General features: G+C 66.4%; 41 protein-coding genes (2 of these 41 only partly in view). 18 read left to right on the top strand and 23 right to left on the bottom strand.

Annotated features, from left to right (window positions below):
• Nucleotides 1-1667: the 5' portion of a glycosyl hydrolase family 28-related protein gene (locus tag LRP66_RS01540; protein WP_230480733.1), read on the bottom strand. The gene continues 1375 nt to the left of window position 1, outside the view; 1667 of the gene's 3042 nt are visible here — the first part of the coding sequence; it begins with the start codon at nucleotides 1665-1667; its stop codon lies beyond the left edge, outside the window.
• 233 nt (nucleotides 1668-1900) lie between these two features.
• Between LRP66_RS01540 and LRP66_RS01535 the strand changes: the two genes are divergently transcribed.
• Nucleotides 1901-2395 carry a gluconokinase gene (locus LRP66_RS01535; RefSeq protein WP_230480940.1) on the top strand — a complete coding sequence of 165 codons (495 nt, stop codon included), beginning with the start codon at nucleotides 1901-1903 and terminating at the stop codon, nucleotides 2393-2395.
• 5 nt (nucleotides 2396-2400) lie between these two features.
• Here the strand turns inward: LRP66_RS01535 and LRP66_RS01530 are convergent, their stop codons facing one another.
• Both LRP66_RS01530 and LRP66_RS01525 read right to left on the bottom strand, forming a co-directional pair.
• A complete protein-coding gene (locus LRP66_RS01530) occupies nucleotides 2401-3078 on the bottom strand; it encodes a FadR/GntR family transcriptional regulator (protein WP_230480939.1) in 678 nt (225 codons plus the stop codon).
• Nucleotides 3079-3093: 15 nt separating this feature from the next.
• Nucleotides 3094-4440 carry a GntT/GntP/DsdX family permease gene (locus LRP66_RS01525; RefSeq protein ID WP_230480732.1) on the bottom strand — a complete coding sequence of 449 codons (1347 nt, stop codon included), beginning with the start codon at nucleotides 4438-4440 and terminating at the stop codon, nucleotides 3094-3096.
• A 286-nt stretch (nucleotides 4441-4726) separates the two neighbouring features.
• Here LRP66_RS01525 and LRP66_RS01520 point away from each other — a divergent pair, with 286 nt between their 5' ends.
• Nucleotides 4727-4996, top strand: a complete 270-nt coding sequence (locus tag LRP66_RS01520) for a helix-turn-helix domain-containing protein (RefSeq protein ID WP_230480731.1) — start codon at nucleotides 4727-4729, stop codon at nucleotides 4994-4996.
• Between the two features lie 72 nt (nucleotides 4997-5068).
• A complete protein-coding gene (locus LRP66_RS01515) occupies nucleotides 5069-8086 on the top strand; it encodes a glycosyl hydrolase family 28-related protein (protein WP_230480730.1) in 3018 nt (1005 codons plus the stop codon).
• Between the two features lie 21 nt (nucleotides 8087-8107).
• Here LRP66_RS01515 and LRP66_RS01510 read toward each other — a convergent pair whose 3' ends face one another.
• Nucleotides 8108-9625, bottom strand: coding sequence for a DHA2 family efflux MFS transporter permease subunit (locus LRP66_RS01510; RefSeq protein ID WP_230480729.1), 1518 nt, complete (start codon nucleotides 9623-9625; stop codon nucleotides 8108-8110).
• A gap of 305 nt (nucleotides 9626-9930) precedes the next feature.
• Between LRP66_RS01510 and LRP66_RS01505 the strand changes: the two genes are divergently transcribed.
• Nucleotides 9931-10851 (top strand): type III polyketide synthase, encoded by a 921-nt coding sequence (locus LRP66_RS01505; RefSeq protein WP_230480728.1) that lies wholly within the window; start codon nucleotides 9931-9933, stop codon nucleotides 10849-10851.
• Nucleotides 10848-11363, top strand: coding sequence for an isoprenylcysteine carboxyl methyltransferase family protein (locus LRP66_RS01500; protein WP_230480727.1), 516 nt, complete (start codon nucleotides 10848-10850; stop codon nucleotides 11361-11363). The genes LRP66_RS01505 and LRP66_RS01500 overlap by 4 nt, the downstream gene beginning before the upstream one ends.
• On the opposite strand, the gene LRP66_RS01495 is transcribed toward LRP66_RS01500, so the two are convergent.
• The gene (locus LRP66_RS01495; protein WP_230480726.1) at nucleotides 11329-11580 is read right to left on the bottom strand and encodes a hypothetical protein; all 252 of its coding nucleotides are present in this window, start codon (nucleotides 11578-11580) and stop codon (nucleotides 11329-11331) included. The two genes, LRP66_RS01500 and LRP66_RS01495, sit on opposite strands and share 35 nt — an antisense overlap.
• A 164-nt stretch (nucleotides 11581-11744) precedes the next feature.
• Between LRP66_RS01495 and LRP66_RS01490 the strand changes: the two genes are divergently transcribed.
• Nucleotides 11745-13013 carry an MFS transporter gene (locus LRP66_RS01490; RefSeq protein ID WP_230480725.1) on the top strand — a complete coding sequence of 423 codons (1269 nt, stop codon included), beginning with the start codon at nucleotides 11745-11747 and terminating at the stop codon, nucleotides 13011-13013.
• Nucleotides 13014-13089: 76 nt separating this feature from the next.
• Complete coding sequence (locus LRP66_RS01485; protein WP_230480938.1) at nucleotides 13090-14166, top strand: ABC transporter ATP-binding protein; 1077 nt, start codon at nucleotides 13090-13092, stop codon at nucleotides 14164-14166.
• Here the strand turns inward: LRP66_RS01485 and LRP66_RS01480 are convergent.
• The 3 genes from LRP66_RS01480 to LRP66_RS01470 are packed head-to-tail and all read right to left on the bottom strand — an operon-like array spanning nucleotide 14156 to nucleotide 17102.
• Nucleotides 14156-15010, bottom strand: coding sequence for a carbohydrate ABC transporter permease (locus LRP66_RS01480; RefSeq protein WP_230480724.1), 855 nt, complete (start codon nucleotides 15008-15010; stop codon nucleotides 14156-14158). The two genes, LRP66_RS01485 and LRP66_RS01480, sit on opposite strands and share 11 nt — an antisense overlap.
• Nucleotides 15001-15882: a carbohydrate ABC transporter permease gene (locus LRP66_RS01475; RefSeq protein WP_230480723.1), complete on the bottom strand. Its 882-nt coding sequence runs from the start codon at nucleotides 15880-15882 to the stop codon at nucleotides 15001-15003. Before LRP66_RS01475 ends, LRP66_RS01480 begins: the two co-directional genes overlap by 10 nt.
• Nucleotides 15879-17102 carry an extracellular solute-binding protein gene (locus tag LRP66_RS01470; protein WP_230480722.1) on the bottom strand — a complete coding sequence of 408 codons (1224 nt, stop codon included), beginning with the start codon at nucleotides 17100-17102 and terminating at the stop codon, nucleotides 15879-15881. Before LRP66_RS01470 ends, LRP66_RS01475 begins: the two co-directional genes overlap by 4 nt.
• A 193-nt stretch (nucleotides 17103-17295) precedes the next feature.
• On the opposite strand from LRP66_RS01470, the gene LRP66_RS01465 reads away from it, so the two are divergent.
• Complete coding sequence (locus tag LRP66_RS01465; protein ID WP_230480721.1) at nucleotides 17296-20274, top strand: TonB-dependent receptor plug domain-containing protein; 2979 nt, start codon at nucleotides 17296-17298, stop codon at nucleotides 20272-20274.
• A 10-nt stretch (nucleotides 20275-20284) separates the two neighbouring features.
• On the opposite strand, the gene LRP66_RS01460 is transcribed toward LRP66_RS01465, so the two are convergent.
• The 5 genes from LRP66_RS01460 to LRP66_RS01440 all read right to left on the bottom strand — a co-directional run bounded on the left by LRP66_RS01460 (nucleotide 20285) and on the right by LRP66_RS01440 (nucleotide 27792).
• Nucleotides 20285-21337: a LacI family DNA-binding transcriptional regulator gene (locus LRP66_RS01460; RefSeq protein ID WP_230480720.1), complete on the bottom strand. Its 1053-nt coding sequence runs from the start codon at nucleotides 21335-21337 to the stop codon at nucleotides 20285-20287.
• Between the two features lie 6 nt (nucleotides 21338-21343).
• The gene (locus LRP66_RS01455; protein ID WP_230480719.1) at nucleotides 21344-22825 is read right to left on the bottom strand and encodes a tryptophan halogenase family protein; all 1482 of its coding nucleotides are present in this window, start codon (nucleotides 22823-22825) and stop codon (nucleotides 21344-21346) included.
• The gene (locus LRP66_RS01450) at nucleotides 22822-23853 is read right to left on the bottom strand and encodes a cupin-like domain-containing protein (protein WP_230480718.1); all 1032 of its coding nucleotides are present in this window, start codon (nucleotides 23851-23853) and stop codon (nucleotides 22822-22824) included. Before LRP66_RS01450 ends, LRP66_RS01455 begins: the two co-directional genes overlap by 4 nt.
• Nucleotides 23846-24565: a SapC family protein gene (locus LRP66_RS01445; RefSeq protein WP_230480717.1), complete on the bottom strand. Its 720-nt coding sequence runs from the start codon at nucleotides 24563-24565 to the stop codon at nucleotides 23846-23848. The genes LRP66_RS01450 and LRP66_RS01445 overlap by 8 nt, the downstream gene beginning before the upstream one ends.
• A gap of 182 nt (nucleotides 24566-24747) precedes the next feature.
• Nucleotides 24748-27792, bottom strand: a complete 3045-nt coding sequence (locus LRP66_RS01440; RefSeq protein ID WP_230480716.1) for a TonB-dependent receptor — start codon at nucleotides 27790-27792, stop codon at nucleotides 24748-24750.
• 183 nt (nucleotides 27793-27975) lie between these two features.
• On the opposite strand from LRP66_RS01440, the gene LRP66_RS01435 reads away from it, so the two are divergent.
• Genes LRP66_RS01435 through LRP66_RS01425 form a run of 3 tightly spaced genes read left to right on the top strand, consistent with a single transcriptional unit; the run spans nucleotide 27976 to nucleotide 32410 of the window.
• Nucleotides 27976-30240 carry a beta-glucosidase gene (locus tag LRP66_RS01435; RefSeq protein WP_230480715.1) on the top strand — a complete coding sequence of 755 codons (2265 nt, stop codon included), beginning with the start codon at nucleotides 27976-27978 and terminating at the stop codon, nucleotides 30238-30240.
• 39 nt (nucleotides 30241-30279) lie between these two features.
• Entirely contained in the window at nucleotides 30280-31485 is a 1206-nt protein-coding gene (locus LRP66_RS01430) for an MFS transporter (protein WP_230480714.1), read from the top strand.
• Nucleotides 31486-31537: 52 nt separating this feature from the next.
• Nucleotides 31538-32410, top strand: coding sequence for an alpha/beta hydrolase family esterase (locus tag LRP66_RS01425; protein WP_230480713.1), 873 nt, complete (start codon nucleotides 31538-31540; stop codon nucleotides 32408-32410).
• A gap of 24 nt (nucleotides 32411-32434) precedes the next feature.
• On the opposite strand, the gene LRP66_RS01420 is transcribed toward LRP66_RS01425, so the two are convergent.
• The 3 genes from LRP66_RS01420 to LRP66_RS01410 all read right to left on the bottom strand — a co-directional run bounded on the left by LRP66_RS01420 (nucleotide 32435) and on the right by LRP66_RS01410 (nucleotide 37735).
• Complete coding sequence (locus tag LRP66_RS01420) at nucleotides 32435-34618, bottom strand: penicillin acylase family protein (protein ID WP_230480712.1); 2184 nt, start codon at nucleotides 34616-34618, stop codon at nucleotides 32435-32437.
• Between the two features lie 78 nt (nucleotides 34619-34696).
• Nucleotides 34697-36742, bottom strand: a complete 2046-nt coding sequence (locus LRP66_RS01415; protein ID WP_230480711.1) for a M13 family metallopeptidase — start codon at nucleotides 36740-36742, stop codon at nucleotides 34697-34699.
• Nucleotides 36743-36847: 105 nt separating this feature from the next.
• Complete coding sequence (locus LRP66_RS01410; RefSeq protein ID WP_230480710.1) at nucleotides 36848-37735, bottom strand: hypothetical protein; 888 nt, start codon at nucleotides 37733-37735, stop codon at nucleotides 36848-36850.
• Between the two features lie 239 nt (nucleotides 37736-37974).
• Between LRP66_RS01410 and LRP66_RS01405 the strand changes: the two genes are divergently transcribed.
• The 5 genes from LRP66_RS01405 to LRP66_RS01385 all read left to right on the top strand — a co-directional run bounded on the left by LRP66_RS01405 (nucleotide 37975) and on the right by LRP66_RS01385 (nucleotide 46071).
• Complete coding sequence (locus LRP66_RS01405) at nucleotides 37975-38568, top strand: RNA polymerase sigma factor (RefSeq protein ID WP_230480709.1); 594 nt, start codon at nucleotides 37975-37977, stop codon at nucleotides 38566-38568.
• Nucleotides 38565-39518, top strand: a complete 954-nt coding sequence (locus tag LRP66_RS01400) for a FecR family protein (RefSeq protein WP_230480708.1) — start codon at nucleotides 38565-38567, stop codon at nucleotides 39516-39518. The genes LRP66_RS01405 and LRP66_RS01400 overlap by 4 nt, the downstream gene beginning before the upstream one ends.
• A 110-nt stretch (nucleotides 39519-39628) precedes the next feature.
• Nucleotides 39629-42505: a TonB-dependent receptor domain-containing protein gene (locus tag LRP66_RS01395; protein ID WP_230480707.1), complete on the top strand. Its 2877-nt coding sequence runs from the start codon at nucleotides 39629-39631 to the stop codon at nucleotides 42503-42505.
• Nucleotides 42502-44550: a hypothetical protein gene (locus tag LRP66_RS01390; protein ID WP_443026648.1), complete on the top strand. Its 2049-nt coding sequence runs from the start codon at nucleotides 42502-42504 to the stop codon at nucleotides 44548-44550. Before LRP66_RS01395 ends, LRP66_RS01390 begins: the two co-directional genes overlap by 4 nt.
• Nucleotides 44551-44589: 39 nt before the next feature.
• The gene (locus LRP66_RS01385; protein ID WP_230480705.1) at nucleotides 44590-46071 is read left to right on the top strand and encodes a tryptophan halogenase family protein; all 1482 of its coding nucleotides are present in this window, start codon (nucleotides 44590-44592) and stop codon (nucleotides 46069-46071) included.
• Nucleotides 46072-46092: 21 nt separating this feature from the next.
• Here the strand turns inward: LRP66_RS01385 and LRP66_RS01380 are convergent, their stop codons facing one another.
• Complete coding sequence (locus tag LRP66_RS01380) at nucleotides 46093-47226, bottom strand: DUF2252 family protein (RefSeq protein ID WP_230480704.1); 1134 nt, start codon at nucleotides 47224-47226, stop codon at nucleotides 46093-46095.
• Nucleotides 47227-47377: 151 nt separating this feature from the next.
• Nucleotides 47378-48484 carry a serine hydrolase gene (locus LRP66_RS01375; RefSeq protein WP_230480703.1) on the bottom strand — a complete coding sequence of 369 codons (1107 nt, stop codon included), beginning with the start codon at nucleotides 48482-48484 and terminating at the stop codon, nucleotides 47378-47380.
• A 154-nt stretch (nucleotides 48485-48638) separates the two neighbouring features.
• Here LRP66_RS01375 and LRP66_RS01370 point away from each other — a divergent pair, with 154 nt between their 5' ends.
• A complete protein-coding gene (locus tag LRP66_RS01370) occupies nucleotides 48639-49481 on the top strand; it encodes an oxidoreductase (RefSeq protein ID WP_230480702.1) in 843 nt (280 codons plus the stop codon).
• On the opposite strand, the gene LRP66_RS01365 is transcribed toward LRP66_RS01370, so the two are convergent.
• The 3 genes from LRP66_RS01365 to LRP66_RS01355 are packed head-to-tail and all read right to left on the bottom strand — an operon-like array spanning nucleotide 49455 to nucleotide 52157.
• The gene (locus tag LRP66_RS01365; RefSeq protein WP_230480701.1) at nucleotides 49455-50198 is read right to left on the bottom strand and encodes a phosphocholine cytidylyltransferase family protein; all 744 of its coding nucleotides are present in this window, start codon (nucleotides 50196-50198) and stop codon (nucleotides 49455-49457) included. The two genes, LRP66_RS01370 and LRP66_RS01365, sit on opposite strands and share 27 nt — an antisense overlap.
• 1 nt (nucleotide 50199) lies before the next feature.
• Nucleotides 50200-51291, bottom strand: coding sequence for an inositol-3-phosphate synthase (locus tag LRP66_RS01360; protein WP_230480700.1), 1092 nt, complete (start codon nucleotides 51289-51291; stop codon nucleotides 50200-50202).
• A complete protein-coding gene (locus LRP66_RS01355) occupies nucleotides 51288-52157 on the bottom strand; it encodes a CDP-alcohol phosphatidyltransferase family protein (protein WP_230480699.1) in 870 nt (289 codons plus the stop codon). Before LRP66_RS01355 ends, LRP66_RS01360 begins: the two co-directional genes overlap by 4 nt.
• Nucleotides 52158-52385: 228 nt before the next feature.
• Between LRP66_RS01355 and LRP66_RS01350 the strand changes: the two genes are divergently transcribed.
• A complete protein-coding gene (locus LRP66_RS01350) occupies nucleotides 52386-53963 on the top strand; it encodes an amidase (protein WP_230480698.1) in 1578 nt (525 codons plus the stop codon).
• Nucleotides 53964-54043: 80 nt separating this feature from the next.
• Here LRP66_RS01350 and LRP66_RS01345 read toward each other — a convergent pair whose 3' ends face one another.
• Together LRP66_RS01345 and LRP66_RS01340 are read right to left on the bottom strand one after the other, a co-directional pair.
• Complete coding sequence (locus tag LRP66_RS01345) at nucleotides 54044-57190, bottom strand: TonB-dependent receptor (protein ID WP_230480697.1); 3147 nt, start codon at nucleotides 57188-57190, stop codon at nucleotides 54044-54046.
• A gap of 466 nt (nucleotides 57191-57656) precedes the next feature.
• Nucleotides 57657-57671, bottom strand: the final stretch of a protein-coding gene (locus LRP66_RS01340; protein ID WP_230480696.1) for an alpha-glucuronidase family glycosyl hydrolase. Its footprint extends 2079 nt past the window's final position; only the last 15 of its 2094 coding nucleotides appear in the window; its start codon lies off the right edge, out of view; it ends in the stop codon at nucleotides 57657-57659.

Here is a 57671-nt window from a genome sequence, read left to right as displayed (position 1 = left end):
CCGCCGCCATCGGTCACCCACAGGCTGGGATATTGACCGTCCCAGCGCTGCGCCGGATCGGGGTCGCCGGTGTGATCCGCGTTATAGGGATCGAAGCGACTGCCATCGGCACGGAAGGTGCCGTGGCCGCCCTGAAACTTGACGTCGTCGACCAACGAGTCGGCGCCCGCCCGCCAGAGCAGGGCGCTCGCGCGCGGATTGCGCCCGCCCGTTGCCAGCCCCAATCCCGTCACGATGGCGTCGCCACCGCGCGCGCTTTCGATCAGTCCCCTGGCGCTGCCGATACCACGGAAGCCGGGACTGTCGTCCGTCAGCACGATCTGGGTCAGGCTGGGATGAAGCCCGATCAGGACGCTGTCGGGACGGAGTCTCAGCGTATCGCTCACCCGGTAGAAGCCTGCCGGGAAATACAGGACGCGATGGCTGTCGATCGCCTGTTGCAACGCGGCGGTGTCGTCTGTGCTGTCGTCGCCCTTGACGCCCAGGTCGCGGACGCTGCGCCACTCGGTGACCGGAGGTAGCGCGCGGACGGCCTGCCGCACGGTGCGCGGCGTGGTGAAGGGGCCGAACTCGGCCTTCGTCTCATAGCGGCCGGTCTGACCCAGAGACGGCACGGTCATGCCATAGCCGAAACGCTGCATCCGATACCGCCGCCCCGGCGCGGCCACGTCGCGGCCACTGTCGCGGAAATGCGCGAAGACGGGCGTGTCGACGCCCGTCGCCCCCTCGAACCCGATCTGGGTATAGGCGTTGCCCTCGTTGCCGATCACGACGCCAGCACGACGGACGCGTTCGAATCGGACGTCCTTTCCCCATAGCCAGTCGCCATAGCCGCGGTCGATCTCGATCCCGACGGGCACGTTGCGGATGACGGTATTGATCAGGGTCAGCCCCGCCTCATGCTCGCGGATCGCGGCGTCACGCTGTCCGTCGAAGCTGGAGTCGATCAGCGTGTAGGACCAGGCGGGCGAGGGCTTTTCGGTCAGGATGCCGTAGCGACCGCCGTGGAAATGCAGGTCCTGCCCCAGATTGCCGACCTGATAGATCCCGGCCAGCGCGTCGCCGAGCCGGAAGTCGATATGCGCCAGATAGCTGTGCTGCGCGGTGTGGAAACGGACGGCGGTCGCCGCCGGGTTGCCCTTGCCGATCTCGAAATCGACATTGGCCATCGCGGAGTAGAAGGTGCCCGAATTCGCATCGGCTATGGTCGGATCGAAGGGTACGCTGGTGGGGGGCGGGACCGGCACGCGGGGGGCTGGCCTGGCAGCGTCCGGCGGCAGCGTGCCCGTGAAGAAGACCATCGTGCCGACGCCCGTCTGGAACCCCGGCGTGTTGGGGGCGAGGACGAAGACGGGCCGGGTCCGGCCTACGCCGAACAGCCGCACGCCCGGCCGCATATACAGCGTTCGGGCCAGGCGATAGCGGCCGGAGGGCAGGAACACGATGCCCCCGCCACCCTGTCCCGCGACGCTGTCGATCGCTTGCTGGATCATAGCGCCGTCGTCGGTACGTCCGTCGCCCCGTGCATGAACGGTCACCGCGCGCGGATCGGCGGGGGCCACGGCGAAAACCGAGGTTCGATCGGCCGCCAGCGCCGGGTATGCGCTGATACCGGCAAGGAGGGCGAGCAGGGCCGGGCGAAGACGGCGCGGGCGGGGGCGCGACATGACGGTCATCCTCTTTGCGGGGAACGGATAGGGGGTAAGGGCATTGCGATAGCCACCGCCCGGTCGGGGTGCGATTGCGACAAAGGTCGTAATGGCCTTTCTCGCGGCAACGCCGGATAGCGGTGATCGGACAATTCCCGCGGCACGGCGCGGGCCAGGGACAAGGGCGACGGGTGACGACGGCGGGGAACAGCATCGAAGCGATGGCGGCATCGGCCTGCGCGATCGTCGTGATGGGGGTCAGCGGCACCGGCAAGACGACGCTGTCGCAGCGGCTCGGCACCACGCTCGGCTGCCCGGTCCTTGAGGGCGACGACTATCATTCGGCCGCCAACGTGGCCAAGATGCAGACGGGGCATCCGTTGACCGATGAGGATCGATGGCCCTGGCTCGACCGGCTGGGCGCGGCGATCGGTACGACGGCGCGCGAGCGTGGCATCGCCGTCGCGGCCTGCTCCGCACTGCGGCGCGCGTATCGCGAGCGGTTGAGCCGGGCGGCGGGCGTACCCCTGTTCTTCCTCTTGCTCGACACCGGTGCCGAGCAGATCGCGCGGCGGATGCGCGGTCGCTCGGGCCATTACATGCCGCCCAGCCTGCTGGACAGCCAGTTGGCGACACTCGAGCGGCCGGGGGCGGACGAATGTGCGCTGACGCTCGACGCCGGGCGATCGCCCGACCTGCTCGTTGCGGAAGCCCTGGCCTGGATCGAGGGGAAGCGGAACGGCTGATCCGTTCATGGCATGAGCCGCTTGCGCCCCTGAGACAAATGCCACCGCATCGCCAGCGCCGCTCCGTCCGCGTCGCGCGCCCGGATCGCGTCGACGATCGCGTCATGCTCGCCCATCATCGCATCGATCACCTCGGGCGGGCGCGAGCGGGAAATGTCGACGCCGGCGCGCAGAATGTGCATGACCTCGTCCTCCAGATGATCGAAGACGGGGAGGAACGCCGAATTGCCCGTCGCCTCGACGATCGCGCGGTGGAGCAGCCAGTCCTCCTCATGCGCGGGCGCGTCCGACAGCAGGGCGGCACGAAGCGCCGCGAGCGCCTGTTCGATCACGTCGAGTTGCTCGGTCGACCGTCGCATCGCCGCCAATCGTGCGGTTTCCGCCTCGAGTACGAAGCGGACTTCATAGGTGCCCAGCGTCTTGGCGAGCTCGTCCATCGGCATGTGCGTGCCCAGCCGTTCGGATGGGCGGCGCTTGACGTAGGATCCGGCACCGCGCCGCGCCTCGGTAATGCCATCCGACGCCAGCCGCGCGAGCGCCTCGCGCACGATCGTCCGCGACATGCCGAACGTCTCGGCCAGCCGCGCCTCGGATGGCAGGCGGTCGCCGATCACGAGCCCCTCGTCATTGATGATGCGGACGATCGCCGTATAGGCCCGGTCCGCCAGCCGCCCCTCGTTCATCACGCCTTCCCCCCTTCAGACGAACTGACTCAACAGGACCACGAGCGCGAGGCCGACCACGGAGATCACCGTCTCCAGCATCGACCAGGTGCGGAAGGTGTCGGCGGTGCTGGTTCCGACATAGCTCTTGACCAGCCAGAAGCCCGGATCGTTGACATGGCTGAAGAACACCGATCCCGCGCCGATCGCGAGCACGACCAGTTCGGGCGCGACGCCCGAGCCCGCCACCACGCCGGGCATGATGCCGACCGCGGTGATCGTCGCGACCGTCGCCGATCCCGCCGCGAGCCGGATGCCGACCGCGACCAGCCAGCCGAGCAGCAGCGGAGAGATCGCGTACATGGTGACGAGCCGGGCGAGCAGATCCGATAGTCCGGCGGTGACGAGCACCTGCTTGAGCGCGCCGCCTGCCCCGATCGCCAGCAGGATCGCGCCCGCCGCGCCCATCGTCTCGTGCCACACCGCGTCCTGTATCCTGGCCTCGCGCAGGCGTCGCCCGAACAGCAGCGGCAGCGCGAGGAGGTTGGTGACGAGCAGCGCGATCACCGGATTGCTCGCCGCGACCAGCCATGTCGCCCCTTTGAGCGACGGCGAAAGCTGCCCCAGCTCGCCGGTCGCGATCAGCAGGACGGGCAGCAGGACGATCAACAGCGCCGCGCCCCGCCCCGGCGTCGCGATGTCGAGCCGGTGGTCGCCGAGGACCGGGGGCGCCAGGCGGACGCCGGGGGTGACGATCCGCGCCAGGACCGGCCCGGCGATGATCGCGGTCGGAATGGCGACGATGATTCCGTAGAGCATCGTCCGGCCCAGATTCGCCCCCAGCGCCTCGACTGCGAGCAACGGGCCGGGATGCGGCGGGACGAGCGCATGGACGACGCCGAGGCCCGCCAGTGCCGGCATGATCAGCCGCAGCTTGGCGGCGTCGCGCGCAGGGCCGTCGGGCGCGTCCATCGCTTCGGCGGCGGCGACCACGATTGGCAGGAGAAGGACGAGACCGGTTTCGAAGAAGAGCGGCAGGCCGATCAGGATCGCGATGCCCAAGGTCGCCCATGGGGCGGCGCGTGCGCCGGTCAGCCGCAGCGCGCTTTGCGCCAGCGCCGCGGCGGCGCCCGAAAGGTGGAGCATCGCCCCCAGCGACAGGCCCAGCGCCACGACCAGCCCCGTCCCGCCGACGATGTCGCCGACGCCCTTCTGGACCGCCTTGGCGATATCGGCCAGCGGCAGTCCGGCCAGCAGGCCGACCGCGAACGCCCCGCAAAGCAAGCCGATGAAGGGATGCAACCGCCCGCGCACGATCATCAGGACGGCAAGGAGAATACCCGCCAGCGCGGCGGCGATCAGGCGCAGGTCCTCGCCCGTCATCGCAACGTCCGCAAGACCATGGTCATGCCGTTCGGATCGCGCATCCACACCCCTCCTCGATGTCGGGGCGGTGCCTTCACCTGCCCCGTGGCTTTCATGCAACTTGTACGACAGGTTTTTGCGGATCGGCAACCGAAAAGGCTTGATCCAAGGCAAAAGCTGGAGGATTTGTAGAAATCTGTCCAACCGAATCCGTCCGATAGGGTCGGTTGGGCCGACGATCGGACCAGTCGGCGCATATGACCGACGGCCGATGGCCCGATGGGCCATATGGAGGAGGATGACGATGGAAGGGATGCAATCGATCGCCCATCAACCCGCGAATCCGGGCCTTGCGCTGCCCCCGGTTCAGGCCGGGATCGCGCAGTTGACGCCGACGCAGATGAAGGTGCTTCGCGGAGTCCATTCGGGCCTGCTGAACAAGCAGATCGCCTACGACCTCGGTATCGCCGAGGCGACGGTGAAGGCACACATGACCGCCCTGATGCGCAAGCTCAACGTGCGCAACCGAACGCAGGTGGCGATCGCGGCGCAGGCGTTCAGCCTCTACGCCTGACCCTTCGCTTAACTTGGTTTGGCGACGCCGGCGGCCCGGCGGTTACGATATGGCCGAAACGGGGAGAGAGCGATGAAGGCGAACTGGCTGCTAGGCGCGGCGGTGGTGGTGGCGGCTGTGCCGTCGATGGTGACACCGGCCATGGCGCAATCCGTTACCTCGATCTATCGCACGGCGCCATCGGACCCGGCGGCGGTGACGATCCGCGGCATCGGCGACGGCAAGGCGGACGACAGCGCCGCGATCCAGCAAGGCATCGACGCGGCGGCGAAGGGTGGCCATGGCGGCATCGTCTTCCTGCCCTCGGGCCGATACCGCATCACCCGCACGATTATCCTGCGATCGGGGGTTCGGATCTTCGGGGTCGGTGCGACCCGGCCGGAGATCGTGCTGGCGGACGCGACGCCGGGCTTCGGCGCGGGCATCGCCGCCATGCTGACCTTCGCGGGTGAGGATCAGTATCGCTCGGGCAAGCCCCCGGTGCCGGTGTCGACCACGGTGCCGCACGACCCCACTCTGTTCGACGCCACCTCGACCACCTTCTACTCGGCGCTCGCCAATATCGACTTCCGGATCGGGGAGGGGAATGCTGGCGCCGTGGCGGTGCGGTTCCGCGTCGCGCAGCACGGCTATCTGCGTCATGTCGACTTCCACCTGGGTTCGGGTTTCGCAGGCATCTACCAGGCCGGAAACGCGGCCCAGTCCCTGCGCTTTTTCGGCGGCCGGTATGGTATCGTTACCGAGAAGACGTCGCCCGCCTGGCAGTTCACGCTGATCGACTCCGATTTCTCGGGCCAGCGCGACGCGGCGATCCGTGAGCATGAGGTCGACCTGACGCTCGTCAACGTCGCGATCCGCGACACGCCCGTCGGCATCGAGATCGATCGCGGCTATTCGGATTCGCTTTGGGGGAAGGGCGTCCGGTTCGAGAATGTCCGGGATGCGGGCGTGCTGATCTCTTCGGAGAAGAGCGTGTTCACGCAGATCGGCTTCGATGATGCGGTCGGGATCGCGACGCCGGTCTTCGCGCGCTTCCGCGATAGCGGCCGGACCGTCAAGGGGGCGGGGCCGCGTTACCGGGTTGCCGACTTTTCCTATGGATTGAAGGTGCCGACACTCGGCCAGACGGGAGATTTCGCCACCGACGTGACGATGACCCCGCTGGGGAAGGTGCCCGCGCGCGCCAGACCGGCGATCCCCGCACTGCCGCGGGTGGCCGCCTGGACCAACGTGCATACGCTGGGCGTCAAGGGTGACGACGCCACCGACGACACCGCCGCGCTCCAACGGGCGATCGATACCCACCGCGTCCTCTATCTGCCGATGGGGCGCTACCGGATCAGCGACACGTTGCGGCTTCGCCCCGACAGCGTGCTGATCGCGCTGCACCCCAGTCTCACCCATATCTATCTGGCCGACGACTCGCCCGCCTATCGCGGCGTCGGCTCTGCCCACGCGCTGCTGGAAAGCGCCAGGGGCGGGGCGGGGATCGTGTCGGGCGTGGGGCTTTGGACGGGCGGGGTCAATCCGCGCGCCACGGCCCTGCTCTGGAAGGCGGGCGAAGCCTCGCTGGTCGACGACGTCAAGATCCAGGGCGGCGGTGGCACGGTGCTGACCCGCGGCAGCCCGATCCGCTTCGGCAGCGACCAGGCTCGCTTCGACGGCCAATATCCCAGCATCATGGTGACCGATGGCGGGGGCGGTACGTTTAACGCCTTGTGGTCGCCCAACACGCTGGCGTCGGCGGGTTTCCACGTCTCCAACACGACGACGCCGGGCCATGTCTACCAATTGTCGGCGGAGCATCACTATCGCGCCGAGATCGTGCTCGATCACGTCGCCAATTGGGAATTCCTGGCGCCGCAGACCGAGCAGGAGGTGCGCGACGGGGTGAATGCGGTGTCGACCGAATTCCGTCATAGCCGGAACATCCTGTTCGCCAATTACCACGGCTATCGCGTCACCCGCACCGCCAAGCCGATGGATGCGGCGATCAAGCTCTACGACTCGGGCGATATTCGCCTGCGCAACGTCCATGTGAATGCCGAGAGCGGCTTCGCCAGTTGCGACGCGAAGGGGTGCGGCACCTTCGTCCGGGCCAGCAAATACCCGTTCGAGAATGCGATCAAGGACATGACCCGCCAGACGGAGGTGCGCGAGCGTGAATTCGCCAAGCTCGACGTTCCGACCGCTCCAGCGACCGCCGCGACGGCCTCGACCGTCCCGGTCACGCCGGGCGTGCGCAAGCTGGCCGATGGCTTCTATTCGATCGCCGGCGGTGCGCTGGACGCGAAGGGAAAGCTCTATTTCATCGATCGCTTCTTCCAGCGTATCCATAGCTGGTCGCAGGCCGACGGGCTGGGCATCGTCGCGGACGCGCCGCTCGACGCGGTCAATCTGGCGGTCGACCGGTCGGGTAAGCTGTTCGTCCAATCCTCCGCCGGGCGCGACGGCACGGTCTACAGCATCGATCCGGCAAGGCCGGATGCCGTCACCGTCATCGCGCCGACGCCCGCCCGGGCGCATGACGGTGCGACGACGCTGTTGCCGGTCAATGTCTGGGCCAATGGCGAGTTCGCGGATCGGATCGATCCCAAGACCTATCTCTATCCGACCATGGCCGATCTGTTCGCGGCCAAGATGGGCGAGCCCAAGCCGCAGGAATATGTCTCGCCCGATGGTTCGCTGGTGCTGCCCGCCTTTCGCGTGTGGAACCAGGGGCCGGACGATCATCGCGGCTGGCGGTGGTCGGACACGCTCGACGCCTATGGCTTCACGTCGGCGGGCGCCGGGCGCGAGGTCGTCCTCACCAACGCGTCGGAGAACAGGACCTATGCGGGCCGGGTCGGGACGGAGGGTCGGGTGACCGACCTGCGCGTTCTGGCCGAGCGTGGCGGGGAGAGCGTCGCGCGCGATGCGGCGGGCAACCTGTACGTCGCGAACGGCCAGGTATTCGTCTATGCGCCCGACGGTCGGCTGCTCCGGCGGATCGACACGCCGGAACGGCCGCTGCAGTTGCTGGTCGATCGGACCGGAGCGGGGCGCCTGTTCATCCTGGCGCATCACGCGCTCTACGCCATGGACCTCTGACCGGCACGGCGGACGCCGGGATCAGTCCTCCGGCGTCCGCCGTACCCAGAAGACGGCGATCAGGGTTACGACGGTCAACAGCCCGCACATCAGCCAGGCGATGTTGACCGAGGGGACCAGCGCCGCCTTCTCGACCAGGGGGCGAACCAACTCGACGGCGAAATCGTCCAGTGGCTGTCCGCGCTGCTCGAGAAAGGCGTCGCGGGGAATGCCGATCTTCAGCGCGGTGTCGAGGTCGCCCGCCTGGAGCCTGGCCGCGATCCGATGACCCTCGCTCGCGGCATGACTGAAGATCACCGTATCGATCAGCGCGAGGCCGACCGCGCCGCCCAGATTGCGCATCAGGTTGAACAGTCCGCTGCCATCGGCGACGAGATTTTTGGGCAGTCGGCCGAGCGCCATCCGGGTCGGCGGCAACAGGCAGAACATGATCGCGGCGCCGCGTATGACCTGCGGCACGATCATCGCATGGAAGTCGGTGTGGGCGGTCTGACCGCTGCTCAGCAGCAGGCCGACCGCGAAGAGGGCGAAGCCGAACGCGGTCAGCCAGCGCGGATCGACCCGCCGCTCGGCATAGACGGCGATCGGTGCGGCGAGGAGTTGCGCGATACCGGTCACCAGCATGATCTCGCCGATCCGCAACGCGCCGTGCCCCCGGACGAGCCCGAGGAAGAAGGGCATCAGATAGGTCGAGCCGAGCAGGCTGAACCCCAATGCGAAGCTGAAGACGCAGCCGATCGCGAAGTTGCGATCGGCCATGCAGCGCAGTTCGACCAACGGCTCTGCCGCGCGCCAGGTGCGAACGACGAAGCCCGCGCCGCACAGCAGGAAGATTGCCAGCAGCACGACGACATGCGCATTGCCCCAGCCATAGCCGGGCGCGTCCTTCAATCCGATCTGCAATGCGACGAGGCTGATCGCCATCAGCAGCAAGGCGAGGATGTCGATGCGACGCCGTGGCCGATCCTGCTCGACCGGATCGCGCCCCCGCAGCAGCAACGCGACGCCCAGCGCGGCGGCTATGCCTGGCAGGATGTTGATGCGGAACAGCCAGTGCCATGAAAAGGACTGGGTGACCCATCCACCGACGATCGGCCCGATGGTTGGCGCCAGCACGGCCGCGACGCCCGCGATCGTCGTGGCCAGCCCCTGAACACGCTCCGGAAACAGGAGGAACACCGCCGAAAAGACGATCGGGATCAACGTGCCGCCCGAAAAGCCCTGAAGCACCCGCCACAGGATCAGGCTTTCGAAACTGCCGCTCAGCGCGCAGCCCAGCGATGCGAGGGTGAAGAGGCTGACCGCGATCACGAACAATCGCCGCATGCCCAGCCGGTCGGTCAGGAAACCGGTCAGCGGGATCGCAACGATCTCCGCCGTGAGGTAGGCCGTCTGGATCCACACCATGCGATCGACGGGGATCTTCAGGGCCGCCTGGATGGTGGGCAGCGAGGTGGCGACGATCTGTATGTCGAGGATCGCCATGAACATGCCGAGGCACATACAGGTGAAGCCGAGCCACTCGCGGACCCCCGCCATTTGGGTGTCCGTCGAAGTCGTGGCGGGCGGGGCGGTCATCTGAACCATGTTTGCACGTTCGCCACCATCCTCGTATCCCGAACAGTATTTCGCGTCGGAATGAACCTGCCGCAACGCGGATCGTTGCGCCCGGGAATCCTTTTTCGCCGGATCGCCGGCTAGTCGGACGGTGCATGTCTCAGCCGGTTGCCATTCTCTCCCTCGCCACGCGAACGCCCCAGCATATGCTCTCGCAGGATCAGGCCCTGGCCACTGCGAGGGACCTGATCGGAGACCGATTTTCGGACTTCGATCGTTTGGCGCCCGTGTTCGATCATGCGGGTGTCGGAACCCGTCAACTCGCCATGCCGCTGGAATGGTATCGCACCCCGCGTTCGTTCGAGGAGCGGAGTGCGGCCTATCTCGACGTAGCGCTCGACCTGTATGTCGAGGCGGCACGTGCGGCGCTGGACGAAGCCGGACTGGCGGCGGAGGCCGTGGATACGATCGTCACCATATCCTCGACCGGCATCGCCACGCCCAGTCTGGAGGCGCGGGCGATGGCGCGGCTGCCCTTCCGCAATGACGTGCGGCGGGTGCCCGTATTCGGTCTGGGCTGCGCGGGGGGCGCGACGGGCATGGGACTGGCGGCGGAACTGGCGCGCGCGCGGCCGGGATCGATCGTCCTGTTCGTGACCGTCGAATTGTGCAGCCTGGCGCTGCGCACGCACGAAGCCGACAAGGCCGACCTCATCTCCACGGCGCTGTTTGGCGACGGCGCGGCGGCCTGCGTGCTGCGGGCGGGCGAAGACGGATTCGCGCGGATCGTCGGCAATGCGGAGAAGACCTGGAACGATACGCTCGACATCATGGGCTGGCGGACCGAGGCGAGCGGGCTGGCAGTCGTCCTGAACCGTGCCATCCCCGCATTTGCCGAGCGTGAGATGCGACAGGCGCTGACCGAAATGCTGGCCTCGCAAGGCCTGGCGCTGTCGGATATCGATCGCTTCATCTGCCATCCCGGCGGCGCCAAGGTGCTAGATGCGCTGGAGAAGGCGCTCGAGCTGGACAGCGGCACGCTCGCGGAGGAGCGGAACGTGCTGCGTGAGCATGGCAACATGTCGGCGCCGACCGTCCTCTTCGTCCTGGACCGCTATCGCCGGATGGGCCTCCCGCCGCTATCCCTGCTCAGCGCGCTCGGGCCGGGCTTCACCGCGTCGTCGCTGGTGTTGCAGGGGAATGGATGATGCTGCCCTATCTGATCATGGCGTTCGTGACGCTTCAACGGCTGAGCGAACTCGTCATCGCGCGGCGCAACACGGCGCGCCTGATGGCGGAAGGCGCGCGGGAATATGGCGCGTCGCATTATCCGGTCATGGTCCTGATGCACACCGCCTGGCTGCTGGCACTGTGGTTCAGTGTCGGCGGGCGACCGGTGTCATGGCCGTTGCTGCTCGTCTTCGTCTTTCTCCAGGCGATGCGGATCTGGGTTCTCGCGACGCTGGGCCCGCGGTGGACGACGCGGGTCATCGTCCTGCCGGGCGCGCCGCTCGTCGCGCGCGGACCGTTCCGCTTCCTGCGCCACCCCAATTACGTGGTCGTCACGGCGGAACTGGCGGTCCTTCCGCTCACCTTCGGATTGGTGTGGATCGCGGCGCTGTTCACGGTGCTCAACGCCGCGATGCTTTATGTCCGGATCGGTGTCGAGAACCGGGCGTTGGGCATCACTTCCGAACCGTCGCCTCGCGCTCGGCCTTGATCTTCAGCATCGCGGCATGACAGACCGGCGACGTCTGCTCGATCTTCGCGATCATACAGGCCTCAACCTTCTTCCGGCTCATCGTCTTCATCTCGGCCGGGCAAAGTCGACGCGCCTCGGCGACGCAGGCCTTTTTGCCGGGATCGGGCTCGGCCAGCGCTGCGGTTCCGGCAAACGCCCCGAGCATGATCGGAACCAGTGCGGCGCGGATCGCCAAAGCCCTATATGTCATTACGCCGAACCTCGTCCTGACGTCGCCATCCGGCGCCGCTCCATGTGTCGATATCGCGTCAAAGCGGTGGGGGACGCAAGCCCGCACAGTAGGGCGTCGATACATGTCGTGGCGGATGGCAGGCGCTTCGACGCATCGCGATCGTCCTCATGACGCAATCCGCCCACTCGACCGAGGAAACGGGGCGAGCGCCCGACGCGCTGGTCAAGGGGTCGGCGGCCTATCGCCGCCTGACGCTCGCCATGCTGTTCGCCGGGTTCGCCACCTTTTCCACGCTCTATGCGGTTCAGCCCCTGCTTCCGGAACTCGCCGCGCATTACCGGCTCAGTGCCGAGGCGGCGTCGCTGGCGGTGTCGATGGCGACGGGCCCGCTCGCCTTCGGGATCTTGGTGGCGGGGGCGGTGTCCGATCGGTTGGGGCGGCGCTCGCTGATGACCGCCGCGATGATGGCGGCGGCGACCCTGACGCTGGCGAGCGCCGTCGCGCCGGGGTGGTACGCGTTGCTCGCCTTGCGGTTGCTCGCCGGGCTCGCGCTGGCGGGCGTGCCAGCCGTCGCCATGGCCTATGTCGCCGAGGAAGTGGATGCAGGGTCGATCGGCTCCGCCATGGGGCTCTACATCGCGGGAAGCGCGCTGGGCGGCATGGGCGGGCGGCTGATCGCCAGCCTCGTCGCGGCGGTGGCCGACTGGCGATGGGCGATTGCGGCGGTCGGCCTGGCCGGGCTCGCCATGGCGGAGGCGTTCCGCCGTCTCGCTCCCCGGTCGCGGCGGTTCGTGCCCGGCGAGGCGGATTGGCTCGCCCTGCCGCGCGGGGCGCTGACGCTGTTCCGTGATCCTGCGCTTCGGTTGCTCTATGCGGAAAGCTTTCTGCTGATGGGCATGTTCGTGACCGTCTACAATTATGCCGGGTTTCACCTGCTCGGTGCGCCCTATCATCTGGGACAGGCGACGGTCGGCGCGATCTTCCTCCTCTACATTCTCGGATCGGTCAGCTCGAGCGTCTTTGGCGGACTGGCCGGGAAGGTCGGGCGGCGAAAGGTCTTCTGGCTGCCGACGGCACTGCTGATCGCGGGCGTGGGCCTGACCCTCGCCGCGCCATTGTGGATGGTCGTGATCGGGATCGCCATCGTGACGATCGGTTTCTTCGGTGCGCATTCGATCGCCAGCGCTTGGGTCGGGCGGCGGGGCGGCGCGATGCGCGGGCAGGCGGCGGCCTGGTATCTGTTCTTCTACTATATGGGGTCGAGCGTGCTGGGTTCGGCGGGAGGGTTCGCCTGGACCCGAATGGGCTGGCCCGGCGTCGTGACCTTCTGCCTGGCGCTGGGGACGCTCGCGCTGATCGGCAGCGTGCTGCTGATCCGGGTCCGGCCGCTCGCCGTCGAGCCCGCTCCGGCGCCCGTCGTGCCGCCGCAGGCCTGAGCCTCTAATGGCTTGTAATGCGGGCGGGACGCGCCGACACTCGACCATGGATGGGGAGGAATGCGGCTTGGCGGGCGTGGTGATCGAGCATCTGGGCAAGCGCTTCGGCAGTACCACCGTTCTGCATCCGACCAGCCTGTCGATCGAGGCGGGGGAATTCGTCGTGATCGTCGGTCCGTCTGGCTGCGGCAAGTCGACGCTCCTGCGGCTGATCGCGGGGCTGGAGGAGCCGTCCTCGGGGCGTATCGCGATCGGGGGGCGTGACGTCACCGACGCGCCGCCTGCCGAGCGGGAACTGGCGATGGTGTTCCAATCCTATGCGCTCTACCCGCACCTGACCGTCGCGGAGAATATCGCCTTTCCGTTGAAGGTCGCGCGGGTCCCCAAGGGCGAGATCGCATCGCGAGTCGTGGCGGTGGCCGATACGCTCGACCTGACGCCGCTTCTCGACCGGCGTCCACGCGCTCTGTCGGGTGGGCAGCGGCAGCGGGTGTCGATCGCGCGCGCGGTGGTGCGCAAGCCGAAAGTCCTCCTGCTGGACGAGCCGCTGTCCAATCTCGATGCCGGGTTGCGGGTACGGATGCGGCACGAATTCGCGCGGCTGCACCAGAGCCTGGGGTGCACGATGATCTACGTCACCCATGACCAGTTGGAGGCGATGACGCTCGCCAACCGCATCGTGGTGATGGCGGAGGGACGGATCGAACAGGTCGGTGCGCCGATGGAGCTCTACGCCGCGCCCGCCACGCTGGCGGTCGCGCGTGCGATCGGTTCGCCGGGAATGAACCTGATGCCCGCCACCGTGATCGCTGCCGATGCGGACGGCGCCACGCTGCGGCTGGAGGACGGCGCGACGGTCGTTACGCGTGCCGACATGGCTGCGGGGTCCGTTGGCGAGGCGGTGACGCTCGGTATTCGGCCCGAGCATCTGCGACCCCGAGCGGACGGCGTGTTCGGTGGCCCGATCGAGCTGTTCGAGCGACTTGGTCCGCTATCCTTCGCACATCTTGGCGGGCGGGCCGAGCCGATCGTCGCGCAATTGCCCGGCGATCATGCCGTTCGCCTGGGAGAATCGATGTCGATCGGTGCCTGCCCGAGCGACGTGCATGTCTTCGCGGCGGATGGGCGGGCCTATCCCCGGCTCAGCCCTTGACGCTGCCCCCCAGCAGCCCGGTGATGTAGTAGCGCTGCAGGGCCAGGAAGATCAGCAGGACGGGCAGGGTGGTGACCACCGCCGCCGCCATCATCAACTCGCCATCCGCGGCATGTTCGCGCCCGATCGCCGCGACCGCGACCGGAAGCGTGTATTTGTGCTGATCGGCGAGGACGATCAGCGGCCAGAGAAAGTCGTTCCACGACCCCAGGAACAGGAAGACCGCCAGCGTCACCGTGACCGGCGCGAGCAGCGGAAGGACGACCGAGACGAAGATCCGCGCCTCGCTCGCCCCGTCGAGCCTTGCCGCGTCGAGCATCTCGTCGGGGATCGACAGCGTGGCCTGCCGGACGAACAACACCGCGAATATGCCCGCCAGGCTGGGCAGGATCACACCCGCGTAGCTGTTGACCAGCCCCAGTTCCTTGAAGATCAGGAACAGCGGCAGCATCGCGATTTGTCCGGGAACGACCAGGCTGGCGATCAGCAACTGCAGCAGACGCTCGCGCCCACGAAAGCGAAGCTTGGCGAAGGCATATCCGGCGGGCACGGTCAGGAGCAGGCCCAGGAGTGTGGACGCGGTCGCGACGATCACGCTGTTCCACAGCGCGGGCATGATGCGATAGTCGAACCAGGCGCCATCGATCAGCCGCCGGGCGAGAAGCTCGTGATAATTGTCGAGCGTCCAGTGGCTCGGCCAAAGCGGCGGCGGAAACGCACTCGACGCGCCGCGCGGCATGAACGACACCAGCACCATCCAGACGAGCGGAAGCGTCGTCAGCAGCGTGATCCCTGCGATCAGCGTATTGGCGAGGATCGCGCGCGCGCGCCGCGTCACAGCCATTCGTAGCGCCGTCCGATACCCGTCTGGATGATGGTCAGGCCGAGGATCAGCAGGAACAGGACGAAGGCGACCGCCGAAGCCTGGCCCAGATTCCACCATTTGAACCCTTCGTCGAACAGGAAGTAGAGCACCGTCGTCGTGCTCTGCGCGGGGCCGCCGAGTGTCATCACATAGGGTTCGGCGAAGAGCTGGAGAAAGCCGGCGACGCTCATCACCGCCGCCAGCAGCAGCGTCGGTCCGATCGCGGGCAAGGTGACGTGGCGGAAGCGCCGCCAGCGCCCCGCCCCGTCGAGGCGCGCGGCCTCCATCAGGTCCTGCGGCACGGCTGCCAGCGCGGCGGTGAACACGATCATGTTGTAGCCGAAGATCTTCCACGTGACGAAGAGCAGGATCGCCGGGATCGAGGAATGGGGATCACCCAGCCAATCCACGCCGGACAATCCGATCGATCGCAGTGCGTAGTTGATCAGCCCGAACTGCGTATTCAACAGGAAGCGCCAGACGACGGCGGTCGCGACCACGCTCGTGACATAGGGGGCGAAGAGCAGCACCCGCCAGAGTGGCTTCCATCGGACCGTCCGGTCATGAAGGAGCAGCGCCACCGCCAGCGAGGTCCCGATCGCCATCGGCACGCCCAGCAGCGCGAACACGCCCGTATTGGCGAGCGCACGCCAGAACAGCGGCGTGGCGAAGAGATCGATGAAATTGCCCACGCCGACGAACTTCAGGTTCGACCAGTCCGCCAGCGCGTAGATGCTATAGTCCGTGACCGAGAGGCCGAAGGCGAGGACGGTCGGTAGCAGGAAGACGAGGAGGATGATCGCCAGCACGGGCAGCGTGAACGCCCAGGCAGCGCGTTCCTGTCGGGTCATGCGATCCGGCCCGCATCGACCAACGCGCGACGCTTGGCGAGCAACGCATCGACGCGGCGGTCCATCACCTTCGTGCCCTCGTCGATCGAATATTGCCCGCGCACGACGCGTTCGGCGACGATCTGAACGTCCAGGCGGATCCGCTCCATCTCGACGATGTCGGGCTGACGCGCCGGGGCGGCCATCTGCGCGGCGAAGGGGGCGATGACGGCGCCGGACAGTTGCGGGCTCGTCCAGGCGTCGATCCGCGCGGGGAGATTGCCGATCAGGCGCTGGTAGGTCAGTTCGCTGTCCGCCGAGGTCAGGTGGCGCAGCAAGGCCCAGGCCTTGTCGGGGCGCCGCGATCGGGCGGAAACCGCGAGGTTCGCGCTGATCGCCGAAACGCGGCCCGGTCCGCCGGGCCCGGGCATACGCGCGACCGCCCATCGGCTCGCCGGAATCTCCCCGGCGCGTCGCCGCAGGTCGAGCAGCAATGATGGCCCGCTGGGGTAGATCGCGAAATAGTCCCGCGCGAATGCACCCACCGGATCCTGCAATTCGGTCGACAGCGCGCGCGGGGCGAGGCCGTCGTCGAACAGCGACTTGTAGAAGGCGAGCGCGGCGCGGAATTCCGGGCTGGAAAAGTCACCGCGCGTATTCTGGTCACGCAACAGGCGCGACCGGGTCTGCCCGGCGAAGGTGAACAGCGTGTCGAACCAGTTCAGATAGGACAGCACGGCATAGCGGTCCGGCCATCGCCTCTTGATCGCCAGCGCCATATGCCGCCAGCTCTCCCAATCCTCCGGCGGGGCTTCATATCCGACCGCCCTCAACAGGTCGGATCGATAGAACTGCATCTGCGGCGCGACCGACCAGGGCACCGCATAGTCGCCCCCCGGCAGGCGTGCCGAGGCGAGAATCGAGGGGAATATGTCGGCGACCAGCGTCGCATCGGGAACCCGCGCGATCGCCCCGATCATGGCGAACTCGCCGATCCAGCCATTGGGCAGCATCAGCACGTCCGGCATCGCATCGCCCGCAAAGGCGGTCAGCAGCTTTTCGTGCGCAGCGGTCCAGGGAAGCGACTGTACGTCGACGGATATGCCCGTCGCACGGGTGAAGGCGGGCATGAGCATCGGCGAATAGTCGCCCTCATAGCTCATCGCCCACATGGACAGCGTTCCGGGATCCCGCCGGGTGGTGCAGCCCGCCACGGCGATCGCGGGAACGGCCGCCAGCATCGCGCGACGGCTGATATGGGGCCGTTTCGCTTCCTCACGATCGAGGGGGGATGAAATCCTTCGCCCCGCCTCGCTCACGCTAAGTTAAATAAATAACCCATGTCGGTGGAGCGATTCCGCGGGCAAAACGTTCCCGAAATTCCAATGCCTTATGAAAAATCATATCGGGCGTTGAAGAGGGGGGATTTCCGTCATGCGAGCCATGTGGGTCAGCAACGTCGCGATTGCGGTGGCGTGCGTGTCGTTCGCCGTCCCGGCCCAGGCACAGCAAGCCGCAACGTCCACCGATGCGCCGCCCCCCGTCGATGCCCAGGCCGATGCCGTGCCCCAGCAGCCATCCGCCAGCGAAATCGTCGTCACGGGGTCTCGTATCGCGCGTCCCGACTATGCGGCGCCCAACCCGATCGTGTCGTTCGGCGCGGAGAATATCCAGCAGTCGGGCAACACCAACATCACCAATTTCCTTCAGCGTGTCCCGGCGCTGACCAACTCGGTCGACAGCACCCAGTCGGCGGGGTCGGACCGGCCCGGTGGCCAGCTATACGGCGCGGCGGGCCTCAATCTGCTGGACCTCCGCGGGCTGGGGACGGCGCGGACGCTGGTGCTGGTCAATGGGCGTCGCCACGTCGCCAGCCAGATCGACTCCGCCGCCGTCGACATCAACGCGATCCCGACCGACCTGATCGAGCGGGTCGACGTACTGACCGGCGGAGCCTCTGCGGTCTACGGCGCGGATGGCGTGTCGGGGGTCGTCAACTTCATCCTGAAGCGGGACTTCGATGGCGTTCTCGCCCGGTCGCAGTTCGGCGTTTCGGAGCGGGGCGATGCCGCCAATCGCTTCGCATCGATCGGCGCCGGTCGCAACTTCGACAATGGGCGCGGCAACGTCACGCTCTTCTACGAATATAATGCCGACGACCCGCTCCAGAACGACGACCGCGTCTATTTGCGGCGCGAAAACCGGCAATATCTGGTCCCCAATCTCGCTTACACCGGTCCGGCGGCTGGTTCTTACCAGCAGATCCTGGCGGGCGATCTGCGATATCCCTATGGCACGCCGACCGGTTATATCGAGCTGGGCGGACGCGCCTATAATGGCGATGGCAGTCTCTACGATCCCGGAACCCAGGTCGGCGGAGGCTTCGTCAGTGGCGGCAGCGCGACGCCCGTCGCGGGCTATGTCGGCGACCTGCTGCCCAAGACGGAGCGGCATGCCGTCAACCTGCTGACCCATTACGACGTGTCTGACGCGTTGAAGCTGAGTCTGGAGGGCAAGTTCGTTCAGTCGACCGCGACGACCTTCGGCGGCTATTCCGGCAATTATCCGGGGGTCTTCACGCTCGACAACCCCTTCATCCCCACGACCCTGCTGAACGCCGCGCTGGCGGCTGGCGAGACCAGCATCACCTCCAACCGCAACAATACCGACTTTCCCCGGCTGGGCGAAAGCGACCGGCGGCAGACATGGCGCGGTGTCATCGATGTTTCCGGACGGATCAGCGACCATGCGCAATATGATCTGTCCTATACGTACGGCCGGACCGACATCCGGATCACCAAGTTGAACAGTCGCTGGAACGACCGCTTCACCGCCGCGCTGGATGTGGTCACCGACCCGGCCACGGGGCGGCCGACCTGTCGATCCAACCTGACGCCCTCCGCGCTACAGGTCGCCGCGACCAGCTTCACCCCGGGAGCCAATAGCGGATGCCTGCCGATCAATACATTCGGGGCGGGGGTCTATGATCCCGCCGCGCTCGCCTGGGCGACGAACACCGACAATGTCAGCCAGGCGCGGCTGACCCAGTCGGTCGCGACGGCACAACTGACCGGCGACTTCGGCGCACTCTTCAGCCTGCCTGGCGGCCCAGTCCAGTTCGCGGTCGGCGGCGAGTATCGGCGGGAAACCAGCCAGTTCCGGCCCAATGCCTTCCTGACCGGCAAGCAATGGTATCAATATGACGAGGGGGACAGCTTCGATCCCAACTACGTCATCTCCCCCAGTCGCGGCGCCTTCGATGTGTGGGAGGCGTTCGGCGAGGTGAATGCGCCGCTGCTCAAGGACGTGCCCTTCGCCCAGACCCTGTCGGTCGGCGCGGCCGGGCGCCTGTCGGACTACTCCACCGTCGGGCGGACCCAGGCATGGCAGTTCAACGGTGTCTGGGCGCCGATCCGCGACGTGACGTTCAGGGGGTCCTATGGCCAGTCGGTGCGCGCGCCCAATATCGGCGAACTGTTCCAGCCGACCGGCCCGACCACGAACTATTTCGTCGACCCCTGCTATATCGAGAACCGGAACAGCGGATCGTCGACGCGCGCCGCGAATTGCGTGACGCTGATCACCTCGCTGGGCGGCAATCCCGCCAGCTTCACCGCGAACAACAACCCCGATGCGGCGGTCCTGATCAACGGCTCACGAACCGGCAATCCCAACCTGCGTGAGGAGACCGCCCGAACCTGGACGGCCGGTGCCGTCCTGCGTCCCCGATTCATTCCCAATCTCAGTATTTCGGCCGACTGGTACGACATCCGGTTGCGCGATGCGATCAACACGGCGGATGCCAATACCATCGCCAATCTGTGCGTCGACCAGTCGACGCTCGACAACGTCTTCTGCGCGGCGATCCGACGGCGGCAGGGCACGGGCTATATCAACGGCTTCTCGGTCCAGCCGCAGAATGTCGCGGCGTTCCGTACCGCCGGGCTCGACGTCAATGTCAGCTACGTCGTCCGGACCGCGCAGGCCGGGACGTTCGATATCCGGTTCGTCGGCGGCTATCTCCACATGCTGCAGCAGATTGCGACGCCCGGCGCGCAACCCGAGGATCTGGTCGATCAGCCGGGACGGCCCAGGTTCAACTTCGTCTTCTCGCCGACCTGGTCGCTGGGTGGGGTGACGCTCAGCTATAATCTCCGGTGGTTCGACGCGACACGGCGCTTCTCGCGGTTCACGACGGACGCCAATCCCGACTACGCCGCGCCCCAATATCTCCGCTACAGGGAATTGTGGCAGCACGACGTGCAGCTGCAGTACCGGGTGTCCGAAGACTTCACCTTCTACGGCGGGGTCAACAACCTTGCGAACCAGAAGCCGGACGTCGATTCCTACGACTATCCGATCTCGTCACTGGGCCGGTACATGTATGTCGGGGTGAAGCTGGGGCGGCGATAGGCGATCGGGTTCAGCGCGGCGCGCCGGTCGAGGCGCGTATCGCCAGTTCCGCGGGAAGCATGATCGGGCCGGGGGGCGTCGGCTGGCCCGATTGCTCCGCGACGATAAGCTCGACGGCACGTGCGGTTACGGCCGCGATCGGCTGGATCACGGCGGTGAGCGCCGGGTGCACGAAGCGGACGATCGGGGTGTCGTCGAAGCTGATTAGCGACAGCTCGTCGGGCACCCTCAGGCCCCGTTCGCGCGCCAGCTCCAACGTCGCCAGCGCCATCTGGTCATTGCTGGCGATGATCGCGGTCGGCGCCCGCGCTGCGTCGAACAGGGCGCTCGCGGCGCTCCGGCCCGATGCGAAGCTGAAATCCCCCTGCGCCAACAGACCGTCGCACGAGATCCCGGCCGCCGCCATGGCCTTGCGCCAGCCTTCGACGCGCCAGCCGCTCAACTCATATTCGTCGGGACCGGCGATCAGCCCGATGCCGCGATGGCCCAGCCCGATCAGGTGATCCGTGGCCATCCGCGCGGCGCCCTCGTCATCGATCGCAAGCGCAAATCCGCCGCCGAGCTTGAGCGATCCGATCCGCGCGAAGCTGATCCCATGGGCTTCCAGCATTCGGGTGATCAGCGGATTTTCGGAATGCGGCGGGGTCAGGATCACGCCATCGGGCTGAAGCGCGGCAATCGCGCCCAGTAACTCGCGCTCGATATGGTCGCTATGCGTATCGACCAGCTCGACGATCAGGCGATAGCCATGTTCGGCACAGGTGAGCATCCCGCCCAGCATCATCTGGTCGACCCAGTCGGTGCCCTGGCGGTTGCGCCAGTCGGCGATGGTGCGTTCCCGATCGTTGAGCGCGACGATCAGATAGGATCGCGATCCCCCCATCCGCTGCGCCGCGATCGACGGGACATAGCCGAGCTTGGCAATTGACGCCCGTACCCGCTCCATCATCTCGGGGCGGACATTGGGCTCCTTGTTGATGACCCGGCTGACGGTTTGGAGGGAGACACCGGCATCGGCCGCGACGTGCCGGATGGTGACGGACTGACGACGGCGCGGCGCCATGGCGGGTCAGGCCACCGTGCCGCAGTGGCGGGCGATGTAATCCGCGTGCGGCGGCAGCCCCCGGACGGTCGTCGCGACATTCTGCCGCAGCGTGGCGAGCAGCTTGCCCAGTTCGTCGTCGGACAGCCGTGCCGTGATCGGATGATGGCTTTCGGGCACGATCCCCTGGCCCATCATCACCTGTACCCAGCTATTCTCGGCGAAAAGCTCGTCATTGCGGCGGAATACCCGACCCGTCTCCCGGAAAAGCGCGATCTTGTGGGCCAGGCTGTCGGGGATCTCCATATCGCCGCAGTGCCGCCAGAACGCACTGTCCCGGCGTTCATGGACCTTGTAATGCAAAATCAGGAAGTCGCGGATCTGCAGCATGTCCAGCATCTGCTGATCGTTGAACTCGGCGATGTCGTGGACGCTGATCGGACCACCCGGCAGCAGGCGGATCAGCCGCAGGATCGCCCGCTGGATGAGGTGGATGCTGGTCGACTCGAGCGGTTCCATGAACCCGCCCGAGAGACCGATCGCGATGCAGTTCCGATGCCATTGCTTCCGCCTGGCGCCCGTCGTGAAGCGCAGCATGTTGGGATCGGTCAGGACCCTGCCTTCGACGCTGCCGAGCAGCGTTTCGCGCGCCGTCTCGTGATCCATGTAGCGGCTGCAATAGACGATACCGTTGCCCGCGCGGTGCTGCAACGGGATGCGCCATTGCCAGCCCGCCTCATGCGCGATGGCGCGCGTGAAGGGGACGGGGGGGCGGACACTTTCGGTCTGTACCGCGACGGCGGCGTCGCACGGCAGATAATGGCTCCAGTCGTCGAAGCCGACATGCAGTGCCCGCTCCATCAACAGCGCGCGGAATCCGGTGCAGTCGAGGAACAGGTCGCCCTCCACCCGCCGCCCGTCGTCCAGCACGAGGGCGACGATGTTTCCGGTTTCAGGATGCAGGACGATGTCGGCGATACGGCCCTCTATCCGCGTCGCGCCGTCACCTTCGGCCATGCGCCGCAGGAAGCGGCCGTAAAGCGTCGAATCGAGCTGATAGGCATAGTTCATCCGCTCGTCGGGCAGATGGGCGAACCGCCCTTCGCGCGCGGCCATCAGCTCCAGGCAGTAATCGTCATAAGGCGCGTCATGCCCGCGCGCCCGACCGTTGAGCCAGAAATGCTGGAAGCCTGCCGCCCAGTGATCCTTGCCCGTCAGCCCGAAGGAATGGAAATAGCTGTCGTTCGGGCCTTTCCAGCCGTCGAATTGGATACCCAGCTTGAAGGTCGCCTGGGTCGCGGCCATGAACTCGGCCTCGTTGATGCCGAGCAGCCGGTTGAAGGTGATGATCGGCGGAATGGTCGACTCGCCGACCCCGATCGTGCCGATCGCATCGGATTCGACGAGCGTGACGGTTACCGCGCGGCCCAGCGTGCGGGCAAAGGCGGCGGCGGCCATCCAGCCTGCGGTGCCGCCACCGGCTATGACGATGCGGCGGGGTGCGGTCATCGGCTGAGCGTCCGGAGCAGGAAGGAACGGATCCGGCTGGCCAATTCGGGCGTCATAGGGTCCAGGATCCCGCGCCCGCCCTCCGGAATATGCGCCGTGACGCTGTCGTCGTTGGCGAAGACATAATGGTCGAACATCGCGCGCCAATGCGCCTTCTGGTCGGCGGGGAGGTCGCGGATCGTCATCATCGCGTGGTTCAGGGCCTCCTGAGGTTGGCCCATCCAGCGCGGCGCGTCGCGCCACCAGTAATTGACCAGGACGTTGAAGTCCTCGATCCCCTCGACGTGATGCCACCACAAGGCGGGGATATAGACCGCATCGCCGGGCCCGAGCTCGGCGATCTGGGCAACGGCCATCGCTTCGGCGAAGCGGGGGTGGCGATCGAGGTCCGGCTGGTGAAAGTCGACCATGCTGACCGCGCGACCGGCGGGCGTGTTGTCCACCGGGCCCAAATACAGGTTCGCGAACTGCTCTCGCGGGAAGAGCGTGAACCGCCGCCGCCCGACCGCACAGACGGCCAGATTGTTGGGCACGTCGTTATGCGCCGCGATCCGGGTCCGCGTGCCGATCCAGATGCTCGACAACAGGTCGCGGTCGCCCAGGTCGATATGGTTCGCTTCATGCAGGCCGTCGAAATACTGGTGCATGTCGATCGAGGCGAGATAGATGGACGGCGCATCCGGCTGGCCCGCGAACTCGGCGACGCGGGCGAAGATTTCGGGCAGGCGCGCTTCCATCATGCGGAAATTCATCGCCATGGCGTCGTCGTAGAACAGGCGGCCGCCACTGCCGGGGACACCGACCGATACGGTGAAGAGGCGATCGCGATGACAGTCGAGCAGATAGCGCCGCGCGGTCTCGGCCGAGGCCAGGCCCGCCTGGACCAGTGGCCAGTCGCTCGCGAGGCCCCGGACGACGAACGGCCGATCGCTCGTGCGCAGCGCCGCATCCAGCGCTTCCGTGTCGGCGACCGCGATCTCCGGCACGGGGGGCAGGGTGGTCGGCGTCGCGGCGTGTGCTTCAGTCACGGTGCATCCGCCGGTTGCGCCGCGCGATCAGCGCACCCCATTGGCTGAGCGATGCGATGGCCATGTAGATGGCTTCCAGATGTCCGGCCGCGTGGAGTTCGGCGACCGCCGCGCCGTCGAGCGCGGCGAGGCGGTCCTCGTCGATGATATGGAAGCCGACGAGCCGGTTGGTCGACCCGTCGTCGAGGGTGACCTCGAGCGAGAAGGGTTCGAGCAGGTCGTAACGGCGGATCGCCGCGAAGAATCCCGCCGCGTCGCGATAGCCCTGGTCCAGATCGCCGAGCTGCTCCGCGATGCGGTCGAGATAGGGGGTCGCACGGCCGTGATCGTCGAACACCCGGATGCCGTCATCGCCCGTCGCGATGCGCGGCGAGTCGAGATCGACATGCACCTGCTTTACGCGGTCGTCATTGGGATTGCCGCCGATCAGGAAGGGCTGGATCGTCATGGCGAGGGGCCGATAGCGCGCGTCCCATCCGCGATCGGACAGATAGAGATTCTCGCCATTTTCAAAACCGAACATCGCGAAGGCGTGAAAGCCGTCGCGTTCGGGGTTCATGCGGAACAGGATCGGGTATTCGGCCTGTACCGCTCGAAACTCGGTCGGCACGGTGACGCAGCACATCTGCGCATCGCCGAGCATGGCATCGCTCCGGTCGAGGATGCGCAGGTCGCGATGCGCCTCCGCGGTCAGGATCGCATGGCGGGTCATCAGGTCTGTCTTTCCGGTCGCGGGACGGTTGGGGCGGGCAGCGGGGACGAAACGGATAGCGACCCTGTCCGGTCCCATCCTCTCCTCTGATCGTCACACGCCTGGCCATCTCGGCCAGATTGCCGCCGTCCGCCCGAAAAGGCCAGCTTTCCCGTCCGGAAAAGCTGGCCCGATTACGGTCATCAGAAGGTGAAGCGCACGCCCGCGGAATAGCGCGCGTCCTGCTTCGTCACGAAGGTGATGTTTCGATCCGACCGGAGATGACCGCTACGGTTCTCGCCCAGGATGTTGATTCCCTCGGCAAAGATCGCGACGCTCTTGGTCAAAGCATAGCTCGCGCTGGCGTCAAGCTGGCCATAGGTGTTGATATAGGTCGGGTTGATACCCGACGCGGCCAGATAACCCTTGCGCCAGTTATACGCGGCACGCGCCTGGATGCCGTATTTGTCATAGAACAGCACCGCATTCGCGCTGTCGGACAGGCCCGTGATCGCGAACTGCGAAATGCTGGCGGGCAGGGCATTGTTATAGTCGCGGTTGCCCTTCACGATCGTGTAGTTGAGGATCGTGCCGAAGCCCGTATCCCAGAAATTGTGCTGGATCGCGAATTCGAAGCCGTTGACCGTCGCCGTCTGGTCGCTGTTGAACGGCGTCGTGACGACGAAGTTTGCCAGCGGATCGTTGGGCTGTGCGATGATCGTGCCGTTGACCACGCCGCCGGGGAAGTTCGTGGCGATGTAGTTGCGGATATCGGCGAAGGTGGCGTTCGCACCCAGCGCATTGATCGCCGCCTGATAGCGCGGACCATATTGCGCCGGCCCGCCAAAGGTCGAAACCGGGGTGGTGATCCCGGGAAGCGTCACGTTCACCTGGGTCTGGCTGATATAGTTGGACACGACCTTGTGGAAGAAGCCGACCGAAAGGTAGCTGTCCGACTTATAGTACCATTCCGCCGACAGATCGATGTTCTTCGACTTGTACGGGATGAGGTTGGGATTGCCGACCGCGCCGGTGCCACCGCCAATGCGGAACAACTGGTCGATGCGGCGACCGCCCTGGAGGCTGCCATAATCGGCGCGCGTGATGGTGTGGCTGTACGACGCGCGCAGCTTGACGTTCTCGATCGGCTGGAAGTCGAAGTCGACCGAAGGAAGCCAGTTCTGGTAGCTGCCCTTGAACGTGGTGAACCCGCTGCCAGAGAACAGGACGTTGAATTCGTTCTGCGAATTCTGTCGCGCGCCGACCGGGGTTGGCACCAGCGCCGAGGCCGACACGTCGGTATTCTCGAACCGCAACCCGGCGATCAGGTGCGCGGGACGCGAAAACAGGTCCATCTTGCCGTTGAACTGGAAGTAGGGCGACACCGTCTTTTCACGAATGCGCGAGTCGGTGTTGTAGGGGATCAGACACTGCCCGTTGCCGCCGCAGATATTGTACGCCTTGTCCAGCAGCGACACCATCGTCGGCAGGTCGAAGCCATAGAAGGACTTGACCATCGACGGATCGTTCGCGCCGTTGATGCCGGAGAACTTGTCCGGAATGCTGATGAGCTTGAACAGGTCGTCCGGGATCAGCGCCGCTGCCGCCGCGCGTTGCGCCGCACTGTCGCCGCCGGTGCCGCCCCAGGTGTCGTTCTGGAGCACGCTATAGGCCGAACGCACCTTGTTGTCGGTATAGTCGAAGCCCCAGTCCAGGCTGTCCAAGAAGCCCTGCTCATGGTCGTAATGGCCACGGAACTGGACCTGTTTGATCTCGTCGCGGAAATAGGAATTGCGGAAGGCGCTGCCCGTCGGAACGATATTCGCGGCGTTCAGCGGGTCGATTCCCGGCTGCATCGCGAACGAGATGATCGGCAGGCCCTTGTCGAAGTTGATCGTCTGGTTCTGAACCCCGAAGATCGCCGTGCCGACCGAGTTGCTGTTGCCATAGGGATTGTCGGGCTTCGACTCGGCCGTCGAGTGATGCGCATCGATCGAGAGGGTGACGCCGCCCGGCGCCTTCCAGGTCAGGTTGCCGCCCAGCGACTTGTTGATGCTGCGAACCGAGGTCTGCGTCGCCGAATAGGCGAGGTCCTTGGCCTCGGCGGCGGTGAAGCGCTCGGTATAGAAGACCGGGCCGGCGACCGGACCATCGGTCCATGCGCTCGACGTGTCGTTGTGATTGTACCAGATGCCGACATTGTTGTCGCGAATGTCGAAGGTGTTCTGCGAATAGGTGTAGTCGACGGTCGCAGTCAGGTCGTCGGTAGGACGGAATTGCAGAACCGCCTGGCCGTTGATGCGCTCGCGGCGGCCGTTGACGATATTGTAGCTGGCGTTCTGCGGCACCTGATAGACGTCGGTCGGCCCGGGTCGATTGGTGATGTTGGCGTAACGCGGATCACCCTGCTGCGCGAGCGAGCCCCAGTTGTTCTCCGAGCCCAGATAGCCGTCACGCCAGCCGACATTCGCCTGGTTCTGGCTGAAATTGCGGCGCTGATAGGCACCGGTGACGAGAATGCCGATCCGGTCGTCGGCAAAGGTGTCGGAGACGATGCCCGAAACCTCGGGCGTAATGTCCTTACCGCCATTCTGAGAGGTGTCGACGACGCCGCGCGCCGAGATCGACCCGCGCAGGCCGGGCTTGTCGAACGGGCGCGGGGTACGGATATTGATCGTCGAGCCGATACCGCCCGAAGGAACGGTCGCGCGCCCGGACTTGTAGACCTCCAGCGCCGCGACGCCTTCGGATGCCAGGTTGGCGAAGTCGAACGAACGCGAACCCGGCGCGCTGTTGCCGTCACCGATGGTCGAGGTCGGCATCTGGCGGCCGTTCAGCGTCACCAGGTTATATTCGGGACCGAAGCCGCGAACGGTGACGAACTGGCCTTCGCCGTTCGACCGGTCGATCGAGACGCCGGTGATGCGCTGGAGCGATTCGGCGAGGTTCGTGTCGGGGAACTTGCCCATTTCCTCGGCGCTGATCGCATCGACCACGCCCTGCGCATTGCGCTTGATATCGATCGACTGGCGCAAGCTGGCGCGGATACCGGTGACGACGATGTCGCCGTCGCCCTGGGCCGGATCGGCGGGGCCGGTGGCCGTGGGCTGCGGATCGGTTTGCGACGGACCGGGATTGCCCATCGTCGCATTGGCATCCTGCGCCATGGCGACAGCGGGAATGGCCAGGGCGACGGTCGAAACACCGATAGCGAAATTGGATAGCAGGCGAGCACGAACGCTACGCATGGAAACCTCCCCTCATGAACCTGACGCGGTTTGGCCGCGCTCTTGAGAACGTTCACTCGTTCAAAGGCCTTTTGGTGTCAAGAGCGTTCGGCCATTGAAAACGCACGATTGTGAACGTTCTCCGGATATGCTTGTCTGACAGCGGGATAAGGCTAGAAGCGCCGCCGAACAGGGAGGATGCATATGACCGGATTGCGTTTTGCGAGCGGATTGGCGCTGATCGCGCTGGTGACGGCCGGGGCCGGGGCACCGTCCATCGCTCAGACCAAAGCACAGGCCAAGACGCCTGTGTCGGCCAAGGCGGCGCGCGCGCGTGCCGATAGGATCGTTGGCAAAATGACACGCGCCGAAAAGATCGCGTTGGTCCATGGGCTGTTTCCGCCGCTGGCGGCGGGCAAGTCGTCCAACCAGCTCATTCCCTCGGCTGGCCATATCGACGGAATTCCGCGACTCGGGGTGCCCCTGACGCGCGAAAGCGACGCCTCGCTCGGCGTCGCCAACCAGGTCGAGCAGCGCATCGGCGACGTCGCCACCGCCTTGCCGTCAGGCCTGGCGACGGCGGCGAGTTTCGATCCCGCCATCGCTCGGGCGGGCGGCGCGATGATCGGCGCGGAGGCGCGGGACAAGCGCTTCAACGTCCTGCTGGCGGGCGGCGTCAACCTGACGCGCGATCCGTGGAACGGGCGCAACTTCGAATATCTGGGCGAGGACCCCTTGCTGGCGGGCACGCTGGGAGGTGCGCACATCGCCGGTGTCCAGTCCAACCGGATCGTCTCGACGATCAAGCACTTCGCGCTGAACGCACAGGAAACCGGTCGCCTGGTCGTCGATGCGCGGATCGACGAGGCGGCGCTTCGGATGAGCGACCTGCTCGCCTTCCAGATCGCGATCGAGAAGGGGCGGCCGGGTTCGGTCATGTGCGCCTATAACAAGGTGAATGGCGATTGGTCTTGCGAGAACCCCCACCTGTTGAACGACGTGCTCAAGCGCGATTGGTCCTATCCGGGCTGGGTGATGAGTGACTGGGGCGCGGTACATTCGACGGTGAAGGCCGCGAATGCGGGGCTGGACCAGGAGTCGGGCGAGGAACTCGACAAGGCGGTCTATTTCGGCGCAGCACTCGGAGAGGCCGTCGCGAAGGGCGAGGTTCCGGAGGCGCGGCTGAACGACATGGTCGCGCGCTACCTGACCGGGCTGATCGAGACGGGGGCCTTCGACACGCCGACGCCAGCGCAGGCGGTGACGCCGGACTATGCCGCCCATGCCGAGGTCGCGCAGCGCACGGCGGAAGCGGGCATCGTGCTGTTGAAGAACGAGGGCGATCTGTTGCCGCTTGCCGCGACTGCAAAACGGATCGTCGTCATCGGCGGCAATGCGGATGTCGGCGTGTTGTCGGGTGGCGGATCGTCGCAGGTACGCTCGGTAGGCGGCGCGCCGGTCGAGATCCCGCTGGCCTATGGCGGGTCGGCCTCGTTCGCTCGGATCACCTATCATGCCTCCTCGCCGCTCCTCGCGTTGCGCAAGGCTCTGCCCGGCGTCGAGGTGCAGTGGATGGACGGCCGCAACCTGAACGCCACGCTGGCTGCGGCAAAGGCGGCGGATATCGCCATCTTCTTCGCGACCCAGTGGACGACGGAAGCGGACGACGTGCCCGACCTGCGCCTGCCCAACCAGCAGGATGCGCTCATCGCTGCGATCGCCGGGGTCCAGCCGCACACCATCGCGGTGATGGAGACGGGTGGACCGGTCCTGATGCCGTGGATCGCCAAGGTTCCCGCCGTGGTGCAGGCCTGGTATCCCGGACAGCGCGGGGGCGAGGCGCTGGCGGCGATCCTGACCGGACAGGTCAACCCATCGGGGCGCCTGCCGATCACCTTTCCCGCCGACGCCTCGCAGCCGCCCCGCCCACGACCGGTGGGGTTGGACCAGATGAAGGGCCTCGAGGCGGAGGCTGCCTCAAATCCGGCGGCAGCCTCGACCATGACGCTGCCGAGCTTCCCGGTGGATTATGTCGAGGGCGCCGATGTCGGCTATCGCTGGTACGAGAAGAAGGGACTGAAACCCCTGTTTCCGTTCGGCTACGGGCTCAGCTACACGAAGTTCACCTATGGCAACCCCGTCGTCACCGGCGGGCGGACGATCCGCGTGACCGTCGACGTGACGAACAGCGGCCAGCGCGAGGGGGCCGACGTGCCACAACTCTACGTCGCGCGCGACGGCGACGTGGCGCCGATGCGGCTCGCCGCGTTCCAGCGCATCGCCCTCAAGCCGGGGGAGACGCGTCGGGTAACCCTGACGGCCGAGCCCCGGATCCTTGCCGATTATGACACCGGCTTGCCGGGCTGGCGGATCGCCGGGGGGACGTATCGTGTCGCGGTCGCCCATGACGCCAACGACCGCGCGATGGTCCGCACCGTGGCGGTCCAGGCGCAGACGATGAAGCCCTAAGTCCGTTGCCGGGTGGGAGATTAGCGGGCAGGGTGGGGCATGTCCCCACCCGGCTCCGTTCCTACCCCCGTAAAGTCCCCGGTTGCGCTCTGGCCCTATGCCCTCGCCAATATCGGCGGCGTGGTGGCCTATCTCCCGCTCCTGACATTGCTCCTGCCGCTCAAGGTCGAGGCGATCAGTCCCGGCGGCCGTATCGCGTTGCTCTCGCTGATCGCGGTTGCTGGCGCGATCACGGCCAGCGGCGCCAATATCCTGTTCGGCTGGCTCAGCGACCGCTCGCGCCGTTCCGGACGGGGCAGGCGGGGGTGGATGGCGATGGCGCTGGGCGGCGTGTGTGTCAGCTATGCCCTGTTCGCGGTCGCCACCTCTCCGGCAGCGATCGTCGTGGCGATCCTGTGCTTCCAGTTCGCCGTCAACGCGCTGCTCGCGCCATTGATGGCGATCATGGCGGAGGAGATTCCCGATTCGAAACGGGGCATGGCGGGCGGGTTGATCGCGCTTGGCAATCCTGCGGCCTCCGGGTTGTCGGCATGGTTGGTGGGGGAGGCGACGCTTGGCGCCGATGGTCGCCTGCTGATCGTGTTCCTGACGATCATGGCCTGTGTCCTGCCGCTGGTGGCGCGGAGCCGCGTCGCGGTTTCGGCGGACGCCGCCATCGCCCGGACCGCGCCGCCGCCACGCCGCGATTTCATCGTCGCGGGAATGTCGCGACTGATGATCCAGGTCGCCGCCGTCGTGACCCAATGCTATCTCCTCTATTATTTTGAGACGATCGTTCCGTCCGGCGAGCAGGCGGATTTGCCGCGGTGGATCGGGCAGGTCTTCACCGTCGCCTTCGTCCTGCCGCTACCCATCGCGCTGGTGCTGGGGCGACTGGCCGACCGGATCGAGCGGCGCAAATATGTTCTGTTGCTGGCCGCACTGGTCGCGGCGGGGGGACTGGCCGCGATGGCCCTTGCCCAGAGCCGGGAAGCCGGGGCGGCGGCGTTCATGCTCTATACGACGGGATCGTCGGTGTTCGTCGCGCTGCACTCGGGATTGAGCTTCCAACTGCTTCCCGACCCGGCACATCGCGGGCGCGACCTTGGCGTCTACAATCTGGCGAACACGTTGCCGACCCTGATCGGCGCAGCGCTCGCCTGGGCCTTCGCCACCCCGGAGGATTTCAGCGTGGTACTGCTCGCCCTGGCGCTCATCACGGTATCCGGGGGGCTGGCGATCCTGGGGGTAAAGACGTGGCGGTAGCGCCAAAGGACATGGGCCGGGGTCGGGGCCACCGCCGGGATGGAGTGTCGCAATGAAATCGCTGATCCGCGTGGCGCTGCTGCTGTTCGCCTGCCTGGTATCGACGCCGCTGCTGGCGGAATGTCGACTCGACGCCCTCGACCGGTTGGCCGAACGGTCGCTGCTTCATAGGCCCGCTCGTGCTGCGTCCGACATGATGCCGTTGGTCGTCCTTCTGCACGGAAGCACGAGCGATGGCGAACACATGCTGCGCGAGAGCGGTCTGGCGCGGACGGCGGATCGGCACGGTTTCTTGGTGGTCGCGCCCAATGGCGGGATCGCGGCGGGGCAGGGCTTCGTCTGGAACATTCCCGGCGTTCCGACCGTCACCGGCAGCCTGCCGCCCAAGGGCGCGCGCGACGACGTCGCCTATCTGCATGGGCTTGTCGACCGGCTGGTCGCAACCGGTTGCGTCGACGGCGCACGGGTCTATGCGACCGGGCTGTCCGGCGGTGGGCGGATGACCTCGCTGCTCGGCTGTCGGCTGTCCGGTAGCTTCGCTGCCATCGCTCCGGTCGTCGGACTGCGCGCCGGGCGTCCGTCCGAAGAGGACCCCGCCGAAGTCGATCCGGCAAGTTGCCGCCCTGCGAAGGCAATTCCGCTGTTGGCCTTTTCGGGCGATGCGGACACCACCAATCCGATCGCTGGCGGCGGCGCGCCCTATTGGCGCTATTCGCAGGCGGCCGCGTTACGGCGATGGGCGACGCTCAATCGCTGCACGACCGCTTACAGCCATGCCATCGACGGGATAACATATGAGCAGGGCTATGAGGGGTGCACCGAGGGCGCGACGGTCGCGGCGCGGGTGAGGCGCCGCGGCGGCCATAGCTGGTCGGTGGTCGACAATGACGCGTTGTGGGCGTTTTTCTCCCGCCATCACCGTTAAGGCGAACCGCCGTCCGACGCGGCGTCATCCGCCTGGACGATAGGTGCGTTCGACATGTCCGGCGAGTTCGTCGGGCCAGAAATAGACCGGTCTCAGGCGACCGGTGGCGTAGCGATCGATCTGATCGGCGAAATGCGGCGAGGCGGGATCGCCGCTCTGGCCCCCCGCCATCACGGCGGTGGCTTTCACGCGGGGGCCAAATTCGACGATCGCGACGAAGCTGTTCCCGCTGGTGCCGTAATAGCGTTGTGTGCCCGGCCAGCGTCTGGCGCCGAACGACGCAAGGCTGCCCCATTGTGCCGATGTGAAGGGGATGGGTGTCGACGCCTTTGCGTCGTCAAAATGCGGTCGGATCGAATCGTCCAGCCGCTGGAAGCGGTTGATCTGCCCCCAGGGCGTCCGCCAACGTCCGAAATCGCGTTGCAGCCGGGCGACCGCCGCCGCGAGCGCGGCGATCCTGGTGGCGGCATCGACGCGCGTCGCGATATAGTCGGGTACGTTCATCCGCTCCGCCTGTGCGAAGCCCCCGACCTCGCGCCATAGTTCGTCGCCCCAGAACACCGCGAGGCTCGTCGCTATGGAATTTGCCGCCCAGCGATGGTTCCAGCGCGCCAGCATCGCGACCGGCTCGGCGAGCGCGCGCCGACGCGGATCGGTCGAGGGGAGGGCCCGCCACGCCTCCACGAGGCCCGGCAGGAGATGCGCGAAAGCGGGCAGATAGGGATCGTAGGCGGCGGTGCGAAGCCGCTCGGCCGTCCAGTCGCGCTTGCCGGTCAGCAGGAGGTCGGCATGTTCACCGCGTGCATTGGGGCCCGTCTGGTCCATGTAGCGGGGATAGTCCGGCGCCTTCGGGCTGTCGGGACCAGCCGCGCTCCAGGGCCAGTCGTTGGTGTTGTGGACCCAGCCGACGCGTGGATTGGCGACGCTGGGCAGGCTGGCGAGCGAATGGAGGCCCTGCCAGTCGGTCGCAGGATCGCTGCCGTCGACCGGGCGGGTATAGTCGAACCGGTCGTTCCTGACCGGCATGAACTGCGGCATGAGAAACGCGATCTCGCCACGATCATCCGCGAACAGCGTGTCGTTGGAGGAATTCGCCTTGCGCTCGGCAACCGTCAGATAGTCAGCGAGATTGGTAGCCTTGGTGCGCAGCCAGCTCTGCTCCAGAGCGGGCACCGGTCGCCACATCAACGCGGTCGCCATCCAGCGGCCGTCCCTTATCGCGACGATCGGGCCGTGATGGGTCCGCCAGGTGACGAAGCGCCGCTCGCCGAGGCTGCCATCGGGGCGGCGGACGCGGATCGTGACCGGGCGGCTGACGACCGGGTGATCTTCGCGTCCATAGCGATAGGTCCAACCGTCCGCATGATGCGCGACCCGCTCGGCGAACTGGTCGACATTGTCGACGGTCGACGAGGTATGCATCCACCCGGCATGGGCGTTGAAACCCTGATAGACGAAGAACTGGCCCCAGGTGCTTGCGCCATAGGCGTTCAGACCGGCGTCGCTGGTCATCTGTGCCTCGGATCGGAAATAGAAGCTCGTGTGCGGATTGATGAGCAGCAGCGCGTGCCCCGCGCTGGTCAGCTTGGGCGCGATCGCGATGCCGTTCGATCCGGACGGCTCGCGCGGCACGATGCCGCGCTCTTCCGGACTGGGCGGGGTCGGCTGCCCATAGAAAGTCTTGAGGTCCGACAGTGAAATCCGCTCGATATCCCCGCCGATGCTGCCCTCGGTAAAACTGAGCGCCATCCACGGCTCGAACCTGGTCAGCACTTTTGGCTGGGTGCGCGGATGCGTCGCCAGATAGTAATTCAGGCCATTCGCCCAGGCATCCATCAATTGTCGCAGCCACTCCGGACTGGCGGCATATTGTGCCTGAAGCTCGACGGGATCGACGAACAGCCTTTGGCGAAGATCGGCCCAGATCGCGTCCTCACCCTCCGCTTCTGCGCTCCGACCGAGCGCGGTGAGATAATTGGCCTCGATCCTCGCGAAATCATCCTCGGCCTGGGCATAGGTCATGCCGAAGACGGCATCGGCGTCGGTCTTTCCCCTCACATGCGGAATGCCCCAGTCATCGCGCACGATCGTCACACGGGCCGCCTGCGCCTGCCAGCGCTGCCACTCGGCGTCGGGGGCAGCGGCCGTCGTCGCGAGGACCAGTGTGAGGATCAGCGTTTTTCGCGTCTGTCGCAAAGCCCTGTTCATGACGCGAGATTAGGGCTGTTACATCGCGATGGCCACGCTCGGAGACGGGTGTCGCCCCCTATCGCGGCCATCCCGCTCTTACCAGACGTGGACGCGCTGCTCCGGGGTCAGGTACAGCTTCTGGCCGGGCTCCACCTTGAACGGGCCATACCAGGCGTCGAGGTTGCGGACGGTCAGCACGCGCCACGGTGCGGGCGCATGCACGTCGGTGGCGATCCGCGCGCGCAACGCCTTGTCCCGCATCTTCGTCCGCCAGCTCTGCGCGAAGGCGAGGAAGAAGCGCTGGTCACCCGAGAGCCCGTCGATCACCGGCGCGGGCTTGCCACCCAGCGATGCGCGATAGGCTTCGTAGGATGCTGTCAGACCGGCGACATCCGCGATATTCTCGCCCAGTTCCTGTTCGCCGTTCAGGTGGAGGCCGGGCAGCGCTTCATAGGCGCTGTATTGCGCGACGAGGGCCTGGCCCGCGCCCTCGAAGCGCTTGAGATCGGCGGGTGTCCACCAATTGTGCAGCCGCCCGGTCGAGTCGAAGTCGCTGCCCAGATTGTCGAAGCTGTGGCTGATCTCGTGTCCGATCACAGATCCGATCGCACCGTAATTGGCGGCGGCGTCGAACCTGGGGTCGAAATAGGGGCTTTCGAGGATCGCCGCCGGGAAGTTGAGCGCGTTCTGGAGCGGCAGGTTCACCGCATTCACCGTCTGCGGCGTCATCCACCATTCGCTGCGATCGACCGGCTTGCCCAGCTTCGAGACGTGATACCGATAGAGCGCGAGCTTCGCGCGCTGCGCGTTGCCGACCGGGTCGTCGGCGCGCACATCGAAGCGCGGGTAATTCCACCAATGGTCGGGATAGCCGACCCCGACCTTCAGCACCGCGAGCTTGCGCCGCGCCTCCGCCTTGGTCGCGGGCGCCATCCAGTCGAGCGCGGCGATGCGCCGGTCAAACGCGGCGACGATGTTCGTCACCATATGCTGGATCTCGGTCTTGGACGATGCCGGGAAGTAACGCTGGGCGTAGATCTTGCCGACGGCTTCCCCCAGCGCGCCATTGACCGCAGCGATGCCGCGCTTCTCGCGCGGCTGCTGCGCGGGGGTGCCGTTCAGCGTCTGCCCGTAAAAGCCGAAAGCGGCGTCGTCGATCGCCTTGGGGAGCGATCCGGTCACCTGGTTGACGGTGTGGAAGGCCAGCCAGTCCTGCCAGCTTTGCAGCGGCTCGCTGGCGACGAGCGCGGACAATTTTGTGATGGCGTCGGGTTGCCAGGCGATGAAATCGCGCTGACCCGCCGGAATGCCGGCCGCGTTCCAGAAGCTTGGCCAGTCGATGCCCGGTGCACGCTTGGCGAACTCGTCGCGAGTCCATGGGTTGTCGCCCTTGTGCGCGTCCTGGCTGGCGATGATGTCCGTCTGCGCGGTGGCGATCTTCATCTCCAGCGCATAGACCCGCGCCGCGCGTTCCTGCGGATCGGACAGCCCGGCAAGCTGCATCAGCCTTGCCAGATAGGCTTGATAGGCGGTTCGGATCTCCGCCATTTCGGGCTTGTCCGACAGGTAATAGTCGCGGTCCGGCAGACCAAGTCCGCCCTGCATCAGATAGGGGATGTTGCGGGTCGGCTGGTTCAGGTCCTGGCTGACGAACAGGCCGAACAGATCGTTGGTGCTGGCGTAATTGTTGTTGTTGAACGGATCGGTGTCCGACCGCATCGCCGCGCCGATCGCACGGGACAGGTCGCGCTTGTCCTTGATCGCGGCGATCGCCGCGAGGCTGGACTGGATCGGCGCGAGGCCGCGGGCTTCGATCCCGGCCGTATCGGTATAGGCGGCATAATAGTCGGCGATCCTCTGCTGATCGCTGCCCGAAGCGCCTTTCGCCGAAGCGGCGCCCTTGATGATCGCGGCGGTCCGCGCTTCGGCCCGTAGCGAGACGTCGAGCCCGACGCCGATCGACGAACGATCCGCCGGGATCTGTGCCGTCTTCGCCCATGTCCCGTTGGCATAATCGTTGAAGTTGTCGCCCGGTTTGACGGCTTGGTCGATCAGCGCCTTGTCGACGCCGGACAATAGTCCCGTCTGGGCGACGGCGGCGGACGAGGCGAGGAGGGCGAGGACGAGAGCGAAGCGCTTCATAGATATCCTGGGATCGGGAGGTTATGCCCGATGGAGCACCCGATGCGCCCGGCAAGTCAAGCGCGATGACATGAACTTGCTGTCATGAACGGTGTCTCGCTGCGCCTATTGTTTCGTGAGGAGAGCGTTGCGCTCCAGGGTCAGCCGCCGGTCGCCGCAATAGCCGCAGTGCGGGCCGACAAAGTGCCGCGCGGCTTCGCGGTCTCCCTTCAATTGCCAGTCGAGCCAGGCCGTGACGACCTCGGCCGCGATGCCGCCATGCGGCCGCATATAGGTCCCGCCATGGCCGACGGGGATGTCGACCAGCGCGGCGGGGATATGGGTGATCCGCTTGAAGTCGTCCGCGCCATTGCCGTGCGCGATGTCGGTAGGCCCGCCCAAGACGTAGAGGGTCGAGCCATGTAGCTTGGCCAGCAACGCCTTGTCGGAAACGATGCCCGGAATGGGGTTGGCGCCGGCCGGGAAATAGCCGCTGTTCATGATGACGGACGTTCGCACTCGCGGTTCGAGAGCAACGGCAAGCGCCTGCAGTCCGCCGCAACTCCAACCCGATGCCGCGATCTGCCGAGTGGCGACACGGCCGCGAAGCGGGCTTCCGGGCCGCGTGTTTTCCCGGATCGCCCAGTCGATCGCGTCGGACAGCAGATGCGTCGCCGTCTGCACCTGCAGTCCGCCGCCCTGACCATCGGCAGCGGATTTGGCTGCGCTGGCCTTCGGGATGGCGCCCGAAGCGATCACCAGATAGCCATGCGATGCGACCTCGAGCAGGTGATTGCGAGAGGCCGTCCCGTCCGCACCGCAGCCGCCATTGCCGAAAACGTAAATGCCAAGCTTTGCGCTTCCCAATGCCTTCAGGTCGCTCGGGCGATAGACGACGTGATCGGGTAGACCGGGACTCTCCTCGAAGATGGCGGGGAAGCGACCGGTGCCGCGTTCGACTTCGGCCCGGGCGGCACCGGACAAGCTGGTGACGCCGACCAGAAGGCATGCCATGACCGCGCGACGCCTATTGCCTGCCATCCTCTATCTCCCTGTCCGCCATCCCTTGGGGGTGCGCCGTTGTTAGCGCCAACATGGCTGATGTCCGGACGCCGTGCAACGCCGTTCGCGTCGAGTTCGTGCAATGGATCAAATGCTTGCGATCCGCCGAATGGTAACGGTTCGTCGCAAAATATCGGATGATCTCGACGGAAACGCTTGGCAGCTGCATCTTGGCTGATGAGGGGGAGGCTGTGAATTCGGATCAGCTAGTCGCTTGGGTCGGTCGCCACATCCTGCCGCATGAGCGGCAGCTGCGGCTATGGCTGCGCTCGGCGTTTCCGGCGGTGGACGTGGATGACGTGGTGCAGGAAACCTATTGCCGGATCAGCAAGCTCGATGCATTCGCGCATATCGACGATCCGCGCCGTTATTTCTTCCGGGCGGCCCGCAATGTCGTGCTCGAGCAGATCCGGCGCGAGCGGGTGGTCAGCATCGACGCGGCCAGCGGGCTGGCCGAACTGGACAACGCCCCCGACCTTGGCCAATCGCCCGAGGACATCGTGGCCGGGCGCCATATGCTTGCCCGCATCGAAAGGCTGATCGACGCCTTGCCCGAGCGCGCGCGAGAGATTTTTCGGCTCCGCAAGATCGACGGCGTGCCGCAACGGGATATCGCGTTCCGAATGCAGCTTCCCGAAACCGTCGTCGAGAATGACGTCGCGCGTGGCCTCAAGCGTATTCTCGATCAATTGACCGATGAGGAAAAGGCGGAATTGCCGATCCGTCGTCCGGGCTCGGGCACGGGGCGCCGCGACCATAAGCGTGGGACGGGCTGGCGGCGATGATCGACGAAACTGCCTGCCGGTGGGCGGCGGCCCTGGATCGCGGCCTGGACCCGGGCGAACGCGCGCAATTGGGTGCATGGCTGGACGAGGATGGTCGGCATCGCGGTGCGCTGCTCAGGGCGAGCGCCGCGCTGCACCTGCTCGATCGTGGTCGGGCGCTTTCGGGCGGTAGCGGCGCTGTTGCCGAACCCGCGCGCGTCGATCGCGGACAGGCGCGTTGGTGGCGGGTCGGCGGTGGCGCGGTGGCGGCCGCGCTGGTGGCGACGCTGGGCTTGGGCATGGGTCTTTGGCCCGAGCGTGGCGAACGGATCGACACCCGGATCGGCGAGATCCGCCGCCTGCCGTTGGCGGACGGTTCGGTGGCCTTGGTCAACAGCGGCACGACCCTGCGCGTCGCCTTCAGCCCGGCGCGGCGCGACGTGCGCGTCGACAAGGGGGAGGCCTGGTTCCAGGTGGCGCATAATCCCGAGCGCCCCTTCATCGTGGCGAGCGGTCCCTATCGCGTCCAGGCGGTCGGAACGGCCTTCGACGTTCGCCGCGAAGGCGATGTGGCGCGGGTCGTGGTGACGAAGGGTGTGGTGAAGATCTGGTCGGTCGACAGCGATCGCCCGGCTCGGCATGTCTCGGCGGGGCAATGGGCGATGCTCCGTCCGGACGGTCCCCAAGCGGCGAAGCTCCTTCCGCCCCAGGCGTCGGATCAGCAACTGGCGTGGCGCGAGGGGCGGATCGTCCTGGACGACATGACGCTGGGCGCGGCGGTCGCGGAGTTCAACCGCTACAATGTCAACCGGCTGGAGGTCGCGCCACAGCTGGCCGGACGTCGCGTGGTCGGCTGGTTCCGGATCTACGATGTCGACGGCTTTGCGACGGCCAGCGCCGCGATGGTCGGCGGCCGGGTGGAGCGGATCGATCGACCGGGCGAGGGCGACGTGACGCGCATCCTTCCCTGACGCGCGCATCTCTCAAAAAATATTCGGGCGGGTGACGGAAACGCGGCGGCCACGCATCCTTCGATCAGCGCCGTTTGAAGCGCATGAAAATAATCGAGGGAGGGGTTCCTTTGCGCAACAGCCAGATTCTCAGCGTGCCGTTCGTGTCGATGGTGGCGATCGCCACCGCGATCGCGTCGCCAGCCGCTGCCGCCCAGTCCACCGTCCGCAACTTCAACGTGCCGCGCCAGGCCGCCACCACCGGTCTCGTTCGCTTCGCGCAGCAGGCCGGTATCCAGATCCTGGCGCCCAGCGATGTGACGCGCGGTCAGACGGTGTCCGCCGTGCGCGGCCAGTTGAGCGTCGAGGAAGGCCTTCGCCGCCTGATCGCCCCCAGCCATTTGCGGCTGGTGTCGTTCGACGGACGAACCGCGGTGATCGGATCGGCCGGGCCCGCCGGCAACCGCAACGTCAGCTATGTCCTCCCGCAGGACACCGGATCGGCCCCCGGCGCGACGCAGTCGTCCGCGCCACCCTCGGCCGAAACCGCGCAGACCGACGCGGGCGCTCAGAGCGAGATCATCGTCACCGGCAATACGTCGGATCGCCGGACGCTGTTCAACTCCTCGTCCAATGTGACGCTGGCGAGCGCCGCCGACCTGCAGCGCAAGGCGCCGCGCTCCACCGCCGATGCGCTCGAACTCGTTCCCGGCGTATTCGTCGAGGGAACGGCGGGTCCGATTTCCAACAACTATTCGGTGCGCGGCCTGCGCGGCGGTGGCCAGACCTTCATCACGCTGGAAGAGGATGGCATGCCGATCCTCTACGGCGGCGGTGGCGCCGACTTTTACTTCCAGAACGACATCACCATCAACCGCATGGAAGCGGTCGAGGGCGGCACGTCGGGCGTGCTGGCACCCAATGGCGCGGGCGCGACGATCAATTTCATCTCGCTCAAGCCCGACCATGACAAGGCCACCGCGATGGTGCGCTATACCGGCACCAGCTATGGCGACCTGCGCGCCGATGGCTATTTCTCGGCGCCCATCGCCGATGGCTGGGCGTTCAACGTCGGCGGCTATGTCACGTCGCAAAAGGGTGTTCGCCGGACCCCCTTCACCTTCAACGGCTATGACGTGAAGGCGATGCTGGAGAAGAAATTCTCCAACGGCGGCCTGGTTCGCTTCACCATCAAGAACAGCGATAAACGCTTTCCCTATTATGCCGACATGCCGTTCCGCGTGGCGGCCGACGGCACGATCAGCAGCCTTCCGAGCCTCGACCTGAAGCGCGACGATGTCGGCGGGCGCGGCTTCACCCAGTTTCTGGTGCCGGACTCGCCACAGACCGGGGATAGCCTTCGCCGGTTCAGCTCGGCCGATGGCGTTCACGTGAAGGGCACGACCTATCGCATCGATGTCGAGGTGCCGGTCAGCCCGAATCTCCGTCTGTTCGGCCGTGCCCGCTATCTGGACGGGTCCTATGACTTCAACGGCATCTTTCCGGGCAGCGGCTCCGGTACGGCCGGTCTGACCTCCGCGCTCAACTATCTGACGCCGGGGTCTTCACCCCTCGCGGGGCTCACCCCGATCCAGGGTTCGTCGCTCACCTATTTCCAGGTGGCCGGGATCCGCTTCCCCGGTGTCGCGCAATACGGCCTGCGCAATATCCGCACCGGCCAGGTGATCGCCGCGTCCGACACCGCCACGCTCAATGGTCTGAACGGCAACGGCCTTCTCCAGCAGACGGTGCTCAACCACCAGACGCTGGCGACCAAGGATTTCGGCAGCGACTTCGGCGTCAAATGGGATGCCGGGGGCAGCAATATCGACAACTCGCTGACCGTCGGCGGCATGGTCTATAATGTCCGCCGCCGGAACAACCAGTCGGCGGTCGCGACCGTGCTCAACGATGTACGCAACGACTCCAACGTCTACGATATGGTGGCGCTCAATGCGTCGGGCGGCGTGCTCGGGTCGCTGACCAACAATGGCCTCGTCAATTACGGCAACTGGGGGCAGGGGATTTTCAACGACGAGGTCACCTCGCTCTCGGCCTATTTCAACGACGAACTGACGATCGGCGAAAAGCTGCATATCGACTTCGGCGCACGCTACGAGCACCAGCATGTCCGCGTCGATATCGGCAAGACGGCGGCGGTCAATGCGGCGGTTCCGGCGGGGACGCCGGGCCTCTATGACAATGTCGGCAGCACGTTCGACGGCACCTATACGCGCCAGTCCGCCAATTACAGCGACTGGGCCTATACGGCGGGCATCAACTATGAGCTGACCGACCATGTCGCGCTCTATGTCCGCGGCGCGCATGGCTTCCAGACCAATGGCGGCGACACCGGCGGCACCCATGCGCCATCGGAGCTGACGCTGTACGAAGGTGGCGTGCGGTTCAAGGCGACCGGCTTCAACGCATCGGTCATCGGCTTCCGGACCGAATTCCGCGACCAATCCTATCAGTTCATCAACCCGGACAATCCCTCGCAGGCGAGCAATGCGCTGGCGGATAACTTCACCAACGGCGTTCAGGTCGACGCGACGGTGCGCCCGGTCTATTTCTTCAGCGTGAACGTCCAGGGCGTCTATCAGGACCCCAAGCTCAGCAATCTGCGCTTCAACGGCGTCGCCCAGCCGCAATATGAGGGCAACACGCCGGAACGGACGCCCAAGAAGCTGCTGACCGTCACGCCATCGTTCATCCTGCCGGGCGGGCTGGGTGAACTCTATGGTCGGTGGAAATATATCGGCAAGATCTTCGCCGACAGCGGCAACGGTATCGCGCTTCCCGAATATAGCGTCTTTTCGGTCGGGGCGAGCATCGACGCGACCCCGCGCCTCAACCTGTCGGTCAGCGTCGACAACCTGACCAATGTAAAGGGCTTCACCGAGGGCAATCCGCGTCAGGGGCAAACCCAGAAAATCGTCGACGGCTATTTCTACGGTCGGGCGATCGTCGGCCGCAACGCGCTGATCAGCGCGACGCTCAAGCTGTGAGGGTGAAGGCGGGGTTGCGTCTGACGCTCGGTCTCGCCGCCGTGCTGGTCGTTGCCAGCGCGACGGCAGGTTCCGCGCAGGTCGAGCAGTATCGCCTGCGCGAGGGGCTGAACATCAACAGCTTCACGCGCGCCGGGCCGGTCGCGGCGCATGTCGTGCTGCGGTCTGGCAGGCAACCCCGTCTCCTCGTCGCCTTCCCGGCGGGAAACAGCGGAACGGCGCTCTGGTTCGAGCCGCTCGACAGGGACGCCGCCTGGACGCTCGAGGGTCCGCCGCAGCCGATCACGGTCAACGACGCGAAGGGGCGGGCGCTTCACGGCGTCCGCTTCACCGCGACGATCGATGCCGCACGTCTGGTGCCGCGCCAGGCCGTCCTTTCGAGCATCCGCGTCATCCGCGACTATCAGGCGCTGGGCAAGGCACCCGCCGAGGTGCTGACCAGCCCCCGCGTAACGGCCAACGCGGTCCGCTGGTCGCGAGACCGGCTCGACGGTGCGGCGGGCTACGACCTGGCGATGACGGTGACGGGCGGGCGCAATGCCGATGGCGCTATCCTGGCTGGGGCGGACGGCAGGATCCGCTTTTCCGTCACCGCCCTGACGGGTGAGACACCGCTGACCCCGCGCGGCGGCGCGCAGTTGCTCAACGACCGCGCCCAGCCCGATCAGGGCGCACGCAACGCGTTGACCTTCCTCAGCTATGCCGAGAAGTTCCTGGCGGGTTCGTGGCGGTTCGATACCTATTTCGGTCGCGACACGCTGATGTCTGTCCGGTTGCTGATGCCGGCGCTGCAACCCGCTGCCGTCGAAACGGGGCTTGCGTCCGTATTGGCGCGGCTGTCGCCGCAGGGCGAGGTCGCGCACGAGGAGGATATCGGCGAGTTCGCCATCATCGATCACCGCAAGGCCGATGGCGGTTCGTCGGATGCGCCGGTCTATAACTACAATATGGTCGACAGCGACTATATGCTGGCTCCGGTCGCGCGGGCCTGGTTGCTCGATGATCCTCGCGGCAAGGCGCGTGCGGCGGCCTTCCTGGCGCAGCGGATCGATGGCTCGACGATGGGCGGGCGATTGGTGCGGAACCTTCGGTTCGTCCTGCGTCAGGCGGAGCCCTTCGCGCGCGAACCCGATCCGGCGCGACTGATCGCGTTGAAGCCTGGAATGGATGCGGGCGAGTGGCGTGACAGCAATGACGGGCTGGCGGGAGGGCGCATTCCCTATGACGTCAATGCGGTCCTGGTCCCCGCGGCGCTCGATTCGGCCGCGGCCTTGCAGGCAAGCGGACTGCTCCGTCCCTATCTGACGAAGGATGATGCCGAGGGCTTCGCGGCGGCGCGGCGGGTGGCCGATGTCTGGCGCGCCAAGGCTCCGCCGCTGTTCGACGTGACGCTACCCGCCGCGTCGGCGAAGCAGGCGGTAAGCCGTTATGCGAAGGCGATCGGCGTGCCCGCTGGCCCGGCGCTTGACGCGATCGGCGATGCGCCGCTCCGGTTCCCCGCGATCGCGCTCGATGCGCAGGCACGGCCGATCCCGGTCCAGAGCAGCGATCCGGGCTTTGCCTTGCTGTTCGGCAGGCCCGCACCCGACATGCTCGACGTGATGGCACGCGGTTTCATCGATGCGTTTCCGGCAGGACTTCGCACGGGCGTGGGAATGCTGGTCGCCAATCCGGCATTCGCCGATGCCGCGATCCAGGCCAAATTCTCGACCAACGCCTATCACGGCACCGTCGTCTGGAGCTGGCAGCAGGCGTTGGCCGCGGCAGGGCTGGCGCGACAGCTCGAGCGCGGCGACCTGCCCGCCGACGTTCGTGCATCGCTCATGCGGGCCCAATCCTGTCTGTGGGACGGGATCGAGGCGACGCGCAGCGTCCAGAGTTCCGAGCTATGGTCGTGGCGCTATGCCGATGGTCGCTACGACATCGTGCCCTTCGGCGCCGCGGGTGCGGATGTCGACGAATCCAACGCGGCCCAGCTCTGGAGTACGGTCTATCTCGCGCTCCGTCGCCCATCGGGGCGAGCGGTCGCGTGTTCGGCCCGATGAGGCTCGCCCATCGGCGGGCGATCGGATAGGCTGTCGCCCATGACGGACACGCGTATTCGCCGCATCGTGATCCTGGGCGGGGGGACGGCGGGATGGATGACCGCCGCCGCCCTGTCCCGCGCGCTCCAGGCGCAGGGCGTCGCGATCACGCTGGTCGAATCCGATGCGATCGGCACGATCGGCGTGGGCGAGGCGACCATCCCCACCATCCACTGGTTCAACCAGATCATCGGTCTGGACGAGCGCGAGTTCATGGCCGCGACCAAGGCGACCGCGAAGCTCGGCATCGAGTTCGTCGGCTGGAACGGACCCGACAGCCGCTATTTCCACCCCTTCGGGACCTATGGTCCGCCGGGCGATGGGGCCATGTTCCTTCACAGGCTGATCCGGGGGCGCGCCGATGGTGATGCGAGCCCGTCCGAAGCCTATTCGCTGACCGCGCAGGCGGCCCGCGCGGGGCGGTTTGCCCGACCCGTGCCCGATCGCCGCTCGCTCGTCTCGACGTTGGGCTATGCCTATCATTTCGACGCTGGGCTGTATGCACGGTATCTGCGTGGATTGGCCGAGCGCGCGGGTGTTGCCCGGATCGAGGGGATGGTGGCCTCGGTCGATCAGGATGCGGGGTCGGGTTTCGTCACCGCGCTGAGGCTGGCCGATGGACAAGTCGTCGAGGGCGACCTCTTCATCGACTGCTCGGGCCTCCGCGCGCTGTTGATCGGCGAGACGCTGGGGATCGGTTATGACGACTGGTCGCACTGGTTGCCCTGCGACCGGGCATGGGCGGCGCCGAGCGCGGCGGAGACTTCTCTGACCCCCTTCACCCGCGCGACGGCGGCCGAGGCTGGCTGGCGGTGGCGCATTCCCCTCCAGCACCGGGTGGGCAACGGCTATGTCTTCGCCAGCCGCTTCCAGGATGAGGCGGCGGCGCGGGCGTCGCTGCTCGCGGGGATGGAAGGGCCGCCCCTTGCCGAGCCCCGCCTGATCCGGTTCACGCCTGGCATGCGGCGCGAGGCGTGGCGCGCCAATGTCGTCGCCATCGGTCTGTCGAGCGGGTTTCTCGAGCCGCTCGAGTCGACGAGCATCCACCTGATCCAAAGCGGCATCGCCAAGCTGCTGTCGCTCTTCCCCGCGCGTGACTGTTCGCCCTTGCTGGCGCGACAGTTCAACCGCGTCTTTGGACAGGAAATGCACGACGTGCGCGATTTCCTGATCCTGCACTATCACGCGACCGGCGGACGGGACGAACCGATGTGGCGCGAGCGACAGGCGATGCCGATCCCCGACACCCTGGCGGAGCGTATCGCGCACTTCAGAGCGTCCGGTCGCATCGTCCTGTCGAGCGACGAGCTGTTCCGCGAAGCGAGCTGGTTCGCGGTGCTCGACGGCCAGGGCGAACGACCCGGCGACCATAACCCCTTGATCGAGACGAACGGTCGCGAGGACAATCTCCGCCAATTGGCGAGCTTGCGCGCGGAGATCGCCAGGACTGCGGTCAGCCTCCCGCCGCTTCCGGGGCGCTGAAGCGGCGGGGTCCGACGGCGGTCACGCGGCGAGCGCGTAGCGGCGGCAGTGGTCGAGATAGCCCGCCTCATGACGTCCCGCGAGCGACACGACGCTCTCCCACAGCCAGGACGGGGTGTCGAGCGTACCGCGGCGGTCCGCGTCGAGCTGCTCCGTCCACGCCGTGCGGGTGCGGCCGTCCATTTGCCGTGCGTGCGCCTTGCCGACCACGAATGCCAGATGGCGTGCGGCGCGGACGGCCTCGCCATGGCTGAACTGATCGACTTCGAGTTTCAGGTCGTGTGGGGTCAGCTCCCGGATGAACAGCGATCGCCCGAGCATCCGGACGGGCATCATGCGGCCGCCAAGATAGGGGGACAGCGCCTGCGCGGCCGCGACAACGCGTTCGGCATTGTCACGCGGCATGGCGGCTCCTCGCGCCGCAGGTGCGATGGGGTCGATCGCTTCCTTCAGGTCGATAAGGGCATAGGACCAGTTGCCCTTGCCGGTCTTCAGCGCGACGATCGCCGCGTAACGGAGCAGGCCAAGGCTGCTGCACCCCTTCATCCAATAGGCGGCGTCGACGAGCCGTACTTCGCGATCGCGCGGCTTGCCTTTCAGCGACAGGACCATCGCGGCAACCGCTTCGTCGGTGAACAGAGCGGTCAGTGCGTCTCGCTCATCGGCGCCCAGTTCCCAGAACTTCTTGCCCAGCGGAATTCGCGGTTCGACCGCTTCGAGGCGTTCCTTGGCGAGGTGGCGCCAGCGACGGCCCAGCGCTTCGCGTTCGACGCTCCGGACGAATTCGGAGTCGGCGCCCGGATTGTCATCGTCGGGATCGCGCATGGCGGCGGCATAGCCGTCGATCATCTGCTCCATCATCCGCATCGTGACGACGCCGGGAAGGTCCGATCCCCGCGCCGCCGTCGCGAGCGACAGGCCCAGTCGGATCAGATCATGCGCCGGGTTGCCGATCACGGCCTGATCGAGGTCGCGGATCTGGATCTCGACCGACCCTTCGCCATTGCCGACGGGTCCGAGATTGCCCAGGTGGCAATCGCCGCAGATCCAGATCGCGGGCCCGTTCGGCACACGCCTGCTGGCGGTGGATTCGGCCAGCCATTCGTAGAATTTGACGGTGTTGCCCCGGACATAGGCATGGGCCGATCGGGCCATTTTTAGCGTGCGTTTGGCGTCCAGGATGGCGTGTCGGTCTTGGGGCAGGGGCATCTTTGATGGGGCCTCGTTCAGTCGGGGAAGAGACAACGCATCGCCTGCCGGAAAAGTGTCAAAACATTGCTGAGCGTGTGTCGCGGCCGTCTTAGGGTCAGCGAGTGGCCGACGCCACGACGGCGCGGGTGACATTGCCCATCAGGCGCATTCTCGCCGGGATGGGCTGACGCGTGCTGGCGATCATGACCGCGACCGCATAACGATGCCCGTCCGGCGCCACGAGAAGCCCGACATCGTTATAGCCGGTCGCCAGGCTGCCCAGTTCCTGACCGGTCCCCGTCTTGTGCGCCAGCGTCCAGCCGGGCCGCAGGCCCGATTTCAGCCGCAATGGCCCGGTCTTGCTCGACCGCATCAGGGTCAGCAGCGATGCCGTCGAACGCGGGGTGAGCAGCTTGCCCTCCGCCAGCAGAGCCAGCCCGAGCGTGACGCCGTTCGCCGACGCACCGTCCATGGGCGATGCCAGATAGTGGCGAAGCGCCTTGTCGCGCGCCGCATAGGTCATCGCCGCCCGCGCCTGTAGGAAGCCCCAACCGCCAGCCCATTCCGGCCGCCATTCGAGGCCGGCGGTGCGCGCCTGCAACTGGCGCTCGCCCGGGCCGAACTTGACGCCGGTGATCCCCTTTCTGGCGAGCATCCGGTTTATTGCGGCGGGCCCGCCGACGCGCCAGAGCAGAACGTCGTTGCAGGTATTGTCGCTCCGCGTCATCGCACCGCGCAGCAGCTCGCCGATCGTGGTTCGATAGCCGGTCTTGCCGACCAGCGAACGGATCGGCTGATGAAAGACGGTGAGGTCGGATGGCTTCACCGTGATCGGATCGCTCAGCGACAATTGCCCGCGATCGACCGCGTCCATGACCGCAATCGCGACCCAGAGCTTGCTCACGCTTTGCTGCGGTCGTGGTCGATCGCCCTCCCAGGCGATGACCCATCCTTCGTCGATATCCCGGACGCTGATCCCCACGGCGCCATCGAAGCCGGACCCCAGCGCCTGGATCACGTTCAGCAGATCGGCCGACGGCTGCGGCCGGGTTGGAAGCGGCCGCGTCGGCTGTGCGGCCGGGACGGTCGTCTCGACCGAGATCGGCACCGTGGCTGGCGGCGGGGGAGTAGGAACCGGCTGGCTGACGGACGGCACGCACGCGGCGAGCAGGCTCGCAGCGGCGATCGCGGTGGTCGCGCGAAGCGGAGGTCGAAATGGCACCGGAACTTCCCTTTTGGCGCGTTGTAGCGGCCCAGGCTCCCGGCAACAGTCGAGACGGGGGCGCTGATCGTATGCGGCCCTCCATTCGTCGCAGGACCATCGGAACAATCGCGACGCGAAGCGCTTGCCAGTCCGAACAGAGAAAGGCTTGCCCATGTCCACCCCCGCCGTCTGGTTGATTACCGGATGCTCGACCGGCTTTGGTCGCGAGCTTGCCAGGATGGTCCTCGAACATGGTGGCCGTGCGGTGGTGACCGCGCGGGACCGCGACAGCATCGCCGACATCGTAGCGCCGCATGGTGACAACGCCGTCACCATGGCGCTCGACGTTACCGATGATGCCCAGATCACTGCTGCCGTCGCTGCCGCCAAGGCGCGGTTCGGCGGTATCGACGTGCTCGTCAACAATGCGGGCTATGGCTATCAAAGCACGATCGAGGAGGGGGCGGACGAAGCGATCCGCGCACAGTTCGACGTCAACGTGTTCGGCCTGTTCGCGATGACGCGGGCGGTGTTGCCGCTGATGCGTGCGGCACGGCGTGGCCACGTGATCAACATCACCTCGGTGGCTGGCCTGGCAGGCTATCCCGGTTCAGGCTATTACGCCGCCTCGAAACATGCCGTCGAGGGCTGGTCGGACTCGCTTGCCGCCGAGGTCGGACCGTTGGGCATCCATGTCACGTGCGTCGAGCCGGGACCATTCCGCACCGATTGGGCGGGTCGCTCGCTGCAGCAGACGCCGAGCCGTATCGCGGACTACGACGAGACGGCAGGCAAGCGTCTCGCCAGCACGCGCGCGGTCAGCGGGTCGCAGGCGGGGGATCCCGTCCGTGCCGCACATGCGATGATCGCGCTGACCGAGCAGCCCGAGCCGCCGCGCCACCTGGTGCTCGGGCGCTGGGGCTATGATGCGGTTACCGATACGCTGCGCAAGCGCCTGTCGGAGATCGAGGGCCATCGCGCGACAAGCCTAGCGGCAGACTTCCCGCAAGGCTGAACCGCTGGTCGCGCCGGTTTCGCCTCGGATCCAGGCCTCGGCCTTGGCCAGCGCGGGTGGATCATCGACGTCGATCCAGTCGACATCGCTGCAGTCCAGCGTCCGGGCGAGATCCCGCGCCGCCAGCACCCGCATACCTTCGGTCAGCGAGGGCGCATGGAGGCTCGCCAGCGCGTCGAACAGCGGACGGCCGATCGCGAACACGCCCGTGTCGAAACAGTTATAGGCGTCCAGGCCCTTGCCGATGGCGACGATATGTTCGCCCTCGGTACGGACACAGGTCACGTCATCGAGATCGACCCAGTCGCTCCCGATACGCCGATCGATCGCCAGCCGGGCGCCGCCACCGGACCCGGCCTCGGCGACACGACGGTAAAGCTCTGGATCGACGAGATGATCGCACATGGCGAGCAGCGCATCGCCACCGTCGACCTGCGATGCGGCCGCCAGGACCGACACGCCATTGGGCTCGCGATGATCGGCGACGCGCACGGTGGTGACGGCGACCGGCTGATCCGACGCCGCCAGATGCGCCTCGATGGCATCGCCGCCATAGCCCAGCACCACCACGACGCGCCGCAATCCCGCCGCCGCGAAGCCGTGAAGGGCATGATCGATCAGCGCTCGATCGCCGACACGGCATAGCGGCTTGTACGGGGCGGCGGAGCGCAGGCGACTGCCTTCGCCCGCCGCCAGCAGGATCGCGGTGTCGATCACCTTATTGCAGGGTGATGAAGTCTTTGACCGCCTGGGCGGCGAGGTCGTCGGTCATCTGCGTGCGGGGATGCTTGCAGAAATAGGCCGATGCCGCGTCGATCGGACCGGCAAGGCCACGATCCTTGGCCAGCTTGGCACAACGGATCATGTCGATCGCCACACCGGCGCTGTTCGGGCTGTCCTCGACCGACAGGCGCAGTTCCAGGTTCATCGGCACGCCACCGAACATCGAACCCTCCATACGCAGGAAGCAGACCTTGTTGTCGTTCTGCCACGGCACATAGTCCGACGGACCGATATGGACATTCTCGTCGTCCAGACGCTCGGCCGCGACCGACTGCACCGCCTCGGTCTTGGAGATCTTCTTGGAGGCGAGGCGGCGGTGGTTCGACATGTTCAGGAAGTCGGTATTGCCGCCGGTATTGAGCTGATAGGTCCGCTCGAGCTTGACGCCGCGCTTGGCGAACAGGTCGGTCAGCACGCGGTGGACGATCGTCGCACCCAGCTGCGCCTTGATATCGTCGCCGATGATCGGCACGCCCGCCGCCTCGAAACGCGATGCCCATTCGGGGTTGCTGGCGATGAAGACGGGGATGTTGTTGACGAAGGCGACACCGGCCTCCAGCGCGCATTCGGCGTAGAACTCGCTCGCCTGCTGGCTGCCCACGGGCAGGTAGTTCATCAGCACGTCGGTCTTCGACTCGCGCAGCGCGGCGATGACCTCTTCCTTCGTCGGCTCGGGCGCGTCGGCGAGCAGGAAGGTGCGGTCGTCGTTATACTCGGCCATATGCTCGGCCACGCCGTCGAGGATCTTGCCCATGCGGACGACGGCGCCGGTCGTCTCGATCGTCTCGCAGAAGATCGCGGTGCAGTTCGGCTTGGCGAAGATCGCCTCGGCGACATCCTTGCCGACCTTGCGCTTGTCGACGTCCCAGGCGGCGACGACCTTGATATCGCTGGGCCGGTAGCCGCCCAGATCCCAATGCATCAGGCCGATCGTCTCGTTCGCCCCGTCCCGATAATGCGACAGGCCCTGAACCAGGGAGCTGGCGCAATTGCCGATGCCGACCACGGCGATGTTGATGCTCGTCATTGGGTATTTACGTCCTTCGAGTGGATCATAGAATGTTGGAAAACGGGAACGTCGCTGCGGACCAGCCGACTCTCGACCTTGCGGTGCCACCACAGCCCGGTGAGCAGGATGAGGGTCAGCGGAACGAGTTCGACCCACCAGAGCCAGCGGGGGTCACCAGCCAGGCAGGCGAGGAAGATCGTGTAGACGCGGACATTGGCGCTGAGCAGGCTCATCAGCCGCATCGGCGGCGTGGCGGCTGCGCCGTAAGTCTCGGCCAGCGCCTCGGGATCGGGGTGACGGTCGAGCGAGCGGTCGAAGCGCACGGCAAAGCGTTCCAGCGTCCCGGCGACGCCATCGTAGAGGCGAACGAGCGGATTGCGACTGATCGACAACGACGTCGGGGCGGCGATGCCCCTGCACCGGCGATGGAAGCGCGCGCGCTCGCTCTCGTAGAAATTGGACTGGACGGCATGGGCCGCACCCGCCGCGAACGCGAGCGCCCAGCCGCCCGCCGTTCCGATCGACCATGCCAGCACGACATAGATCAGCGCGAACACACCGTGATCGCACAGGCCATCCAGAGCCCGGCCAAGAGGACTGGCGGTGCCGGTCGCCCTGGCGATCATCCCGTCGAGACCATCGGCGATCAACCAGCCGATCGAGAGCAATAGCCCGAGTATGACGAAGCGAGGATCCTGCCAATGCGCATAGCTGAAGGCGGCCATCGCGCCGAGCATCAGCCCGCCCACCGAAACCATGTTGGCGGATATCCCGCGGGCGACGAACCACGGCAGCAGCGCGCGTGCGGCTGGGTGTACGATCCAAAGGTTGGTCGGATCCTCGATCCGCCGATCCCGCGACCGGTCCGGTGGAGGACGTGTCATGCGGGTGTCACATACAGCGGCTCGCTCATGTCCGGCAAGCGATTTGCCTGCATGGGCGATCAAAAACGCATGGATGATCGTCAACGGGTGCGTGACGTGGAAAATCGGGGGATGCGCGCAGGGCACCAGCAGTCTCTCGCCCGCGATCCGGCTTTCGCCGACAATCAATAGCTTGCGTACCCGCCGGGTCGCGATAGCTTGGCGTGCCGGGATCGTTGGGGGGATGCGATGCGTGACGTGGTGATGGGATTGGCCGTGGCGGCGCTCGCCTGCGCGGGGCCCGCGTCGGCGCGGCAGGCCAAGGTCGAGGAAATGTCGGTCGCGCAGTTGCAGGCGCTGATGGCGAACGGCCAGGCTGATAGCGTCGAGATCACCAAGGCCTATCTCGCCCGGATCGACTCCATGGACCGCAAGGGCCCAACCCTGCGGAGCGTCATCGCGATCAACCCCGACGCGCTGGAACAGGCGCGGGCGCTGGATGCCGAACGGCGGAAGGGGCGCCTGCGCGGACCGCTCCACGGCATCCCGATCCTCATCAAGGACAATATCGAAACGGCCGATCCGATCGCCACGACGGCCGGAAGCCTGGCACTGGCGGACAATGTCACCCGCCGCGATGCCCCCGTCGTCGCGTTGCTTCGCAAGGCGGGCGCGGTGATCCTGGGAAAGACGAACCTCTCCGAATGGGCGAACATCCGCTCGACCCACGCGATGAGTGGCTGGAGCGCGGTCGGCGGACTTGTCCGCAATCCCTATGCGCTCGACCGCACCGCCTGCGGCTCGTCGTCGGGATCGGGCGCCGCGATCGCCGCCAGCTTCGCGGCGATCGCGGTCGGTACGGAGACCGATGGTTCGGTCGTCTGTCCGTCGTCGGTGAACGGACTTGTCGGTTTCAAGCCCTCTATCGGGCTCGTCAGTCGTACCCACGTGGTCCCGATCAGCCACAGCCAGGATACGCCCGGTCCGATGGGACGCAGCGTCCGCGACGTGGCGCTGATGCTATCGGCGATGGTCGGTCCCGACCCCGCCGATCCCGCCACGTCGAATGCGGTGGCGCAGGACTATGCGGCGGGCCTGCGCAGCGACGCGCCGGCGGGTATGCGCGTCGGCGTGATCCGACCCAAGACGATGTCGGCTGCCCTTTCCGAACGTTACGATCAGGCACTGGCGGCCCTGCGTGCGGCGGGTGCGGTGCTGGTCGATGTCGGCGTCCCCGATCTGAAGGGGCTGGGCGATGCGGAGCAGACGGTGCTGATGACCGAGCTCAAGGCCGATCTGGACACCTATCTCGCCACGACCCCGCCCGCCGTGAAGACGCGCAGTCTGGACCAGATCATCGCCTTCAATCGCGCCCATGTCGCGGAGGAGATGCCGTTCTTCGCTCAGGAGCTGTTCGAGCAGGCTGCGGAGACGCGTGGCCTGTCCGACCCGGCCTACCGTGCGGCGCGGAGTTTGTCGGTTCGACTGGCCGGGGCGGAGGGAATCGACGCGATGCTGAAAGCCGCGCGGGCACAAATCCTGGTCGAGCCGACCTATGACGCCGCCTGGCTGAGCGATCCCGTCCATGGCGATCAATATGGCGGCCCCTCCGCATCCGAACTGCCCGCCGTGGCGGGATATCCGCATTTGACCGTGCCGATGGGGCTGGTTCGTGGAATGCCTGTCGGCCTGTCCTTCATCGCCAGCAAGGGCGCCGACGCGCTCGTTCTCGGCACGGGCTATGCCTATGAGCAGAAGGCACGCGCGCGACGCGCACCGCGCTACCTGCCGCAGGCGGATGTGGGGCCGGGCCTGACGGGCCGCTAAACCCTTTCGCCTCCAATCGCGGCGGCACAAAAAAGGCCCCGGCGCGAACCGGGGCCTTTTCATTTCGCGGGGTAGAGGGATCAGAAGGTCCCGCGCAAGCCGATCAGGAACTGGCGACCCGGCTTGTACTGGGTGAAGGTCGCATTCTCGAACTGGAAGTAGGAGCGCAGCGTCGCATTGGTGAAGTTGGCGACGTTGATCGTCAGCTGCGGCGCCCCGGGAATGCCGAGGATCTTGTCGAGATCGAAGGCCGACGAGAAGTCGTAGGTGGTGTAGTCGGTGCCGAACAGCGCCGCTGCCGGAATGCCGTTCTGCGCCGCGCCGCTGTTCTGCGAACCCTGGCGCGAGGTGGTGGCGACGCGCAGCATCACGCCGTTCTTCTCGTAATAGCCGGTGATGTTGTACGTGAAGGGCGCCACGCCGAACGCGATGGCGGGACCATCGCTGCGCTGGTCGACGATGGTGGCATTGGCGTTGAAGCCGAAGCCCGTGATGCCGATCGCCTTGGTCAGGAAGTCGAGCGGCTGGACCCACTGGAATTCCAGGCCGTTGATGGTCAGCTTGTTGGGCACGTTGACCTGCGAGGTGACCTGGACCTGCGCCTGGCTGGGACCACCGCGCGAGTTGATCGCGATCTGCTGGGTCGGGTTCAGCGTGTCGTAGGTGATGCCGTACTGGGCGAGGTTGGAGAAGGGCACGGTATTGATCGCGGTGGTGGTGAACCCTTCCAGCGACTTGCGGAACGCGTTGAAGCTGATCACGCCCTCGCGGCCGGTATAATATTCGAAGCCCAGGTCGAGGTTGGTCGACAGATAGGGCGCGAGCGCGGGGTTGCCGATCGATGCCTGGTCGGCCGAGGGCGCGCCGAAGTTGACGCCCGGCAGCTGCGCCGAGGGGTCGGGGCGGGTCATTGTCCGCGATCCAGCGGCGCGGACCACCGCATGCTCGCCGATGTCATAGGCGACCGTCGCGGCGGGCAGCCACTCCGAATAGACGTTACGCGTCGTGGAGATGTTGATCAGGCTGGGATAGCGGCTGCCATCGGGCAGCGTGCCGCCGCTCGCGGTGGTGTTGCGGGGGTCGGGCAGCGAGACGCGGCCCGAGATGGTCTGGATCGTGTTGACGTAGCGCACGCCGACGTTGAAGCGCAGCGTATTGCCGCCCAGTTCCTGCGACCCGTTGATCGTGGCGAAGGCGGACTTGACGATCTCGCGGATGAAGCCCGCGCTCGCACCCGTATTGGCACCGCCATTCTCAGGCGCGTTGTCGTGGAAGTACTTGTAGTTGCTCGCCGCCTGGAACGCGGGCCAGTTGACCGTCACGAATCCGGCTGGGCCTGGCATCAGATAGCTCGGCGCCGCGCTGTTGGGGATCAGCGACCCGCCATAGCTGACCGGGCCGCTCATGCCCGAGCTGAAGCCGGTGCCATAGCCCGGATAGGTCGGATAGCCCGCAGGGGCGGCGCCCGGCGCGTTGAGACCTTCGCAGGGCGGCTGCGAGTTGGGGGAGGGGACCGCGACGTTGGGATTGTTGCCGCAGACCGCGTTCTGCCAATATTGGCTGTTGTCGAAGCCACGGATCTGGCGCGACGTGTTGTCGAAGGCGCCACCGACCTTCAGGTTGAGCGCGGTATCGCCCCAGGTCAGGTCGCCGCGCAGCCCCTTGTTGATGTTGAGGCGACGTTCGTCCTGAATGTTGACGCGGCTTCCCGCATACCATCCGAAATTCTTCGGATCGTTGAGGTCGAGCGCGCTGGTGATCGTCGGCACACCGCCGGTGTTCGAATAGGTGACCGTGTTGCCGACGCCCAGCGGCGTGGTCATGCCGACGGTCGGGCTTTCGCGGTGGAAGGTCGACCGGGCGTAGTTGCCCTGGAAGTTCAGCTTCAGCTTGTCGTTGATCGCCCATTCGCCGCCCGGATTGACGCTCCACAGCCGAGTCGTCTCGGTATAGGGGCGGAATTCGTCGAAGAACTGCGCATTGGCGAAGGTGCCGCCGGTCACCGTGCAACCCGCGCTGCAGTCCGACTTGTCGAAGGTCAGGTTCGTCGGGATCGACGCGCCGTTGCGGACGATCCAGGCCATATCCTCGCGGATCAGGTCGTTCTTCTTGAAGCCGTACAGGCCGTCGATGTAGAAATGCAGCTCGTCGGTCGGGCGATATTCGGCGCTGACGATCGCGTTGATGCGATCACGCGGGCCCCGGATATCGGCAACGCGCCCGAGGCGCGGAAGCAGGCCGTTGTCGATCTGCTGGATGCTCGCACCGGGATTGTTGGCGAGCAGGAAGTTGCGGTCGATGACCGTGCCGGGAACCAGGCCCGCCCCGGCGCCGACAGGGACGGTCGAGGGGATCGTCCAGTTGCCGCCACCGGTGCTGTTGCACCCGCTCGTCGCGCCGCACTGCGCGGCGGTCAGCGCGGGGTTGGTATAACCGATCGTCTCGAACCCGCGCGTGTCGGTGAACAGGCGCTGCGCCGAGACGCCCGCTAGAATGCCGACCGTGTCGTTGCGCCAGCTGCCGATCAGCGAGCCGCGCGCGCCGATCCGGTCTTCGGGCGTCTGCTTGGTGCCCTGAACATTATAGGCGACGAACGAGGTCTGGCGATCGAACGGGCGTGCCGACCGGAGGTCGATATTGCCCGCCGCGCCGCCTTCGAGCAGGTCGGCGGTATAGCTCTTGTTGACCGTCAGCTTGGTAAACAGGTCGGTCGGGAAGAAGCTGAGGTCGACCGAACGGTCGGTCCCCTGCGCATCGGTCGCGCCCGACGACGCGACAGCGATCGGCGCGCCGTTCAGCGTGACGTTGGTGAAGTTGGAGCCGAGCCCCCGGATCGCGACGTTGGTGCCTTCGCCGGTCACGTCGCGCGTGATGGTCACGCCGGGAATGCGGTTGAAGGATTCGGCGATGTTGGTGTCGGGGAACTTGCCGATATCCTCGGCGAAGATCGAATCGGTAAAGCCGGTCGCCGCCCGCTTGGCGTTGGTCGATTTGGCGAGGCTCGAGCGATAGCCGGTGACGACGATGTCTTCGCTCGACGTGCCCGGGGTCTGATCGGTCTGCGGCGCGGGACGGCCGGCGGGGCCGTTATCCTGTCCGTCGGCGGGAACCTGCTCCTGCGGCGGGGGCACGGCCTGGGCGAGCGCCGTCGAGGCGGTCATCGCGCCGAGGGCGCTGGCGCAAAGCAGGGTGATGCGGCGCAGGCGGACGTGCGGATTCGGTGTCATCTCAGTATCCTCTCTGTCGTCCCGCTGCCGTTCGTCGCGGCATGCAGGGCTATTCGAATGAAATCGGGAAAATTGGCGCTGCGCTCAGACGCTGATGGCGGGAGCGTATCCGACAGTCCCGGCGCGGTTGCCGCTTCGTCGGGCGCATGTCGCCCACGCGGCATCCCGCTCACCCGGTGGTGCTATCGCCATGGAAACCATATCGCTTCCCCCTCCATACCGTCTCACGCGGCATTGCTGATAGCGCTATCGTCAGGCCTATTGGTTTGGAAGTCAAATGCAAATTGGTTAGGCCGGAGCATGGGTAGCTCCGGCCTGCAACGTATTTCTGCTTTAGCGGTATCTCGTGACAAATCGGCAACGCCCAATTTGGCCACCGCCAACGCTAGCGCCGCTATGGCCTGCGACGAGATCGGCCCGACCAAATCCTTTGCATCGGTCGATCCCCAGGTCGGAAAGCTGCCGGTCAGTGCGCCTGGCC

Source organism: Sphingomonas sp. Leaf21 (assembly GCF_916858675.1).
GTDB lineage: Bacteria > Pseudomonadota > Alphaproteobacteria > Sphingomonadales > Sphingomonadaceae > Sphingomonas.
This window is presented reverse-complemented; position numbering and strand designations above follow the sequence as displayed.

What these genes read in the sequence shown, in the direction of transcription:
- LRP66_RS01350 (WP_230480698.1), top strand. Translation starts at nt 52,386, where the DNA reads ATGCGTGACGTGGTGATGGGATTGGCCGTGGCGGCGCTCGCCTGCGCG.
- LRP66_RS01430 (WP_230480714.1), top strand. Translation starts at nt 30,280, where the DNA reads ATGTCCCCACCCGGCTCCGTTCCTACCCCCGTAAAGTCCCCGGTTGCG.
- LRP66_RS01355 (WP_230480699.1), bottom strand. Translation starts at nt 52,157, where the DNA reads ATGACACGTCCTCCACCGGACCGGTCGCGGGATCGGCGGATCGAGGAT.
- LRP66_RS01415 (WP_230480711.1), bottom strand. Translation starts at nt 36,742, where the DNA reads ATGAAGCGCTTCGCTCTCGTCCTCGCCCTCCTCGCCTCGTCCGCCGCC.
- LRP66_RS01490 (WP_230480725.1), top strand. Translation starts at nt 11,745, where the DNA reads ATGACGCAATCCGCCCACTCGACCGAGGAAACGGGGCGAGCGCCCGAC.
- LRP66_RS01435 (WP_230480715.1), top strand. Translation starts at nt 27,976, where the DNA reads ATGACCGGATTGCGTTTTGCGAGCGGATTGGCGCTGATCGCGCTGGTG.
- LRP66_RS01500 (WP_230480727.1), top strand. Translation starts at nt 10,848, where the DNA reads ATGATGCTGCCCTATCTGATCATGGCGTTCGTGACGCTTCAACGGCTG.
- LRP66_RS01440 (WP_230480716.1), bottom strand. Translation starts at nt 27,792, where the DNA reads ATGCGTAGCGTTCGTGCTCGCCTGCTATCCAATTTCGCTATCGGTGTT.
- LRP66_RS01410 (WP_230480710.1), bottom strand. Translation starts at nt 37,735, where the DNA reads ATGGCATGCCTTCTGGTCGGCGTCACCAGCTTGTCCGGTGCCGCCCGG.
- LRP66_RS01425 (WP_230480713.1), top strand. Translation starts at nt 31,538, where the DNA reads ATGAAATCGCTGATCCGCGTGGCGCTGCTGCTGTTCGCCTGCCTGGTA.
- LRP66_RS01380 (WP_230480704.1), bottom strand. Translation starts at nt 47,226, where the DNA reads ATGGCCCGATCGGCCCATGCCTATGTCCGGGGCAACACCGTCAAATTC.
- LRP66_RS01465 (WP_230480721.1), top strand. Translation starts at nt 17,296, where the DNA reads ATGCGAGCCATGTGGGTCAGCAACGTCGCGATTGCGGTGGCGTGCGTG.
- LRP66_RS01470 (WP_230480722.1), bottom strand. Translation starts at nt 17,102, where the DNA reads ATGCTGGCGGCCGTTCCCGCGATCGCCGTGGCGGGCTGCACCACCCGG.
- LRP66_RS01525 (WP_230480732.1), bottom strand. Translation starts at nt 4,440, where the DNA reads ATGACGGGCGAGGACCTGCGCCTGATCGCCGCCGCGCTGGCGGGTATT.
- LRP66_RS01360 (WP_230480700.1), bottom strand. Translation starts at nt 51,291, where the DNA reads ATGACGAGCATCAACATCGCCGTGGTCGGCATCGGCAATTGCGCCAGC.
- LRP66_RS01535 (WP_230480940.1), top strand. Translation starts at nt 1,901, where the DNA reads ATGGGGGTCAGCGGCACCGGCAAGACGACGCTGTCGCAGCGGCTCGGC.
- LRP66_RS01460 (WP_230480720.1), bottom strand. Translation starts at nt 21,337, where the DNA reads ATGGCGCCGCGCCGTCGTCAGTCCGTCACCATCCGGCACGTCGCGGCC.
- LRP66_RS01515 (WP_230480730.1), top strand. Translation starts at nt 5,069, where the DNA reads ATGAAGGCGAACTGGCTGCTAGGCGCGGCGGTGGTGGTGGCGGCTGTG.
- LRP66_RS01510 (WP_230480729.1), bottom strand. Translation starts at nt 9,625, where the DNA reads ATGGCGGGGGTCCGCGAGTGGCTCGGCTTCACCTGTATGTGCCTCGGC.
- LRP66_RS01455 (WP_230480719.1), bottom strand. Translation starts at nt 22,825, where the DNA reads ATGACCGCACCCCGCCGCATCGTCATAGCCGGTGGCGGCACCGCAGGC.
- LRP66_RS01385 (WP_230480705.1), top strand. Translation starts at nt 44,590, where the DNA reads ATGACGGACACGCGTATTCGCCGCATCGTGATCCTGGGCGGGGGGACG.
- LRP66_RS01475 (WP_230480723.1), bottom strand. Translation starts at nt 15,882, where the DNA reads ATGACCCGACAGGAACGCGCTGCCTGGGCGTTCACGCTGCCCGTGCTG.
- LRP66_RS01445 (WP_230480717.1), bottom strand. Translation starts at nt 24,565, where the DNA reads ATGACCCGCCATGCGATCCTGACCGCGGAGGCGCATCGCGACCTGCGC.
- LRP66_RS01520 (WP_230480731.1), top strand. Translation starts at nt 4,727, where the DNA reads ATGGAAGGGATGCAATCGATCGCCCATCAACCCGCGAATCCGGGCCTT.
- LRP66_RS01480 (WP_230480724.1), bottom strand. Translation starts at nt 15,010, where the DNA reads ATGGCTGTGACGCGGCGCGCGCGCGCGATCCTCGCCAATACGCTGATC.
- LRP66_RS01420 (WP_230480712.1), bottom strand. Translation starts at nt 34,618, where the DNA reads ATGAACAGGGCTTTGCGACAGACGCGAAAAACGCTGATCCTCACACTG.
- LRP66_RS01530 (WP_230480939.1), bottom strand. Translation starts at nt 3,078, where the DNA reads ATGAACGAGGGGCGGCTGGCGGACCGGGCCTATACGGCGATCGTCCGC.
- LRP66_RS01400 (WP_230480708.1), top strand. Translation starts at nt 38,565, where the DNA reads ATGATCGACGAAACTGCCTGCCGGTGGGCGGCGGCCCTGGATCGCGGC.
- LRP66_RS01345 (WP_230480697.1), bottom strand. Translation starts at nt 57,190, where the DNA reads ATGACACCGAATCCGCACGTCCGCCTGCGCCGCATCACCCTGCTTTGC.
- LRP66_RS01370 (WP_230480702.1), top strand. Translation starts at nt 48,639, where the DNA reads ATGTCCACCCCCGCCGTCTGGTTGATTACCGGATGCTCGACCGGCTTT.